Source organism: Puniceicoccaceae bacterium, assembly GCA_040224245.1.
Classification (GTDB): domain Bacteria; phylum Verrucomicrobiota; class Verrucomicrobiia; order Opitutales; family JAFGAQ01; genus JAKSBQ01.
This window is the reverse complement of sequence record JBEGIR010000070.1, coordinates 1-57,671: the sequence shown is the minus strand read 5'-3', so window position 1 is coordinate 57,671 and position 57,671 is coordinate 1. Positions and strand designations below refer to the sequence as shown.

The following is a 57,671-nucleotide window of genomic DNA, read 5'->3' as shown; positions in this document are numbered from 1 at the left end:
ATGCCTGCTGTTGATCACCGCCAGTCCATGGATTCCCGAATACCTCGATCAGCTGAGCTGGAAAACCGTCGGCATCACCGCATACCTGGCCTTTCTCTCTGCAACGGCTTTCACGATCTGGAACCGTCTCGTCGAACAGTATTCCGTCAACCTGCTCTCAACCTACCGCTTTCTGATTCCGCTGATGGGCGTAATCGAATCGGTGCTCTTCATTCCCGGTGAGACACTCGGCCCCGGCATTGTCGCTGGCGGGTTGCTCATTCTCGGTTCGCTGATCGCAATTTCACGCCTGCCAGAGCGTTGAATTCCATTTCCCGACAACCCTCGAAGTTCTCGCAAACGCTGCAGCAAGGCGGGGTAGCTTTCGTTCAACAAATGCTTTGGCGCACGATGCATGCACCTGCGAGCCCCCCTGAAGTCGCACTGCACTTTTGGAACGCATTTGCCCCATTGCCTTCATTTTTGCCGTTGCCCATCGCTCCGGAATGAGTGAGCCTGAAAAGGTCATTCCACATCATGAGCAACGCCATTCCACTTCGCATCGCAGATACCCTCAAAAAGTTTCCGCCTTTTTCCCTACTCGAAGAGGCAACGGTTCTGGCTATTGCCGAACAGGCCACCGTCTCTGTATCCGTCAAGCAGTCAGTGGTTTGGGAAGTTGGCCAAAATGCCAACGATCGTTTGCTTTTTCTGGCACGTGGTCGAGTAGAATACCACTGGAAGCATGAAAATGAGTTTGAACTCGTGGATGTGCGCGATGTGGGAGACCTTCTCGGACTGACAGCATTGCATGAGGGCAAACCGTTTGTCGTTCGCGCGGTGACCGCCGAAGATTCCCTCTTTTATGAATTCAGTTGGAAACTCGTAAAACCGCTCATCGAGGCCAATGACCTGGCGCGAAACTACATCCGACGCCACCTGTTCTGGGCCACGCGTCTGGGCCACGCGATTCCTCTGCCCAACCAAACGTCAGCGCGCATTGCCAGTCGCACCAAAAACATCCTTCAGTCCCACCTCGATGGCGCACAACAGATTACCCCTCGGCCAGACCATCGCCTGCTGACCTGTGCACCCGACACCAGCATCCGGGAGGCTGCCGCCAACATGGTCGCACAGCGCGTTCCGTCCATGCTCGTTGCAAGTCCCGAACAACACCCGTTGGGCATCCTGACCTATCGCGACATCGTGGAGCAAATCATTGTCGAAGGTCGCTCCGAACAGGATCCGGTCGAGCGCATCATGTCCAGCCCTGTCGTCACCGTCGAGAACGGTTCCTCTTCCACTGCAGCACTGCTGCTGATGCTCCGTGAGCGCATTGGTCAGGTCTGCGTTACCGAGGACGGCACAGACAAAAGCGCACTGCTTGATGTCTGCACCGAAAAGGATCTGCTGGCACAGACTGGACACCATCCCGCCGGATTGTTGCGGGAAATCCGCTCCACCGAATCTGTCTCACGCTTGAGGGAGATTTGCGATGATCTCGAGTCCATCATTCGCAGCTACCTCGATTCGGGGGTTTCATCGATTTTTGTGGGCCAGATCAGTGCAGAAATTTACGACGAACTGGTTCAAAACCTCGTGCATCTCAAGTTGCGGGAGTTGGAAAAGGAGCGCTATCAGCTGCCCGATGTTCCGTGGACCTGGATTGCTGTTGGCAGCGATGGACGCCGCGAGCAACTGCTGCGCACCGATATCGACAACGGCATCCTGTTTGCCTCGACCGGCGATGCAAAAACCGATGAAGCCCATCGCGAGGCGTTCACCCAACTCGGCAGTGCCGTGATCGACGGCATGATGGCCTGTGGATTTGCCAAGTGCCAGGGAGGAGTCATGGCGCTCAATCCGCGCTGGTGCCGCACCGAGGTCGAGTGGCAGGAGGAAATTCAAACCGTCAAGGCACAACCGGAGGCCGATTTTCTGCTGCGCGCGATCATCGCTTTTGACATGCGTCGCGTCTGCGGAGACGCTGCCCTGTTCGACGCCCTGCGCAAGCACTTGTTTGCCGAGATCTCTGAAGCTCCGGCACTCCTGCGACGCATTGCGGAAAATATCGTTGCCACGCCACCACCCCTCAACTTTCTCAAACAGTTTGTGGTGGAGCGACGCGGCAGCCACGAGGGGCAATTCGACATCAAGGCACGGGCACTCACTCCCATCCGGGGAGCTGCTCAGATTCTCGCGTTTAAATACAAGTTGATGCGCCGCTATTCCACTGGTGGACGTTGGCAGGATATTCATGCTCAGGTGGAATCCCTGCGCGAGGTTGCTGCTTATGCGGAAGAGGCCTACGAATACCTGCTTCGCCTGCGCACCTTAAACGGTTTGCGCCGTGGGGACTCGGGTCGTTTTCTCGAACCAGACAGCATTTCGAAACTTGAGCGCGCACAACTGACCCACAGTTTTGACGTCGTGCGAATGGTGCAACATGCGTTGCGCAATGAATTTCATCTGGAAAGCCGGAGGTAGTCCCATGTGGCACTGGATGCAAAAACAACGCCCCGAATGGCAACAGACCTACCGGCGGCAGCCTCGAATACCCCGCAATCAACCGGAGTCCCAGCTCCGCTACAGCGTGGTCGATGTGGAGACCACCGGATTTGATCTGCGAAAGGACCGCATCCTCTCGATTGCAGTCGCCACCATTGAAGATCAGCAGCTGCGGGTGGATCGTCTGTGGAACCGCATCGTGTTTCAGGAAAATGCGGCGATCAATGATGCGGTCAAAGTTCACGGCATCCTGCCATCTGAGTCGAGCCACGGCATCTCGGAAGCAGAGATGATCGAACAGCTTGTGCAGAAGCTGACAGGCACCGTGGTGGTGGGGCATCACATCCGTTTTGACGCCACCATGCTCAACGCCGCCATGGAACGGCACTTCGGGCTGCGCTTTCGCAATCGCATGATCGACACCGGTGACCTCGCCATGGCCGAGATTGATGCCTTCAAAAAATCAGCCTACACCAACCAGCGTCCACCCAGCCTCGACGAGGTATGCCAGCAGCTTGAAATCAATCCCGTTGACCGCCACACGGCGCTCGGGGATGCGTTCACAACCGCACAGGTATTCCTCTATTTGCGCGGTCGCATGCAGCAACGCCTGAAGGAGCGCTTTGCGCTGAAGCACCTGCCTTTGGGGCGGCTTTGAATGCCGCTTGCATCCGCCTCGGCAGCCCCTCCCGTTGACTTGGAATTTTCATTCCGAAAGTATTTCTTCACAAACCTGCGGTGCGCACTCAGGCGCAGCAATTGACTGTCTGAGTCGTCTGCACTCGCCGTCATGCTTTCCCACGGTTTGCCTTGAGCTGCGCCTTCGCTCGTGCAAAACCCCACCCACCGACTGTTAACACTCCGACCCATGAAGATGCGATTCCTGCCCCTGATTCCCGCCGCCAAACGGTGGCCGCGTTGCTCACTGCTTGCCTGCCTCAGTCTCTGCACGTTCGCTGCCCTGCACGGAAACAGCCCTGTTGAACTGAAGTGGCTCGAAACACCAGAGCTGCCGTCACGAGGGGTGACGTGGGGAGTGCCCTTTGCGCAGGGATCCGTTCAGCCTGGCCAAAACTTCGTGCTGCAATCCACTGACGGAGGCACCCACACCCTGCAGTCATGGCCACTGGCCTACTGGCCCGACGGCTCACTCAAGTGGAAGGCATTTGCCAGTGTGCTGCCCGCCGACAGCGATGCGTCCTTCTCCCTGCACCCGACTCCGGAAGCCCGCAATCCGGCTCAATCGATCACGGTGCTGCCGACAGAGTCCAGCGTTTCCATTGACACCGGAGTCATCCAGGCGGTCATCCCGCGTCGGGGCCCAGCGTTGATCGCATCCCTGAAGCGCGACAAGCGTCAGGTGCTCAACGATGCTCGCCTGATCATACTGCTGCAGAACGGACCCGACGGATTCGAGGGTCAGGCTCCAAATCACTCATCGTTTATCAGTGAGGTGGAGTTCGTCACCGTCGAACAAGACGGACCGATGCGTGCGCTAATCCGCCTTGAGGGCACTCACAAGCAACAGGGTGGTGCTCGCAAGTGGCTCCCCTTTGTGGTGCGCCTGACCTTCTACGCGGGTCAGGATTCTGTCGATGTGGTGCACACGTTTACCTTCGACGGTGAAGCCGAAGCCGATTTCATCCGCGGCATTGGTCTGCAGTGCAGTGTGCCGCTGCACGAGTCCATTCCCAATCGCCATGTGCGTTTCTCCGGAGCCGACGGTGGCATCTGGGCAGAACCGGTTCAGCCGCTATATGGTCGTTTTCCAATTCCAGGTGCTGGCGACCTTTACACCCGTCAATTAGCAGGTGAATCCATCCCCGAGGCGTCCCGTTTTGGGTCTGTAGGCCAGCAGATGTTTGCAGACTGGGCCAGCTGGTCCGACTACAAACTCACGCAGCCCAATGCCAATGGATTTCAGATTCAGAAGCGCATGGGTTCCGAAACCGTATGGCTCGATGCCGCTCAGGGCACGCGCTCCTCCGGTTATGCGTTTGTCGGCGAGGTCAGTGGCGGGTTGGCCATCGCCGTTCGCGATTTCTGGCAGAGCCATCCCAGTGCCCTGGAAATTCGTGGAGCCACCACTGCGGAAGCAACCCTGACCGCCTGGCTCTGGTCTCCGGATGCGCCCGCAATGGACTTGCGCCACTATTCCACACGCGCCCACGGTCTACGCGCTGCCTATGAGGATGTGCAAGCGGGCTTCAGTACACCCTATGGCATCGCCCGCACCACCGAACTCACGCTGTTTGCAACAGATTCGATTCCCAAACCCGCACTGGCAGCCAAGCAGGCCGCCAGTGTACAACATCCCCGCTTGCTCGTGACTTCGCCGGAATACCTGCACGAAAGTGGTGTCTTTGGCGTTTGGAGTTTGCCCGATTCGTCGAACGCACAAAAACGTAACTTCGAGGCCGCACTTGCTGGGGCGTTGGAACACTACCAGACCGAGATCGACCAGCGCCATTGGTACGGTTTCTGGGACTATGGCGATGTCATGCATGGATACGATCCCCATCGCCACATGTGGCGTTACGACATCGGGGGCTATGCCTGGGCCAATGCCGAACTCGTCCCCAACATGTGGCTCTGGTACAGTTTTCTGCGCACCGGTGACCCTGCAGTCTATCGCATGGCAGAGGCCATGACGCGCCATGTCGGCGAAGTGGACTCCTACCACATCGGCCGCTTCCAGGGTCTGGGAACCCGTCACAATGTACGCCACTGGGGCGACGGGGCCAAGGAGGCCCGTGTCAGTCAGGCCGCCCTACAGCGTTTTTATTATTACCTCACGGCGGACGAGCGAACGGGCGATCTGATGCGAGCGGTCCGGGATGCCGATCAATCCCTGCTGCGTCTCGACCCCCTGCGCATCGCCATGCCCATCGAACGTTTTCCGACCACCGCGGCTGCACGCATTCGTGTCGGACCCGACTGGCTCGCATTTGTGGGAAACTGGATGACCGAGTGGGAACGCACGGGCGACCCGAGCTACCGCGACAAAATTCTCGCTGGTATGACCAGTCTTGCCGAATTTGAACACGGACTCTTTTCCGGACCCGGTGTGTTTGGCTACGATCCCGAGACGGGCGCGATGATCAACGACATCCCCGGCCCCTCCCACCACACCGCTCACCTGGTCTCCATCATGGGCGGAGCTGAGGTCATGTTTGAATTGCTCGAACTTGTCGACCATCCCGAGTTTGAACAGGCCTGGCTCGATTACTGCCGTCACTACAATCGTCAAACCCCCGAAGGCATCGGAGGTGGAAATTTTCCCCACTGGCACGCGCGCCTGACCGCCTACGCCGCCATGAAAACCAGCGATGCAGCCCTCGCCGAAGCAGCATGGAGGGAATTGGGTGCAGTTCAACCCATGCAGACCCAGCACATCACCCCACCGCAATCCCTTCAGCCCATTGAAGAGGTTCCGGGAATCAGCACCAACAGCACTTCCCAAAACCTGCTCAACCTGATCCAGTTGCTCGAAATGGTTGGGCATTCCATTCCGTCCGACCTCGAGGCACGCAAGATCATTCCCGAGTAAATCCACACTCGAATTTGTTCCTGCCGATTTTTCATTTCCGCACTTGATCTCCCCCCGGAAATTGCTTTTAACAGAACCCTTGCAAGGCAAGCCTGGATGGCGGAATTGGCAGACGCGTTGGACTCAAAATCCAATTCCCGCAAGGGAGTGAGGGTTCGACCCCCTCTCCAGGTACCATTTTTTCACATTATCACTGCTTGTCTCAGACTGTATAAAACTGTTTCTTTCAAGCACTTGAAGAATCTCGAGACCAACATTTGAATTCTCTAAATGTCTCTCGTTTTCGCCCGTTTTCTGCAAAGAGGTGGTCCATTTTGCGGTCCACTCGTCAGACTCGGTTTCAGTGGACCACGTTGCATCATCGATCCACGGAAGACTTTGCAATTCTTCGTGCAATTGGATTGCACGTTTATCAGTGTAAGTCTGCGTCGTCAGCTTCGGGTCGCTGTGACGCATCAGAAGCATGCGTAATCTAAATTTCCAAATTTCCGAGCGAAATAGTCGGCGACGTCCCGAATAATCCGTTCTCCGTTTTTCTTCGCAGGTTGACATTTCATTGCCCACTTCCGCCCAGGATGGAGTTCGTCCCAAAGCGGTCTCATTCCATTATATCTCCCACTGCCCGGATCATGATTCCCAAATCCTTCTACCACCGAATTCCAAAGAGGTTCAAATCTCTGAATCACCAAGGTCTCACCTAACGGGATCCATATGTCATCGACAGCGATGTATCTGTAAGAAAAATCCGATACATCCAAATTCTGAACGGTCTGAATTGATTTCAAATGTTCCTGAATTCTTTGAAACAATGCATCTGACGCTCCAGAGGCATCCTGTAAGATTCCCTTTCTGCCCCCTTTAGGGATGGCTTTTCCGACGTAGATCGGCAATTCTCCAGCTTCCTTGTTTCGCTCCGCTAAGACCGCATACGGGCGAAAATCGCCCCGGTAGTAGATGGCATAAATTCCGGCTCCAGAAATTCTCGAAATGTCAGCTAAGGGGATCTCTTCGCTTGCGAGGAGCGCGTTTACGATGCTTTGACCGAGGTTGATTTTATCTAGCGGATTGAAGAACTCGTTCTCTTTCATTCCCTTGACTCAACTTGATTGAGACAGAATGTGCTACAATTTTCGCTAATTGAACTGGTACCGCATTTCCCAATTGCCGCATCGATTCCGTCCATGAACCGATGAATTCAAAATCCATCGGAAAAGTTTGAAGGATCGCCGCTTCTCTCACAGTGAAATATCTGACTTTCCCGCAGTCATTTCGCAACATGTTCTCTCCCCCTGGCACGCCATGATCGCCAGCTTTAAGCGCTTTTGCAGGCTCATCCAACAAGCTCCCAGTGTGCCCTGGATATGATTTTGCTCCCGACTGAAACCGGTGATTCAGTAACGTGTTTTTTGAACTCGGGTCAGGGATCTTTCTCAACACATCCCTCACAGTCGACCAAGCCTCTTTTTCGCAGGGCAAAAGTTGTTCTCCCAAAGACCTGATCTTTGTAGAATGCCGAAGATGGTATTCTGTGTTCATCAAAGGCGTTATTTTATGTTTTCCCCAATAGCCAAAGCCAACAAATTGATCAAACAGAAGTTTCTCAAAGCTGTGGGTTGTTTCTGGAAAAGACCAACCGACGTTCAAATCCTTCCGCAATCCCACAAAAAAAACTCTATGCCTTTTTTGGGGAACTCCATAATCCGCAGCATTCACACACTGAATGGAAACATTATATTCTAAGTCAGACAAATCCCTCCTAGAGGAGTGATGCCGCTGCAGTCTTCTTAGATTCATGCACCATTCGAGATTATCAGAAACTGGGAAGTTTGGGTAAGTCATCTGCAAACGCAGATACTCCACGTAATTGGAAAATGCTCCTCGCAATAATCCTCTCACATTCTCGAAAATGAATGCTTTTGGCCTAATCTCCCTAACGGCGCGGATTGCTTGCGGGAACATATCTCTCGAGTCGTTAGAACCCTTCGCTTTTCCACCCATAGAAAACGGCTGGCATGGTGGACCCCCTGCAACTAACTCCACCCCAGCAAAATCCTTGAAATCAACACCTCTTACATCAGTCTCAAAAACGTTCCAAGACGGCCTGTTGTGCCTTAGTGTCGCACAAGCATTCTTGTTCATTTCGAAAAGACCTTCATTCTTGAAACCCGCTTCCTCCAATCCGAGCGCAAGCCCACCAGCCCCTGAGAACAATTCAACTGAACGCATGCTCATATCTTTTCCGATTTTCGATCCTTGTCCAGTTTTTTGGAACCTGGACAGTTATTTTTATTCTAAATAAATAAACAAGGAAAAGCGCAATGGTCGCTTCAAGGCCGCGTCAGGCCAGACTCCCCCATCTCCGCTTCGACCTTACTGGTGAGCCGAAATTCGATCACCTCGTTCCATTGTGCTCGACTGAACTTCATAACGAGGAAACTTACATTCTCATTCTTAGTTTCTCTCTTCAGCTTGATGTCACTCTCAGACGCAGTGGACGCTAATCCAATCCCGCCAAAGAGTGAGGGGTAGGACCCTACAGGATGGGTTTGTCCGAGTCATGGATTCGGCGCAGTACATCCATGCATCGCGGGCGTCTCCGGTTCTTCAATACCAATGTCTGATAGTAGCGCTCCCATTCTTCATGATTCTGTTCCTTTTGCAGGGCACGTTTGATGCGCTTCAGGTAGGGAGCCGCCTGCTCATAGGCGGAAGGCTGCACTCGTTCGATGTGTGACTCCGCGATGCGTTTCCAAATCGCAACCGACCAGGCTGAATATTCATTTGCGAGGCAATTCGCCACCCGCGCAAGGGAGTCTTCAGCATAGTAGCGCGGTTTCTCTTCCGCAAAGGCTTTGTACCAGCGCAAGACCTCCGACGGATGTTGTTCTTCAATTCCGATATCGATCAAGGTCTGGTAATCGGGTTTACCACGCTTCCGTCCAGATGGAGCGGGTAAAAAATCGAGCGTTGGGAGCGGCCATGTATGGGGTTCGGATTCAGCTGTGGCAACACTTTGTGGCAATTGACCCGTCTGCAAGTAGTGAAGTGCAAACCACCTCACGGATGCTTCAATCGCTTCATTGGATCGCCGACTTGCTGTCAGCAGATCGAAATACGATTTCACCGATGGAGTATCAAAAAAATCGAAAGCTAGCATCGCAGCTGCTTCATCGATTCGACCCTCTGCCTCATAGATTTCGACCAGCAGATTGTGATACCTCTGCGTCCGCATCCGAAGATCGAAATCACTGGATGCCGACTCCGCCTTTGCGATGGCACGCAGACAATGATCTTCGGCTTCGCGCCACCTGCGTTCTTCGATGAGTCGTCGGATCAGCGGTATCGCATCTCCCGTAACCTCGGCTTCTCTTCGGTAAAAATCGAGTACTTCACGGTTCCTGCCAGCCCATTCCAGTGACCGCACACCCCACTCGAACAGTGAATTGCGACAACACACTTCGCTCCAAGCATCGCTGTCTTCGTTCACCCCTTTCCGCTCCTTCAGCCTTTCAATGAGGTGGTCCGCAGTTTCCGACCAGTCGGATCTGTTCCCAAGCGCATGAATGACCTCTGGAGTCAGGTCATTGTAAATGCCGAACTCGTCTTCCATCACCTGCTGAATGGCCCAATCGATTTTTTGCCTGGCCGACCATTCCACAAGGTTCAGCGCTTCAATCGTGGTCCTGGCACAGGCCTCGAAAATTGAAAAGCTGTCGGATTCTTCCTCCTGTTGGATCGCAATCGAAACACCGGGGTGCAGTTCCTCCCCCAGGGTGAGCAGATCTTCATAAGCCCCAATCGACAGCAAAGCTTTCAGATGATCCAGTAGCAGTGTAGCGGATTCACTGTGATCAGTATAGTAACCATCAAAATCCGAAGTTTCGAAATCCCTTAACCCCCCCCCGGATACTACGAATGAGCTGGCCACGGTTCTTGCGTTGCAGCCTTACGGCGTGTTGCAGCCAGGTTTCCACGGCCTCAAATCGATTTGCCAAATCGATCAGGGCCGAACTCAACTCCTGCTTCGACATCGCATCAATCGCAGACCGAAGTTTGGGGCTGACCGTGAAATTCGATTCCGGAGTTTCATCCAGCCACTCATCGGTCGCGTTTTCGAGTTTACTGAGCCAGTTCTCCAGTTTGGCTTCCTCGATGAATGGCACTTCCACTCCTTTACTTATCTGTGCTGCATACTGCAGCAGTGCCGCCACTACATGTTTGCAATCATCCTCATAAGGACAGCTGCACTCGGAGGAAAAGACGTCCTCATCTTCGTCACTGATGGCAACAGCTGTGATGTAGTCGCGGGTGCCCCTGACGGTCGCGATGATCTCGTGCTCGCCCATGCGATACAACTCTCTCACGAAACCTTGCTCAAAATAGTCTTGTCCGCGTTTCAGAATGGTTGCGCCGAAAGCGTGCTCGAGATCTCCCCAGGTCAGTCTTGAAATCAGATCATCGATATCCATGTCAGATGTGTTGGTACATTCGCCAACTTGGTACAATCCGGTGCTAATGCCGAACCTTTTTCAATGTGAGGGAGGGATGCATCGATTCCGCTCGATTCGGAATGCATGTCATCACCTTCTAGCCCGACGACTCTAAATCGCGGGAACCGTGGTCATGGTCCTTCCCCTGCTGCAAACTGATGCTTATTCACCATGTGATTCGATCTTGAAAAGGCATCCTGCCTGACTCAAAATTGGAGGGATTCTGGAATCGTCTTACCTTCAATCCACCTCTGACCCACTGCGGCTCCGATTCCAGCCGGAAAGGTCAAATGCTCTGAATCCATTCCTCCATGTCATGCCAATCCTCCAGAACCCTGTTCGTGCTTGCCGAAATATTGCTCGCACTCAGCGTTCCGACCGTTTTTTTCTCTGCCCTTCCAACTATCTCGGTAAGGTGATTCTCCATCCGGAAAGCCACAATAAATGAGGTTTTGCACGACACGTTTTTTGAGGATATTGCCCAAACTAAGGGTGGGATATGCCGTACTGATGTTCTGCGTGTTATGCTCTGTGTCCGCCGAACTGCGTGTCGCAAAAATTTTTGGAGATGGCATGGTGCTGCAGCAGCAACAATCCGTCAATATCTGGGGTTGGGCAGACAGCGATGAAAAGATCACGGTAACCGGAAGTTGGGACGGCAACGCGATACAAGTCAGTGCAGATGCCAGCGGAGGCTGGAAGGCGGTTCTACATACCCCGGACGCCAACCTTCATGCGGGACCCTTTACCATCACCATTGAAGGCAGCAATCGCATCGAGCTGAAGGATGTTTGGATCGGTGAAGTCTGGATTGTCGCCGGACAGTCGAATATGGCGATGCCTCTGTCGGGGTGGAAGAACCAACCCGTGCACCAGAGCGAAGCCGCCATCTCTCGCGCCAACCTGCCGCAGCTGCGGTTGCGGGCTGTGGGACATCGGGCCAGTGGAGAGTTGAGTGAAGATGTCGCTGATTTTTGGATGGAATCCCTCAACCAATGGGCAGCGTGCACTCCCGAAAGCGTGAAAAAATTCAGTGCCGTAGGATTCTTCTTCGGGGAGCAATTGCTGGCCCAGCTGAATGTACCCATAGGCCTGATTCAGGTAACCCTGGAAGGCACCTATTGTGAATCGTGGACCCCTGCCTTTGAATTGGAGCAGCTCCAGGCTTACCGCGGAAAAGGTCCGTGGATGCCCAAAGATGCAACTGACAAACACCACCCTTCCGTGCTCTGGAACGGTATGGTCTATCCCATCGCAGGATACTCGATGCGCGGAGTGGTGTGGTACCAGGGTGAAAGTAATGTGGATCGTCCCGCCGAGTTTTCAAAACTCTTCCCCCGCATGATCGAAGGTTGGCGACGCTCCTGGGGACAGGAAAACTTTCCCTTTGGTTTTGTTCAAATCGCTCCATGGTCCGGTTATTCTGCGGGTGCACTACCGGAATTTTGGGAGGCCCAAGGATCAGCCCTGTTTCTGAAGAACACAGGCATGGTGCCAACCCTGGATCTGGTCGGGTCCGAGGAGCTTGACGCACTTCATCCCTCACTCAAACACCCCATTGGCGAGCGTTTGGCAGCCTGGGCACTGGCTGAGGTTTATGGAATCGGAAACTCCGATTGGCTCGCACCCATCTTTGCCTCGATGACGGGTTCAGGCGGGGAGGTGAATTTGAACTTTAAGAGTACTGCTGGAGGTCTGCGACTGATAGAGCGTGTAAGCGGAACTGGCTTTGAAGTCGCAGGACCGGACGGACACTTTCATTCCGCCGAAGCTCATGTGAGCGAAGACCAGGTCATCCTACGCTCCAGCGAAGTCTCAGAGATTCGGCAGGCCCGATATGCATGGTCCAACTCAGCGCAGCCTACTCTGTTTGGAACAGCCGAAGTCCCGGCCTTCCCTTTTCGCACCCAGCCCGCATCACATGTGATCTCCAACATGGGAACTGCCGCAAATTCCAGCATTATGGTGCGCGCCGGACGTATCTTTACAGCTTCTCAAGATCGTGCCGAAGAGCTATTGGCCAGTGGCATTGAAGTCACTGCCGAGACTTGTCAGATTCCCGGATTCTGGGCAGCCCTTGCAGCTCGGATGAAACAACAGGAAATCAATCTGGTGTGCCTGAAATGGCACACTCAAACGGGTGGAAGCATGCAACATTCCGCCCAATTCCTGAGCGAGTTGCTCACGCGTTTTCAGGCATTGGAACTGCCCGTCGCAGTTTCCTTTCACGACCTGCAGTCAGTCCACGATGCTCAGGTCTTGAAGACCTTTATCCTGCGATGGATCCAGTCTCCTTACGTTGATGTTTTCCAGAAATTCCAAGAACAGGTTTTGTTGCAGTTCGAATGGGGAGGAACGCACGGGACAATCGAAACCTGGCAAGATGCCTGGACGGAAGTGCTGCAGCTGATTCGAAAATCCCGGGGAGGATTGCGTTGTCCGCTATTGGTAACATTACCACAGCTAACCCCGATACCAGACCTCACTGAATTGCTGGATAACATCAAATTTGCGTCTACCCCTGAATCCAACGTGATTCTGACTCTGGCTTCCGAAGATTTCCTGCCCTCCCTCGGGGCATTCCGAGCGGCAGAGTGTCCCGTTCTGGTGATGATCAACTCAAATGAGTTGGACCCTGAAATAACACAACAGCACTGTCGAAACCATGGAGTGGGATGGATTGAGCTGCTCCGATGAGTCTTGGAGATTTCCCTCTAAGGAATGCATGTGCAACCACAGACTCAGCTCTTACGAGATTCGGGAGCGATGAGGTAGTTGCTGTAATGGGGTCGCTCAATACGGCTGACGATGTGGTATCGCACGCGCTGCAGAAACGCTTCAAATGTGGATTTGTAGTCGTGAAGCACCTCGATCATCACTCGAGGTTGGTGTTCGAGCAGATAGGATTCCGCTCCTTCCAGCGCTTCCATTTCCATGCCGTCGACATCAATCTTGAGAAAATCAAAGGGTTCGGTGAGCAAGTTACTCAGGGAATTGACCGGGACCTGCTCGTCGAAAAAACGGAGGGTGCCGGATTCCCTGCCAATGGCCGTGTGAACGTAGTCCACCTCGAGTGGTGAAGAGTCCGTCAGATTCAGCTCAAGATTTTCCCTCGCATGCTCGAGACTCACACGGCTGGCATCCATGATCTTCATGCGTTGGGGCCGGAAGGTATGGAGAAAATAGACGGAATGGTTGCCTACCAGACAGCCCACCTCCGCAATAGAATTTACCTGCCCCAGGTGCTCCCTCAGCATCTCGAGTTCATCCTGCTCGGTGAACTGCTGGGTGAGGTGATGCAGTGCAGCCTCAATTTCCTGGGTGTTGCTTGTGAACAGGGCGTATTTGAAGTCAATCCCCTGCTTTGGAAAGGCCACTACGCGATGCCCTTCAAATCGCACGCGGGAGAGGTATTGCAAGCTCGGAAGAGTCCCTTTTTCCGCACAGTTGTGCAGGCCCGCCGAACTGGTCAGGAAAGCATTGCCAAAATCATCCACCTGCAAGTAGGCCCAGGTGAGTGCTGTATACAGGGCGGCATTGTTTTGGATGTAACGGATGGATCTCAGCAGATATGGAATCGATGCAGCGGGTTCGTGTTTTGTCACGAGCGCATAGCCCACGCAATAAAGCCACTCTACATTTTCGGAGAAGTGCGACTCCAGAGGTCGCAGCACTTCGATGACTTCGCGATAGTGGGCAAAGTGATTTTGCAGGATCAGAAAACTAGCGGCCTTGAGCTTCGCTTCTGGAGTCGAGTTCCCCGCGCGCAACTGCAGCAGGGCCTGTTCGGGGGTAGTGATGTTCGGTTGAGGCATGAGCAATGGAAACGAGATGCATCACCATGGCAACCCTCACTGCAAAAGGCAAGGATTGCCATTCCATCAGGCCAGCCAGGAGAGCAACTTCTTCTCAAGCTCGGACAAATGGATGGGTTTGACAAGATAGTCATCCATGCCGCATTCCATGCATTTTTCCCTGTCACCATGCAGAGCAAGCGCCGTAACCGCGATGATCACCGGTTGCAGCTCAGCCGCCAGGTTGTTGCGAATCTGTTTCGCCGCCGCAAACCCATCCATCACCGGCATGTTGACATCCATCAGCACAAGGTCGTAGCGCTGCTGTGCGCATGCCTCGAACGCTAACGCACCGTTGGGCACAAGGTCGCAGGCATAACCCAAGCGTTTGAGCATGCGTTCGATCACCGTCTGGTTAAAGGCATTATCCTCAGCCACGAGTATCGAAACCGTATCTGGGTCCACGTTGTGCGGCTCCACTTCCACCTGCGAAACAAGTGCCGGAATCTGCTGCACGCTCGTCGGAAGCGTGATCGCAACGCGAAAAGTTGTTCCCCGACCCAGTTCACTCTCCACCTCAATGCTTCCTTCCATCGCATCGACAAGTTTTTTGCAGATGGCCAGACCCAGTCCGGTTCCTCCGAACTGCCGTGTCGTCGAAGCATCCGCCTGTGAGAAGGGATCAAAGAGGCACTTCTGCACCTCGGGGGCGATGCCAATTCCGGTGTCGGTGACAGTCAGATACAAATCACACTGCGTGTCGAGGACTTCCCATTCCAGCTGTAGAACCACGCTGCCTTCCCGAGTGAATTTCACAGCATTTCCAACCAGGTTGATGAGAACCTGCTTGATACGGTGTGGATCTCCCAACAGTGCACAACATTGCCCTTCAGGCCACTTTACTTCAAACGCAATGCCCTTCTCTGCAGTCTGACTCTGAAACAGGTTTCGCACCTCTCGCATGAGTTCATGCAAGTCAAAACTGACCTGCTCCAGTTCCAGTTTTCCGGAACTGAATCGAGAGAAATCAAGAATTTCATTGATGATATCGAGCAGGACGTCTCCGCTGGTTGAAATGCCGCCAACAAGCTCCTCCTGTTCCGCATTCAGTTCGGTCGTGCAGAGCAGCTGATTCATCCCGATAATCGCGTTGAGCGGTGTGCGAATCTCGTGACTCATGACCGCGAGAAATTCGCTCTTGGATGCAGCAGCCTCCTCAGCCTTTCGCTTTTCCTCGCGCACTCGTTTGATGTGTTTCCCCAATTTGCGATTGAGTTTGCGAAGCTCGGCCTCATCCCGCTTGCGTCCGGAAATATCAATCTGAATCCCCGCCATGACAATGGGGTTTCCTTGCGAGTCGCGATCAATTACCTGTCCCCGCTCCTGAACCCACACCCAATGGCCCGCTTTGTGACGAAGCCGGAGTTCACAATTGTAGAACTCCTGCTCCCCGCTCAAATGCTCCCGCAGTTTGCGGTCTGAACGCCGAACGTCTGCAGGATGAATCAACTTTCGCCGTGTTTCCACAGTGCAGGGGAAAATTTCCTCCAGCGAATATCCCAGCAGCTTTGCCCATCGCTCATCACAATCCATCCCATTGCTGGGGATATGCCATTCCCAGGTTCCTGCACCCGTTGCTCGCAGAACATTGCGAAGACGCAGGCGCTCGGACTCAAGAGCACATTCCACCCGCTGCTGATCCACCCACGCCTGCGAACGGTCATGGCTACTTGGAGTGAAGGACTTGTCCTTCCCCAGATCATGACGGAGCTGTACCCATTTCCGGAGAAAGCGGAGTTGCTGCTTCAACCGGGTGGGGTCCGAAACCTGCTCCATTGGAATCACTCGCAGTGCAAGCGGATCACGCCCGCCAAACGACCATACATACGAAACAATCCTGTCTCCGTCGATTTCGAAAGAATCCCAATCCTGTCCACTGAGGAAACGCTTTCCCTGAATGTTGTTCGCCGAAGAAAATCCCATTGCGTGGGATTCCTTTACTCCCAAATCCGATTGCTGAACAGAATCGATTCGCTCCCATTTCAGCGGGATGCCAATCACCGAAGCATATTCTTGAATCCATTCATCAAGCAGATCATGCAGCATTGGTTTTGCCATGTGGAACGACGGTGAAGTGAAGAAGATAGAGCGCGTTTCAGCCAATGGACTGAGCCATATGGTGGACTGACCTGCGAGTCAGAACCGATGCACAGTCACAGCCTCCAGCAATCGACGTGAATCCAGAATGCTTAATCGAAATTCCCCCAAAATGTGCAAAAAGAAACGCTGCAGAACCATCTGACACAAAGCGGACCCGCAAAGCCTTTCGAGAATTCATAGCTCACACTGAACTCGAGTCGCGCAGAGTTACGCAAATTTACAGGTGTTTTATAAAAGCTTCGTGAAAAGACACTTCCAGACGCAGATTCACTTGAATGCATGCAACACCATCCTACATTTTTACAAATATGAGCCTTCGCTTCTTCATCGCCACCCTATTCCTGTTTCCGCTGCTGGCCGTAGCGCGAACCTATGAAATTCGGGACGTACAGATTGATTATCAACCCGTACTCACAGTCAGCTACCTGCCGACTGGCGATGCCTCAATCGCAAGTCTCGAGCCTGAGTTTGTATTTGAGTTCGTTCCCGAAAAGGAAACAGAAACACACAGCGTGGGTTCCATTCGTGCCACACTCTACCTTCATGGCACGATTGATCTGCTCAAGACCACCTATCCACAACAGGTTGAACATGCGCTTCAAATCTTTGAGGAACAATCCGTTGACGCTGCCATTCTGCTGCGCAACAAATTCGGAGGTCGACTCTCCCGTGTAGGCGGCATCCAGTTTGAAGAACCCGAATCCTTTCTGGTGGATGTGCTCGACAACTGGAATGTATACTGGAACAAGTCCCGTGAAATGTGGAAGCCCTACCTGGATGCACTGAGCACCGAGCAATTTCCCACCTTTGAGAAAAACTACGTGCGAAGCTTCCGCTACCATCATTTTGGAGAGGCGGTCGCAGTCTCCGGCTGAGTCGGCAAACCGCACTACGCTATCCTCTCATCCACAGCAACAACCCAACAACAAACCCGCACCCCTTTATCGGATAGTGCGGGTTTGTGGGATAAAGGATTAGCCAAACTCAGGCGAGGTAGCTATTGAGCATCCAGATGGTCTTATCGTGTACCTGAATGCGAGCGATCATGAGGTCTTCCGTCTGAACATCGCCAGCATCTCCGGCAGCATCCCGCGCGGCCTTGAGCGCATCGACCAGCTTCAGATTGGCTGCAACAAGGTGTTTCACCATCTCTTCAGCAGTCGCATCCTCCTTGATTTCGTCAATTCCGGCCATTTTGGCGAGATTTCCCAGGCCACCGGGAGCGAGCGCGCCAAGCGCACGGATGCGTTCGGCAATATCATCTACAGCGGTGAAAAGTTCGGTGTACTGCTCCTCAAACGCCATGTGCAATGCAAAGAACGAGGGTCCTCTGACATTCCAGTGACAAATGTGGGTTTGACCGATCACCGCATAGGTCGCGGCAACCACCTGCCGAAGTGAATCCACTACCGGTGTGTTTGAAGTTGAAGCCTTCGATTTGGCTTTGGTCTCAGAAGTTTTCTTTTTAGCCATGGGTCAACGATAAGCACCTTCACGCATTCTTCAACTCTTCACAAGGGCTTGGAGTGTGATCTGACAGGTTTCACGGGTCTTGAACACAACTATCAGATCTCCTACTTGTTCCCATTACCCATCCTCATCACGATTCGTTTCCACACCATCGACTCGCCGCATCATTCCGACGATTACCCACAAAACAACACCGACTGCCAAAGCGGTGACCCCAATGACAAACAGGTGATCGTATCGCTTCCAGATGGACGGTTCCCGCTGCTCGACATGGGCGGAAACCTGCACCACCGGGGCATTGCCAATTTGATCCGGGGTCACCCGCTTCTTGAGATCAAAATTTGCTCCACGCAAGGAGGTGTGTCCAACACAAAGCTGCGCCGGAAGATCGCTTCCCACTTCAAAAACCAACCAGCGCTGGCGTGTCCCCAGATCGATCTTCGTCACCTCGAGCGGAGCATCATCCTGATGATGCTCGGTTATCTTGAGAAAGCGGTATGCGTTCGGACGCTGCAGCGATTCCATCTGCAGCTTGCGGGCACCGGGTTTGCGGTAGAGCGTGTCCGACCCCAACCATTGCCAGCGCTGACCAGTCGCATCACGGCCGTACCAGCGCACATTTCTCTCAAAGCCCGGATCCTCCACTTCGAAGCGAATGCGTTCAACGGGCAATGCGGACTGCCCAAGGTCCATCATCCACACCTGATGACCTTCCCCCTGTTCGCTCACGTCAGGATCAATGCGAGTATAGGGAAGATTTTGCCAATCCGTTCGTTGCGGCTCATCCCGCACCCTTCGCAATCTCACTGCGATGAGTTGAAACCGCTCACGCGAGTTGCTTGCACTCGAATGAATCCTCATGCGAATGTGGCGAAAATTGCTCGATGCGTACTCGATGCGGGAATGGGTTTTGGATGAATCATCCGCAACCAAATAGCCCCAGGCAAAGTTCGCACCTTCGCGTTCCGATAATCCCAGTTCGACCCTGCGAAAATAGTTCTCTCCAGTTGTAAGGATCTCCATGCCATTGTGCAGCAACGGTCCCGCATCCCCGGAGGGAACGATCACGTCACATTCAAAAACATCACCTGCATTCTCCCCACTCACCCATACTGGATTCTGCCAGGAAGCCTCGACCCATGCTTCACTGGAGACCTCCTCCATGTGGAGAAAGAATGGCCAGGCATTGCCATCCGCATCAAAGATGCGCAGATCGTCAGGAAAGCGTTGGCTGTAGCGAACCAGATCCGCATCCACCGGAAGCTTCGCGACCGTGCCTGGCTCCAGATCGAACTCCAGTTCCATCGTCACCTGAAAATCTGCTGCTTCAATTCCTGATGCATGCGCACTGCTGCAGTACGCCAGCAACAGATACAGGAAAACCACGATTCTCCAGGGAACGTTGGCTACTGTTCGCATTGTGTTTACGATAGTTGATATCCCTCGATTCATGACTTTCGCGATGCGCTGAAATGATTACTGGCCCGCTGATAGACGAATGAAAGCACCAACAACAAAACTCCACTGCCAATGTAGGCACCGATGCGCGCCAACCCCTCCAGCTGAGTTGAATCCACCATGACCACCTTGCCCGCACACAGCACAACCAGAGCAAGTCCGAGATATCGCACTGCAATCTGCTGACGAGCCAATCCCGTTAAAATCAAAACCACCGAGCTAAGTGCCCAGAACAGCGTCATGGCCATGCTACCCCAGCGCTCACTGGAGTGCTGCAGTTCTGCCGAGATCAACGCAATTCCGGAAGCCATCGACAGCAATACCATGCCCATGCCCGCTGAAACCGGCATTGAGGATGCACGTGCGTCAGCAGTTGTCTTTCCGACAGCGCGGTGAGGATTGCTCAGGAACCAGCAGGCAAGCGCCAGTGCAACGGTTCCGAGTTCGATCCAGATCCACGCGTGCATGAATGCGCCCGCGCCGCGAATCTCGTGTGCAAAGCCCCAGCCAAAAAACCACACGAAGAGGGGCACGATTGCCAGAATCACCGCTCCAAGCCAATCCAGTCTGTTCCCTCCCGAACCCAGTTTGCGCAACAACGCTCCCGCAATCAGCATTACCCATGAAACCACACCCCAGGCCATGATCGAGTCCATACCCATCGTCCAGAACGCATCCGAAATAGCAATGGCTAACCCCGAAAGCACAGCCACACCGATGTATCCCGAGCCTGACGACTTCCATTCAGATCGATGCGCCAGCCAGCCCTGCACTCCCATGAGGCCTGCCGCCAGGATTCCAATGATAAATCGAGCATTCAGAAAGGGTTCTGGCGTCAGCTCGTAGAGGCTCCCGTCATACGCAAGTCCCTTCAGGATTCCAATGATCCCAAGCAGTACCCCGAGGGCCCGCAGGGCTGCAGACCGGGTTCGACTGGCAATCCACGCCAACAGCACCCCTTCCAGTGCCCATCCCGCCGAAACCCATGCTCCATCCAACTGTACCGGCAATGCCAGAGCAGCAAACAGGATAGCACCTGCCAGCAGTGACAAAATCTCGTGGGTGAAGTTTGGAAACACGCGGAACCCAAACCAGGCAAGCCCCACGTGCATTGCCGCACACCCCACAAAACAAAGTCCGGTCCAGATTGAAAAGGCACTGTCATCGAGCAAGGTAAATACCGCCGCAAGCAGAAGCACTGAGGCCAGCATCAGACGGATCTGATCCCAAATGCGGCCTGCTCGCTCCTGTTCTTTTTGGAGTTTCAGCAGTCCCAGGGCCGCGTATTCCAGAAAATAGAAAACTGAAAACAACAGCCCGACAACGATGGGCTGGCCGCGGGAGAATTCCATCCACTCGAACAAATAAAACGCTGTGCCCGCAAAAGCCAGATTGTAGAGCCACTGCCAGCGTCGCCACAACCCCAATCCGATGACTGGAAGGTTCAACAAGGCCACATACGCCAGGAGAAACCAACCCTCTTGCACCGTATTCCGAATGACGACTGGAATGAGAAACGCTCCGACAACGCCAAGCACTGCCACCGCCTGGGAGCGATACAGCCAGGCGAGTGCCCCAATCACCAGCGCACAGAACAACAATGCTCCTCCTGCCAACAATGCGGGAATGAGGTGATACAGGCCATAGGCTGCATAGACTGACACAAAAAAGAGCGCTCCTCCACCACCGGTCAAGGCACGCGACAGCAATCGATAGTTGGCAGAGCGACATTCGCTCGCATATCCGATCCCGACCAGCAACGTTCCACTAAAGACACCCAGCACACAGCGCATCGTAGGTCCCATCCATGCATTCTGGATCGCGTAGGCGATCAGCAAACTCACCCCCACGACAAGAATTGCGATCCCAAAAAATGCGGCCGCACGCGCTCCCATTAACCATTCAAGCGGGGTTTGCGGGGAGCCGGTTTTGGGTGACTGCACCGGACTCACCTTTGCCAGTTTTGGTTTCGGCTTTGGCACCTCAGCACTTCGAACCGCTTTGTGCTCAACGGGCGGTTTGCATAGGTGCGGTACGCTTTCAGCAGCCGATTGCACAGGCACATCCGCGTCCTGTCCACTCGCTTTGAGTTGTCGCTGCAGCCGGGCCACCTTGGACTGCAATTGGCCGACTTTGACGAGCGCGATAACAGAGAGAACCAGCGGTGCCACCAGCACGAGCAACAGAATCAGTATGATGAGGCCTTCCATGGGGAGCGACGGGCAACTGCAAACAGGCAATGCAATTCCACCCGAAGGTCAACGTTGCATTGCGGTGCGATGTGCAAATCGGATCATCGTTTATGACGCAGAACCTGCTCGTCCATCCTGATGATTTGCAAATGATCGGAGTATCCTTTCTCCAAAAACAAAGTTCCGCCTTGCAATTCTGCCCATTTCCAATGGATTTTCAGCCTTCCTCACGATGATGCAACTATCCCAAATGATCCGACAAACCCGCAAAGCTGCGCAGCTTTCCCAATCCGAGCTGGCAGCACTCTCGGGATTGAGTCGCGCCATCATTTCCCAGTTGGAAAATGGGAAATCGACCGTTCGCCTCGATGTCATTGAGAAAATCCTGCGAACCCTGAACATGGAACTGTGGTTGAAGGCACCCCATCAATCCGATTCGCAGCGTATTTTTTGAGTGGCACTACCGCTCCTGATCCATTGACCTGCTCCATTCACAGGATACCATTGCTGATACCCGCAGCTTGCGTCCCTGCCCGCAGGCAGTCCTGTGATTTCCGCACTGCCCGGTATCAAAACCGATTTCCAAAAACTGCATGAAACGCATTTGCCCCATCACCTATGAATGGACCGAACAACCCCATCCCTTTCCCTACACCCCGGGAGGTCTTCGCAAGCTCAGCCCTCACCTGAAGCAGCTCCAGGCATTGGAGCAGAGCCATGACGATCTGCGCTCACTCGCTGCCGAACAAAAATCCGACCATAGCTTTCCCGGATCACAGTCAAAGACTGTCATGACGCTCGCCGTCAAACAATGCAGCTTCATCCCTGACGCCCAACGCGGTCGCTACCTGATCAAACCACAGGATGTCCTGCACGAACGTGTACCCGAAAATGAGGCCATCACCCTACACCTCGCTAGCGTTGCCGGGATTGAAACGGCACCGTGTGGCCTCATTGATACCCTCGAACCCAGTGCGGGGTTTGCACTCTGGTCGCGTCGCCTGGATCGCGTCGGCCAAGGCACTACTCTGCCGCTCATCCCCTTTGCGAGTTTGCTGCCTGATGCAGAGTCGGTCAGTATGGAGTCAATGGTGGCAATTCTCAATGCGCACACCACCTTTCCCATGAAGGAACGGGCCGCATTTTTCCAAACCGTGCTGTTCAATTTCCTTGTCGGGAACTCTGGCATGCACGCAGGCAAGTGGCACCTGCTGACAGACGCTTCGGGCATTACCCGCCTCGCTCCCCGATTTGGGCTGCGCAATACACAGCTCACAGAACCCGGAGGCCTGGAGTGCTCCCTGCCGCTGGGGTCAAACGGACATCGCGTCGACAAGGCAACCCTGCTCAACTATCTGGGCCAAGAATTGCTGGGGCTTCCCGAATCCTTCGTCAATCAAAGCGTGAATGGACTACTGCACCACTCCATCGCCTGGAAGCTGGCACTCGAGCGAAGCTACCTACTGCCCAGACAAAAATTCGACTATCAGCTTCTGCTCACGGAGCGCTGCAATCGCCTGCGCTGAGCCATTGCTGCCTGCAACACAAACCTAGTCGCTACCATCACAGGATTGCCTTTCGTTCGAAGGAGTCCATCATGGCCACTCATGCGATCCCGGATTTGCTACTGTACCCGTTTCACTCTGACCCTATCGATAGCTTGCCTGTTCACCTCCATCTGCGCGAACGCAGATCCCATCGAAGCGCACCCGTCAATCGCCATCAGCGGTCGAGTGGAGTTCACTCCCGATGGCCATGCCCTGCTCGGGTATTCCGGCACCCGCCTGCGTTTCACCTACACGGGCGGCCCCGTCTCCATTCACCTGCGCTCCCACGGTGAGAGCAATTGGATGCAGTCCTTTATCAACCAGGAGCGACAGGAGAAGCTGAAAGTGGATACACAGTGGATGACGCTTTCCTTTCCTGCAACGGCTGACACAACGCCACAACAGGTTGAGCTGGTCAAGGCCACAGAGGGAGCCGAGGGACTCATTGAGATTGCCAGTATCGAAGCAGCAGATACAGCAGAATTGCTGCCGTGGACAAAACCCGAATTCCGTCGTCTGGAATTCATTGGAGACTCCATCACCTGCGGCTACGGAATTGAAGCAGCGACCGCGAACGCATCATGGCATCCGTCAACCCAAAACTTTTGTGATACCTATGCATGGCACACCGCACATGCCCTCGGAGCAGACTACCTGGTCGTTGCCCGCTCCGGCATTGGCATGGTGCGTAACTACGATGGCCCGTATGAGGGAAGTGATGCTGCCTTGCCCAGCCTCTATTCACGCAGTTTTTTTACCCACCCCGAAGCACTTTGGGATGCTTCGCGCTTCATCCCCGATGTCGTTTGTATCAACCTCGGAACCAATGATTTCAGCACCAGCGGGGTCAACCCTGATCGCTTTGAGGCAGCATACCAGAACTTTGTGGAGCAACTGCTCATGCAATACCCTGAATCAACGCGCATCGTCTGTTTGCTGGGACCGATGCTGAACGACCCAGACGTAAAGGAAGGCTTGATGCGGGTGGTAAAGCGCTGCAACCGCAATCTCGTTTCACCTCGGGTCTTTCACTTTGAACTGTCAGCCCAGGGAGAGCTGGGATATGGAGCCGATTGGCATCCCTCCAAAGCCCAGGCACTTCGCAATGCAAGGGAACTGACTGCCTACTTGCGCGGACTCATGCACTGGTAGGCAGGCAGATTCGAAAAGTCGTTCCCCTGCCCAATTCACTTTCACAGTGAATGGTTCCACCATTGAGTTCGACAAGTTTTTTCACGATGGCGAGTCCCAGTCCGGATGAGCCTTCATTTCCGGTGGGTTTGTTCGAAAGCTTCGCAAAGCGTTGGAAGAGCTTGCCCTGATCCGACTCTGAAATTCCGGGGCCATCATCCACGACGGCAACCTCGATGAATGCTCCCACATTCAACGTGAGATCTACACGGTTTCCGGTCGAACAGAACTTCACGGCATTGGAGATCAAATTCTCCAATGCCTGCCGAAAGGTAAACGGGTCCACATGACACACCAACTTCGAAAAAGTCGGTTCAAACTGTAGGCGGATGCCTTTGGCAACCGCACGGTGTTCGTGCAGGCGAATGACTTCGCGACAGAGTTTGACCAGTTCGGTCGGTTCCTCCTTCAATTCAATATTTCCCTGCTCCAGGCGATCATCTTCCAATATGTTGTGAATGATCTCCCGAGCGCTCGTTGCACTGATTTCAAGAATTTCGAGCAATGATGGAATGTCTGCAAACTGTTTGCAGCATTCATGCATCTGCAACATCTCCACCATCGTGAGAATACCGGCGAGCGGATTCTTCAGATCATGCGCGGCAAGTCCCATCAGTTCCCGACGTTCGTCGAGCAATCGCGCCAACCGTTGATTGGCAACCGCCAGTTCTTCATTTTTCTCAAGCACCACATCATGCCGCACCCGATCACAGTGCAGGTCTGTGAGCAGATGCAGGTGTTCCACGCGCCGCCGACTCACGTCGGATTCGATGGCCTGACTCAGCTCATGGTAGCGCTTGAAATGATGCAGAGCGCCAGCGGGATCGCCCTGTCGCTCATATTCGCCACTCAAGGCCTGGTGTGCCTTTTGCTGCAGCATGAGGTTTTGCTGCGACTCTGCAATCGCCAGTGCCTCGCGGAAGAGGATGAGCGAAGAATCCGTGGAAGCCAGCTCCACTGTGGTTACCGACAACAACTGTCCCTTGTACAGCATTACCTCCGCCGCATAGCCTTGCTCCCCGAGTTTAAGAAATCCATCAATGCCTTCATCAAACAGCTGCAGGGCTTCCTCTGGCATCCGGTACTGCTGCCAGAGTCGACCCAGTTCGGCCTTGGCATTTGCGATTCCCTGGGGATCTTCATGACGCTCACTCATGCGCAGCGCCCGATTGAGATGCAGGTCGGCCTCCCCCCAGTGTTCCATGTCCATGCAGAGAATGCCCAGCGAGACCAGGATCTGGCAATGCAGTCCTGTCATGTCACCGATCTCATCACACAGGTCTGACGCCCGAATGTAGTTGTTCCGGGCCTGTTCAAACAAACGAAGTTCGCTCTGGCACCAGGCCAGATTGTAAAGGAGGTGCGGAATCTTGCGCAGGGCACCGTGTTCGGGCAGTCTTTCGAGAGCGGCCTCCAGAAAGGTGGAGGTGGTGTGAAAGTCCCCCTGATTGAGGAACAGGCTGGACAGGCAAATATTGGCATCGGCAATGATCTCCTTGTCCAGCGTACTCTCTTTCGCCAAGACATCACGGTAGAGCGGAATCGCCCGGGAAACCCTACCGCAGGCCACATAGGCATTGCCTACATGCAACTGGAGTCGGGCATGAAGCGGGTCGGATGGATCGCCGTGGTTGCGCAGGGCACGTTCGCCAATTTCGATGGTTTGATGGGCGTGTTTGCGCTGGTTGTCCCGACAAAACTCGACGACCGCCTGAAACGAATCATTTGAGCTTGCATCCGGGTGCACCATATTGGCTCCATCTTTTCCCTCGAACGTATCGACGCAACTTCAAATCCTCGGTGATCCCATCCGGCACTCACTCATTGCGGCTGCACAACGATCTTGGGATCCCAGGAGTAGAGTCCGCATTCGTTCACCGAGAAGGTAAAAGTGTATTGCTCAGAACCCGCATTGACCACTTCAGTTGTCCAGCAACCATTTGCAAAGTAAGGCTGCTCGATGACCTGAGTGCTGCTCTCGCAGTCAAAGTGAATCAACTCCACCTGGTCCCGTGCATTGACTGCAACGGATCGCCAGCGGATGAAGTCCCCGACGTTGGCGACAATTGTCAGTTCAGGGCTTCCTTCATGATGATCACCCGGGTGATCGCTGACGAGATAGACACGATTTCCTCCGTTTACGAGATTCGCAGTGTCGACGATAATGAGAACATTGATGATGTTTGCCATGAGTAGAATGTAGTTATAATTGCAGGCCCCCAGAAATGAGCCTGCCGTCAACTCGACCATCGACCCAGATTTCATTCACTCAAGCACTCGTTTTGACAAAACTGCTATCGCACCGCACCAGAAACAAATGCCTGCGGTGATTACGGGCGTCACAAAACCACGCTGGAAACGTGGCGGTAATCGGTCCCTTCCTGCGTCAGAGGTTCCATCAATCGCGCAACCTTTGAGACGTGATCGGCCACCCGCTCGATCGTTTTGGAAATATGGGATAATTCAAACAACACCGCTGCTCGGAACGGATCCTGTCGTGCCTGCTCAACAAAACCCTTTAAATTTTTTTCATTGCGCAGATCCACTTCACGATCCATGCCACACACGCGATCAATTTCCTCACGGTCGGCCTGCAGAATCATGGATTTCGTACACTCCAGCATCTCCAGTGTAATCGCCGCCATTTCCTCAATATCGAGCAGATCCACTTCAAGACGACCTTCGGACAAGATGCGCTTGCTGCGACGAGCAACACTTCGCGCACTGTCACCGATGCGTTCGAAGCGGCCAGCCGCTTTGAGGGCCGCCATCACCATGCGCAAATCACTGGCCACCGGAGAGCGCAAGGAGATATAGCGCACTGCTTCAGACTCAATATCCTGCTCGAGTCGATCAATCTCCAAATCCATTTCGATCGCCTGTTCACAATCGACAATGCGCTCGCTGAGCAAACCGCGCAGCGCCGTCTTAAACGCATCTGTCGTGCGTTCCCCCATCAGGATCAAACGAGAGCGCAGGTTTTCCTTTTCGGTATAAAAATGCCGGTTCATGGTGAACAAACGGAGCATCGAACGCTGGAGGAGCGCCCTTCGATTCCCCAAAAATCACTTTCACCATGCCTCAAGTGCAACAGAACTCAAATCCTGAACTGTCAAATTTTCGTCGCATCATGACAAATCCGTCACATTCCCGCCATTGCCCGCAGCTTGATCCCTTGTGCGAAGGACTCAAGGTTGCGCAAGGGATTCACTCGCATCAGGTATCGCCAACGAAAACTGAAGTCCGTCCATCACCCAAAACTGCGGAAACATCAGTGGACTGCTGAAATACAATAAGCCAACTTCGTCGCGAAACCAAACTCTGCCCTCAAACTCACCATGATATTCCACCTTCCCAAGCAGCTCATGCTCAATCCACGGCCACGATGTCCCCACCCGAAATCGTCCGAACCATGCGATGGCTTCCGCAGTTTCCGGTGATTGTTCGAGTCCTCGAATCGTTACCCATCCCATCTCGGGCAGGTGTTGGTAGCCCCCGTTTCGTTTCAAAACCGGACCCCAATACGGCACATCGGAAGGAACATAGAGCGAGGCAGGGGTTGACTCCGCCCCTGGGAGTGCAAACTGACGAACGGCCGGTACTTGTTCGCTCCATGGGAAATGCTCAAACTCCCGCGTCCAATGTTTTGCTTTGCGCATTCCGATCAGGAGCACCCCAAACTGCAACAGCCACAACCCCCAAACGAACCGAATCCGCCAACCAGGCACAGCTGTCGCCCATTTGTAAATCAGGCTCCAAACCAACACCAACAGCAGCAGCGAAGGAGCTGTCAGGTAACGAATGTGTCGCGGCAATACTGCTTGAGCAGTCTCAGCCACATAAAGCGAGCGCAGCAAGCTCAATGCCAGCATGAGGATCGCTGCCATGCCCCACATCACCTCGACCCCAGGCAAGCCCAAACCAGAACCCGCTCGGCACCTCAATCGCCAGACCATGCCCATCAGAAAACACCCCACCCCCACACCAAGTGCATCCAGCACATGTGGTGAGAGCGCTCCCAATGCCTGCGCCAGCGGTTCTCCAATTAGGGTACTTCCCAGCCAGCCACGCACCATGATAACCCTGGTCGCCAGAACCAATTCACCCGGAGAGGCATGCGCCACGCGAGACGGCTCATCCACCCGCATCCACGCCATAAAGGCCAGCGCACATGCGATGTGGAGCAGTGTGAATCCACACCACCACCGATGGCGACGGTTCAGCGGGCGAAAGAAGCGCCACACCAGCAACGGCACCAGCGCAACTGTTGACGGACTGGACCAAGCGGCCAGTACCGATAATCCTGCTGTCATCATCCCCGCACTTTTCCCCGCAGGGAGAGGTGCCAGCGCAAACAATGCCAATGCAAAGCTCAAATACCAATGCAGTCCCAATACAAGACTGAGATTTTCCGCATGATGGCAGACGGCAAGCAGGAGCACGATGGCCGCCCGATGGCCATCTGATGCAAGGTGACAGCGAAAAACCGGTAAATACCACAGGGTCAGCAACAGGGCGGAACACAGCCCTGCTACGACCGCATAGGCCGTGGGTTGCACTGCAAAGTCCAACCCACCTGCCAGCTCCGCAATCAGTCGCGGAAGCAGGTGGAAATACCCTGCATAGGGCTTAAACAACACCAATGGAAATGACTCGTTGAACGCATCTGCAAAAAAGACCCACCCGTCCTCTGCCACAAAATTGCCCGCTGCATAGAGTCCGGGCAGACGGAACCAAATCAACAAAAAGCATAGTAGGCCCAAACCAGCGTGGCTCCAGCGGGAATAGGAAGCAGTGGATTGTTTCAGCATGGTTTGAAGGACGAACAATGCCCACTCATCGATCTGGAGAATGCGGGCTGATTTGTTGAAAAAAGATCAGGAAACAAGCAACCGTGAGATCAGTTTTGCAGTGCGACAAGCTCCTTCAGCGCGTTGAGGTGCTCCCGGTGCTCACTGACATCCTTGAGATCCTCAATGAGCGTGCGAAACATCTCCCGTTTTTCCCGCTGCAACTGCTGCACTCGCTCCTCAATCGTTCCCGTCGTGATCACACGATAGACGAAGACCGGATTTTCCTGGCCGAGACGGTGCACCCGATCAATCGCCTGTGCTTCCACCGACGGATTCCACCACGGGTCGAGCAAAAAGACATAGTCTGCAGCATGCAGCGTGATTCCCGTACCGCCCGCCTTCAAACTGACCAGAATGGTTGCCGGATTCGCCGAGTTCTGGAAACCCTCGACTGGTTTCGCACGATCCACCGTCTTACCAGTCAATACAAACAGATTCAGTGCGGGAAATTCCCGTTCCAACACCGTCTTGAGTCGGTCAATCAATCCAACGAACTGACTGAAAATCACGACCTTGTGGCCCGCATCGTAGATGTCGGCAAGTTTTTCAACCAGCAACTGAATCTTGGCGCTTTTGGAAGGATCCACATCCATCCACGGAAGCAGGCCCGGATCACAGCAGACCTGGCGCAAGCGGGTGAGCAGCGCAAAAAAGCTGAACGACCGCTTCTGCAGGGTATCAAGCGCATCATCAGTGGAGATGCGCTTGAGTCCCTCCTGTACCAGACGCGTGTATTCCTTCTTCTGCACATCAGACATGCTGCAGTTGAGCTGCATCTCATTTTTGTCGGGCAACTCAGCGATCACTTCTTCCTTCGTGCGACGCAGGATGAAGGGCGCAAGCTGGTTGCGCAATCGCATGGAAAAACCCTCCCCTCCTCCTTCCACCATGCTATCAAAGCGGGTACGGTTGCCCAGCAATCCGGGCATCAAAAAGTAAAAAATCGACCAGATATCCTTGTAGTGATTCTCGATCGGGGTGCCCGTCACCGCAAGGCGGTACTGGCAGCGCATTGCAAAACACGCACGGGATACTTTGGTGTCGGGATTTTTGATCACCTGGGCCTCATCGAGCACACAGCAGCGAAATTGCGTTTCCCGAAACAGTTCCACATTGCGACGCAGTTGAGTGTAGCTGCAGATCACCAGATCAAATTCCGAAAGGTTCGCCTCCGCAATCGAACGCTGCCCGGTCACTTGAAGGATATTCAACTCCGGAAAAAAGCGCTGCACTTCCGATTTCCACACCGGAATCACGCTGGCGGGACAAAACACAATGCTCGGTTGTGAGCATGCCTTTTTCAATTCCGCCAGCAAGCCCAGCACCTGCACCGTTTTTCCCAGACCCATTTCATCGGCGAGCAGGCAATGGCAACCCGACTCCAGCACGTGTTTCATCCATGCTACGCCTTTGTGCTGGTAGTCCCGGAAGAACCCGCCATTCACATCCACTGGTCGCGGTGCCGCAAAGAGTTTTTTCCTCCAGTGCAGCAACCCCCTGGAAAGTTTGAGGTTGTAGCCTCCCTCCCCAAAGAGTGAAAGAATCATATAGCGCTCAACCCGCTGTCGGGAAGCTTCCTTGCGAAACTCCGACCATCGGTCCAACAGGTTGACCTGGGAATCTGTCAGCTGCACAATGCCGCGATTGGGCAAATAGACGGGTTGACCGCGACGGCTGTTGAGCACCTCGGATTCCTGTCGGGTAAAGACCCGTCCCCCACTTTTATAGTTCCAGTCGATCTCAAAACGCTGCTGGTCGCCTTCGAGAAATTCCTCGACCGTAGCGTCCACCTCAACCGGTTGAATGCCCTGCATGAGACGCTTGACCTCCGTTTCGCGCACGATGGTAAAATGCGCCTTCCACTTGGGCAGGACATGGCTGAGAAACGGGATAAACCGCCCAATGTCGGGCATCATGAAACACCGTGTCTCCTTGTCGAGCGTGAAGCCCGCCTTTCGCGCCATCGTAGCCAGTCGAATCAGGGATTCACTCTCCAGTTCACTCAACACCGGACTGGCATCCTCTCCGATGGAAAGCGCGGGTTCCTGCACGCCATCCGGGTTCATCCAGCACGCATCAAAGCCAAGTCCATCCTCAGATCCGCGGAAGGTCAGCACCAGCGGTCGATTGCGCTGGGGTAATTCAACCTCCACTGTAGCAGGTTCTTCCTGGCTCTTTCCAGATGGGATCGACTCCGCATCCTCAATCGACTCAAAATCTTCGGCCTCGAGTTCGATTTCCCCATCATCCTCCCTGTCTTCGCCAAACAGATCGATGGGCATTTCGCTGATCAGATCCCCGATGAGTTCTTCGATCTGATAAATTCCGGCAACGGCAATGGACTCAGGTCTACCTCTTTTTTTGCTGGACGAACGTACCTGGGGACCCTGCCGACTCCAAGTGATCACCGAATAATACGCTTTGTCCCCGATTTCACAATGCACAATGGCATCCTCAGCACTCAATTCGATTTCACGAATACCATTGCCCAGATAAATTTCCCGCCCCTTCTTCAGTTGTTCCTGCGAAAAATAACCCTCCCAGTCCTTCGTCAGGTGGCGAAACCAGGCTTCAACCGAAGATTTGCTATAGTAGTGTTTTACGGGTGCGAGGCTCATCAATGGGATCAACGTTATACGAATACGCCGAGCTTAACCCTTCGCAATCCCCACCGAAAAGTAAATCAAAATCGCCGCTGTTTGCTGCTCCGGATTGTCCGTGCAGATTACCCGCACAGGAGCGAGGAAATCCGACGCGAACAGCTACCCAAATGTCAGTCTGAGCGTCGCTTTGGCATCACATGCTTTGCGTGAGTTCAGCTTCCGCCATAATAACTCTCCAGGGTAGCAAGGTGCCCCTGAATCACGCGGGTTACAGTTCCCGCAGGCAATGACCCTTTATGCAATTCATACACGGCCACCAGCAGAGCCAACTCCATGTCTACAGGGTTGGCATTGGTCGCTTTCATCTGCGAAAGCCACTCCAGTGCTTTTGCTTCTGCTTCCTTGTACCTCTTGAAATCTTCTTCGCTTCTTTTCATCGTCCCACATAAAGGATCATCTTGCCTGTTTTGCAATCCTGCCACCCGTTCAAACACCCTAATGGACTTTGCTGATCCTCCATTGCGAGTGGCAACCGAGTCTCTCGATCAGCTGTCAGCCGGGGTTTCCAGGACACCGTTGCTCGATTTCCATGCCAGCAAGGCCTCTATGATCATCCAGAGTTCAAGCAACACTGTCGCCACTCCAATGCCAACCAGGTGCCATTGTCCCGTAGCAATCCAGCCGGAGGGTTGCGTCAGCTCAATCAGCATCGCCGAAGCGGGTAGGATCAACATGAAAACCGTTGGCAGCAGCACAAAACCGATGGGCAACTGCCGACGACGGAGCCAGAACAGAATGACAAGAAAAGCCAACCCGCCCAGCAACTGGTTGGTCGCACCAAACAGGGGCCACAAAATCAATCCGCCGGAACCCGCAGACGCCCACGTCCATTCCCTTCCTGGCAGGGGAAGTGCCGCAATCAGCCCCGCAATTCCAATGGCAAACAGCGTCGCCGCATGCTTGCCCTGTAACAGACGAATCCCAGAGGTGCGGGCAAGCTCCTGAGTCACATAACGCTGCAGACGGCAGGCAGAGTCCAGAGTGGTTGCAGCAAACGAGGCCACAAACACCCCCATGAGCGCAACCGCCATGGCAGGACCGATGCCAACCACTTTCAACAAATTGGCTGCACCGTCCACAAACGCACTGACTTTTGCACCCAGTCCATTCAATCCACTCCAGGTCGCATAACGAGCCTGATATGCATCGGCTCCCGTCATGATCGAGGAATTCGCATCACCCGCAATCGCGTGAGCACCGAGTCCGATGCCCGCCGTACAGGCAAGAATCACCAGGGTTGCGAGAAATCCTTCAGTCAACATGGACCCATAGCCCACCATCTGCGCGTCTTTTTCATTGCGCAGCTGTTTCGACGAAGTTCCGGATGAAACCAGGCAGTGAAACCCGGAAATCGCTCCGCATGCAACCGTCACAAAGAGAAATGGAAAGATCGCGGGTGCTCCTTCAACTGACAGCCGAAAGGCCGGTGCTGCCAATTCGAGTGCTGGGCGCACTCCACCTTGCTCCACCGGTACACCTCCCACAAACGCAGCAACACACAGTCCTATCAGCACGAGCGCAAGCGAACTCAGTAACTGCAGGCTGTTGATGTAGTCGCGTGGTTGCAGAAGTGCCCATACCGGAAGCACCGATGCCACGTAGGAATAGATCAGAAGCACCATTACCCACGTGATTGTGCTCCACTGGGCAAGGGTTTGGTTGAAAGTTCCCAGCCACCCTGCATCCCCATAATAAACACTCGCATACATCAGCGCCAGGGCCACAACGCTCGGAATCAGCAGGCCAACGCCTTTCCGGTGCAGGAAAAGTCCAATCATGACCGCCAGTGGGATTTGCACAAGACAGGGGAAAATCGCAGAGGGGAACGTTCGAAACACCGCCGCAATCACCAATCCAAAAATGGCCAGGACAATCGTCAGTGCCAGGAAGAGGATGCCCAGAAACAGAAACCGCGCCCTGGGTGCGAGCACCCGCCCTGCGATGTCGCCGATCGTCTGCCCTCGGTTGCGAAGGGAGATCACCAGTGAGCCAAAATCATGCACCGCCCCAATCAAGATGGAGCCGAACAAAACCCACAAAAGGGCTGGCACCCACCCCCAGATTACCGCGAGTGCCGGTCCTACAATCGGCCCCGTTCCAGCAATCGAGGTGAAGTGATGCCCAAACACCACCTGTCTCGGAGTTGGCACGTAGTCATTTCCATCCTCCAGCGCATAGGCAGGAGTTTCCGCCAATGCATCCAGGCGGAAAATCTTTCGTGCCAGCCAGCGACCATAGGTGTGGTAGGCGACAAGATACAAAATCAACGCGGCAAGGGCAATCAACAGAACATTCATGGAGCAGGGGTAACGCTTCGTGCGTCTGATCGCGGTTTCACGGATTCGGAACTCGGGTTCATGCACACCCGCATTTCAATAACGAGGCTTTCCCTAGTGATTCCCACGCCAAAGACAACCGTATTTTCCGGAAGGTAGACTTCCTCCAGTCGGCAACGCCGTGCGTTGTCCGTTCACCGGAATCTTCCGAAATCAGCCCAATCCCGCTGGTACCAGTGCAGAACCGATTTGCATGGAATTCCATGAATACGCACGATGCTCACGGACCACAACCTGTCCGAGCAAACTCCGCAAATCCTCCAGTCGCATCGGTTTGGCCAGAAAATAGTCCATCCCCACTTCCCGATAGCATCGCAAATCCGCCTGAGAGGTTGCACCGGAAAGCCCTGCAATGACAGGTTGCTTCCATACAGGCATGCACTGTCGGATCTCACGTGTGGCATCCACCCCGGACATGACTGGCATCAAGTGGTCCATGATCACCAAATCATAGTCTTTCGATTGCACGCATTGAACCGCTTCCTTTCCATTGACCGCACGATCAGGAGTCGCACCTGTCAGGCACTCGAGCATCACTTCGATCAGCGCATAACTCAACCCGCTGTCCTCTACGACCAGAACGCGTAATGCTTCAAACTGCGGTTCATTCTTTCGCTCCAACATGGGGTTCCTTTCGTTCACCCGGTTCCTGAAGGGTCGGAAATTCTTTCCCTCAACCTACTCATTCAAGCCCGGATACCCTCTACCAAGCAAGCTCGGTACCAACTCAGTTGTCCATCGAACGAAAGTGGCGTAATTTTACTCAATTCTCGAAAAACCCTTACGATTTTCGCGTGACAACCCACATCAGGCACTCATCAGAAAATTCGCGAGTTGCCTGATCCTCCACCGCAATCATGGAGCGCTTCTCGCACGACAACAGTCGAAAGCCTGCACGGTCCAGCTGACTGCTGATTTCCTCCCGAATGGGAATGTGGATGTACATCTCCCCCCATCTGGTTTCTCCAATGCAATCTCCAAACTCATCATAGGCAGCAGGTTGCCGACCCGCTTCCCACATCTTGCGATCCTTTTTCCACTGCTTGCGCCGCTTCGGATTGGAACGATCATGAGTCGTAAAAAAGAAGTGCGAGCCAGGGCGGATCACCCGCGCAACCTCACGCATCGCCTGCAGGCGTCGCGACGAATGCGGAATCTGCATCAATCCATTGAATCCAAAGATGGCCCCGTCAAAGCTCGCATCTTCAAACGGCAGGTTGCAGGCGTCGGCCACCTGAAAGCCCAGTTCGATCCGACGCTCCTGTGCAATGCGCTTCGCCATATCGATCATGCCCGCAGAATAGTCTGTAGGCATGATCGAACGGTAACCCAAATCCACCAGTCCGAATGTGATGCGACCCGCACCACAGCCGAGTTCAAGCAGGTGTTGGTCGGGACGAAACAGACGGGTGAGCAAAAACTCCTCGCTTTTCCATAAACCAACCCGATGCACCGCTGCAGCATAGTGCAGTACCACATCTTCTTTCTCGTAAAACGCTCGCACCGTTTCGGGTTCCATGCCTCGGCTCCAATGATTTTCCGGGTTCCGTTCGAATATTTCTTGCAATGCAATTCAATTTCGCTTTGATCGATTCTTTTCCATGAAAGCCACAATCAAAACACAGGGACGACAATTCACAGTCCAAAAGGACGATGTGATCAAGGTTAATCAGTTCTCGGACGCGAATCCCGGAGATTCCATCGAGATCACTGACGTTCTGATGGTGGGCGAAGGAGACTCAGTGAAATTTGGAACCCCCTTCGTGAAGGGAGCATCCGTCAAGGCGACCGTGATCGAACAGAAAAAAGACGACAAAATCATTATCTTTAAAAAGAAACGTCGTCAGGGTTACAAGCGCCGCCGCGGACACCGCCAGTCCATCGCCCTGATCAAGATCGAAGAAATCGTCGCCTGACCAGGCGAGTTGCGCCCTTATCATTCACCTAAACCCACGAATTTGCCATGGCACATAAAAAAGGACAGGGAACTTCAAAGAACGGAAGAGACAGCAATCCCAAAATGTTGGGAGTCAAGAAGTACGGCGGCGAAGCCGTCATCGCGGGCAACATCATTGTTCGCCAGCGTGGCACCCGTTTCCACCCCGGCCAGAATGTCGGTATCGGACGCGATCACACGTTGTTTGCACTGTCCGACGGACAGGTCGCATTTGACAAGGTTCACCGCCGCGTGAATGTGGTTCCCGTTGCCTGAGGCAGCGCGGAGCTGATGTGACGGATCTTCTACACGACCCCACATCCATATTTTCCAGGCCGGACTCGCCCGTCGAGTTCCGGCTTTTTTTTGTGGAAGAATCCAAGGGTCAGTCCGTCAATGCCTTCTTGCCTTCAAACTGAAACACGAGTGTGGTCAAACCCGGAAGAAACACCTCGGCAGAACAGGTCTGGTTATCCCACTCGCGCTTGATCGCGTGAATGCGGCCCATGTTGCCCTGATCCCAGCCTCCATAAACGGATGCATCCGTATTGACCACTTCCTTCCAGCTCCCTTCAAAGGGCAAACCGAGCCGATAGTGGCTGCGACCCACCGGAGTTGCATTGATGACCACGGCAAAGGTCTGCTCCGGCGCATCCCCGAAGCGTAGAAAGGAAACCACACCGTTCTCAGCGTCGTGACAATTGATCCAGCTGAACGTCATCGAATCGTGGTCACCCCGCGCCAACCAGGGATGCGTGCCATACCACTGGTTCAAATCCCGCAACAGGCACGTGATGCCTTCATGGTCCTTGTACTGAAGCAAGTGCCAGTCGAGACTGGAGTCGTAGTGCCACTCTGCCATCTGGCCAAACTCCGACCCCATGAAGAGTGTTTTCTTGCCTGGCCAGGCCCACATGAAAGCATAGAGTGCGCGCAGGTTTCGGGCTTTCTCCGAAATCGAACCTGCAGCCATCTTGCCCATCATCGAGCCTTTGCCGTGCACGACTTCGTCATGGGAATACACCAATACAAAATGCTCAGAGTAGTTGTACACCATGCCGAAGGTCAGGTCGTCATGGTTCCAACGTCGGTAGATTGGATCTTTCTGAAAGTAACGCAGGGTATCGTGCATCCACCCCATGTTCCACTTGAAGTCAAACCCAAGTCCACCGACTGCTGTCGGATGTGAAACACCGCCAAACGCAGTCGACTCCTCCGCAATCGTGATGGCACCAGGGAAATCCTCATGGATAGCGTCATTGACGATGCGCAAAAACTCGATCGCCTCAATGTTCTCCCGTCCACCGTATCGATTGGGAATCCACTCTCCATCCTTGCGGGAATAGTCGAGGTACAGCATGGACGCCACAGCATCCACACGCAGGCCGTCAATATGGTAACGATCCATCCAATGAATCGCACTTCCGATCAGGAATGATCGCACTTCGTTGCGACCAAAATTGAAGATCAGGGTGCCCCAGTCCTGGTGTTGTCCCTGTCGCGGATCCGAGTGCTCATAGAGATGGGATCCGTCAAACTCCGCCAGCGCAAAACTGTCCTTGGGAAAATGGCCCGGCACCCAGTCCATGATCACACCAATTCCATTCTGGTGCAATACGTCAACCAGGTACATGAAGTCCTTGGGTTCGCCAAAGCGATTGGTCGGAGCAAAAAATCCCGTAACCTGATAGCCCCACGACGCAGCAAACGGATGCTCTGCCAATGGCATGAACTCAACGTGAGTGAAATGATTGTTTTTTACGTATTCAACGAGTTCATGAGCGGCCTCACGATACGTCAGGGAGCGATTGGCATCCTCCACAATGCGTCTCCACGAAGCCAGGTGCACTTCATAGATCGAGATCGGCTCCTTACGCCAATCCTTTGAGGCACGTTTTTTCAACCATTGTTCATCATGCCACTCATACCCTTCGGTATCATACACAATCGAGGAATTGTGCGGAGGGGATTCGTAATAACTCGCAAATGGATCACTCTTCAAGAGCAGTTGATGATCTTTGCCAACAATTTCATACTTGTAGTAGCACCCCTGCACCAGCCCCGGAATGAAAATCTCCCAGATACCGCTCGACCCCAAAACGCGCATCGGGTGATAGCGTCCGTCCCACTGATTAAAGTCGCCCACAACTGAAACCCGTTTGGCGCTGGGTGCCCAAACTGCAAAGCTGACTCCCCGCACCCCATCGATTTCCCGGACATGGGAACCCAGTTTCTGGTAGGGTTTGCGGTCTGTGCCTTCGCAGAAATAATAGACCCCTTTTTCATCAATGCTCGGAAGAAAGGAATAGGGATCCCAGAACTGTCGAATCTCGTCATTGTACTGCTCTATTCGCAAGCGGTAGCGAAACAGTTTCCGGTTCGGGATCACCACTTCAAAAAGCCCCTCATCCGCCAGGCGATCCATGGCATAGCGTCGATTCGCCTCTGTGGTAACATCCACGACTTCACAGCTATGTGCATTCTTGATGAACGCTCTGACAACGACACCCTTGCCATTGGACAGTGGGTGCATGCCCAGCACTGCGTGGGGTTCATGGTGGCGACCTTCGAGGATGCGGTTGAAATCGGACTTGCTTAGTTTCACGGTGGTTTCCATGGATGGATAGGGACGCACAAACGTCGAAATGATTATCGCTAAGCTACTCCCGAAGTCCAGAAAATCCACCGACGCAGGCACTTTAGCAACGTTCTGTCCGCAGATTCCAAGGATTGTATGCAAGCGTTTTGCCGCAGAATGGAGCAGTTGCCAAAGTATATCGGTTTCGGGTTCGCAACAATTGCCTCCGGCGCGATATTCCACTTGTCGCTGGCTGTGGAATTCCTGTAATGAAGGCCAGTGCATCTCTACCGCTCCATTTCCCTGCTCTTCTTGTTGGGTGTTACCTCCATGTCCGGAAATGCCAACGAGCCGAAACCGGTACGCATTACCAACAGTGGTCCCATTCAAATCGATCAGGCCAGTCAATCGGTAACGATCAGTGAACAGGTTGAAATTCATCTTCAACCATTCTACCTGAAAGCCGATCAACTGCGCTGGACTCGAAACACGGATCGACTGCAACTGCTCGGAAATGTCAGATTGCTGGCCGACCCGGGAGAGCTGGAACCTGACCAATCGCTTCCTTCCTTTCTCGGTAGCGCAGGCTCGCTTCCTTCGGATGAACCCATCGAGTTTCTTCGCACCGAAACACTGCTCATGGACACCACCAACCGCTCCATTCTTGCGGAGCAGACGGCCCAAATCCAAGCCGGTCAGGCGCGAATCGTCGGAGAGGAGTTTCACATCGACATCGACTCCAATCGCTTCAGTGCACAATCCTACCGGGCTGGTTTCAACAATCTCTTTCTCGAAGGCGAGTCCCTGCAGGTGGAGGGTCCCGATTTGGTTGCCCCAAATGCGCATTTTTTCTGGGGCGAACCCGACTCCTTTTCCTTTCAGGGCAACGCGCGCTCTGTGGAAAAACAAGGGAACGACGCCGTCATCCTTCGCGGCGTCACTTTACAACTCGGCGCAGTTCCCTTCTTTTACTGGCCCTACTACCGCCACTCACTGGAACGATCCCGCTTCAGCATGACGGGAACAGCGGGTTACAGCGGAGACCTTGGCACCTACGCCGAAATCCGCCCGATCTTCCTTGCAACCGAACATTCCCGCTGGTTTGCAGACGTTCAAGGCTTCAGTAAACGAGGTTGGCTTGTGGGTCCTGGATTTGACATCGAACAGCAGTGGTCGACCGGACACTACCTGAAAACCCACCTGCAAAGCGGATTCATTCACGATCAGGGCGAGTTGGGCACTGATACACTCGGCCAAGCGATTGACCGATCACGGGATTTTGTCGATTTGTCCCTCATTCACCGCTACGCATCCTCCTTTCAGCTGATCAGCCGCGTGGAGAGTTGGTCCGATTCGGAAGTCGTCCGCGATTTCGCACCCGGCCAATTTCGTGCGGTCCAGCAACCTGAAAGTTTTGTGGAAGCCCACGGTATCTGGGGACCCCTGATCGCGAGCGTCACAACGCGATTCCGCCATGAATCCTTTGAAACCGTCGTCGAACGCCGTCCCGAACTCGCACTCACTCTTCTGCCATCACCCCTTGCCGATCATCGACTTTACCACTCTGGCCAAGTTGCGACTGTGCACCTTCGTGAACAGAGTCCGGACGGTGGAATCGAACGGGAGCACACCCGCGCCCGGGCCTACTATCAACTCTGGTACCCCGTTGCCCTGCGTCACTGGCTCGACTTACTCCCCCAGGCAACGGCACAGCACCTGAGTTATCGAGACATTGCCGGTTTGCATGAAAATCTTGAGCGCACCCAGTTTGAACTGGGCTTTAACCTCACCGCACATGCATTTGCGGACTGGTCGATCCATCGTGAGGTTTGGAATCTGCAGTCCCTGCGCCACCTGCTTCAACCGACCCTGCAGTACCGCTACCTCAAATCCGAAGGAAACGAAGCGGATCTGCCCCTGCCCATCGAACAGCGTCTCTACGGAACTGGCATCCCTGATCTCGATCTGAGCGCAAGCACCTCTCTGGATACGATGCAGAGCGGCTCCCTGATCAGATTCGGTGTGCTCAATGCACTCGTCGCGCGCCGTCTCGACGGCAAACAGGATAAATGGATCGATCTCAATCTCTTCCACGATACCTTTCTCCCCGATGCCAGCCAGCTCGACACGGAGCATACATTTGCACTGCACGCCAGGCTGCGACCCGCACATTGGCTACACCTGGACATCCAGGCACGGGCGGACACCGACGATCTAGCCATGCGAGATCTGTTTGCGCGCATCCAACTCATCGATGGTGACATCTGGGATCTCGACCTCGCTACCCAGTTTGTGAGCAATCAACTACAGCAGTATTTGCTGGGATTTCGCTACAAACTGAGAGAAGACCTGCGCGTCCTCATGAATCTGGGTTATGACGAACGCGGCTCCCGTTTCTACGAACAGTCCTATGGGCTGCAGTATGCAATTTCCAACTCGTGGGACCTGCAACTCAGCGTCAACCTGCGCCAGGGATCGAGTCGTAACAACCGCACCCGTTTTGAGGTCAGAATACGGACTACCCGCTTCTAGCACTGCCTCTTCTCCATGCAAAAGCCTTGAAATCCACTCATAATTCCCCGAAGGTGGAGTCCTCCTTTGATCCACATGGCAAGCGCACCTGAATCCATCTGGGACCCCAGCGAACTGGCGATCAAACTCAAAGTGTTTGAGGGACCGCTCGACCTGCTGATTTTCCTGATTCGAAAGAACGAAATCGATATCTATGATATTCCGATGGAGACGGTGACGTCCCAGTACATCGCCTACCTCGATCAGATGGAAAAACTGAATCTGGAGGTCGCCGGTGATTTTTTTGTCATGGCTTCCACGCTCATGTATATCAAGAGTCGCATGCTACTGCCTCCCCGCGAACAGGTCGTTGACGAAGACGAAGGTGAAGAGAACCAGGACCCGCGTTGGGAGCTGGTACAACAGCTTCTCGAATATCGGCGTTTCAAGGAACTGGCCACCGAGATTGAAGAACGCATCGATAAGCGCAATCAACTCGTCGACCGCATCGTGAAACACGACCATGCTTCCAGTGATCCACGCCCGCTCGAAAAAATTGACCGCATCGACCTTTGGAACATCATCAATCAGGTTTACCTTCGCCTGGCCGAAAAAATGAATTTTGGTGAAATCGAGCAGGAAGCGGTCACCGTTGCAGATCGCATGGACCACATCCTTCGCCACATGGCATCCCGCCCCAAATTTCTCTTCTCCGAGCTGTTTGAGTCTGCCGCCACACTTGTCACCATCGTCACCACCTTCCTGGCCCTGCTCGAACTCACACGTCTGCGAAAGCTTCGCCTCGCCCAGCATGAGGCCTTTGCCGACATCGAATGCTGCGTTGTCACCTGACACCAGCAGGAATGCCGTCACTCCAAGCTTGAAAATACGCGTAAATCCACAAGGTTAGTTCCATGCGGAGAGCAAATCAACAGAACCGGTCCCACCTGATTGGAGTGGGTTTTGATCATCAGGATGGGCACAAGCGCATCACGCGTGCAGAGGATTTTTCCATCGTAGGCGGCTCTGAGGAAACCCATGACCGACTGACCGAAACCGCGCTCAAAACCGTTGAGGACCTGAGCCGGAAGGGGAAGACCCTGCACGATGCAGATCACGAAGAAATCCGGGACATCGTGTTGAAACATTCACAGTCATGAAGCATCGCGCTGATTCCTCCCCAACCCCAAATTCCGATTTCAGGCAGAACCCTCCTCATGCCTCAAAAGCCGGGGTCCGAATCGCGCGCAAGGATGCGGGACTGCAGTCACGTCCCTCCATCAGGGTCCGACAAGCCCATTCCAAACCAGTGGTATCTGTCCCTGCTCAATCCCCAGCGCAAGCCCAGCTTCGTGCCCAACCTCTGCGTGCCGAAAAGCCCATGCGCATCCGTCCCATATCGGATCAGGAGCCAGCCTGCAGAAGAGACGAGTGTGATGACATCTCACAATCACGGACCCGCCGCACGCAACATCGCTCACTGTCCAAGGTTTCACTGCTCTTTCTCGACGCTGCGATTGCAGTCGTCTCACTTTCTTTTATGGTGCTCACGTTGATGCACCACTAACGAATCCCATTCACTAACGAATCAATCCAAACCCATCATAAACGAAATGTCTGAACACATTACCGAGCTGACTTCTGCCAACTTTGATTCCACGATTTCCGCCGGGGGAGTCCCGGTGATCGTTGATTTTTGGGCGCCCTGGTGTGGCCCGTGCAAGGCCATCGCACCCATCCTTGAAGAACTTGCCAGTGAAGAAGCCGGCAAGGTCAAGGTCTGCAAGGTAAACGTGGACAATAACAGTGAATTGGCCAACCGCTACAGCATCCGTGCGATCCCCACACTGCTGGTTTTCAAAGATGGCAATGTTGCTAACCAAATCGTCGGCATGACCTCAAAAGCCGACCTCAAGTCCAAGATCGGACTCTGAGTCAACTCGCATCCAGCGATTACGTCAACCCGCCCGACTGCATCGGCGGGTTGTTTGGTTTACCCATCCTGGCAACTGTTGGCATGCTCTCATGAGGCTTACCGTTGCTCTGCACACTCCAGCCAGTGTGACGCATTGAGCAGTGCGCGACTGTTGTGGTACGCGCCCTTCCAGATCTGTGACTTGAGTCCATTGACAGCCTCAGGGCTTTGGTCCAGTCCCTGCGCATACCATCCCCCTCGCTCATGGTCAATGAGCCAGGTGGAAATGTAGTCCCAGGTGCGACGCGCCAGTTGGTCATAGGCGTGCGCATCCTCCGGTTCAAAACAATGCATCATCAGCAGCGTGTTGAGCAGTTCCGCCTGTGCCCACCACGCCTTGTGTTTCGATACCAGGTGCATGCGACCATCCCGGTAGAGTCCCGCATCATAGAGTCCACCGTTCTGTGCATCCCACCCATGCACGAGTGCATGATCGAGCAGTTTTTTGCCCAACTGTCGAATTTCCGGGAGCTTTTCGCCTCCGAGCGCAAGCTCCGATTCGTAGAGCAGATAGGCAATCTCCACATCATGTCCGAATGAGACATGATCCCAGTGCATCACTTCCCGGTAGCGATCCAGCGCATGGTGTTCAAAGGAGACCGGAGTCCAATCTTCATGAAAATACTGATTCACGTAGCCCCGCGCATCGATCATGCGGTGCATGAGCAGTTCCTGCAGTTCCACAAGCCGTAACCGCAACTGCTCGTCCGGCCATACCCGGAATAGTTCGGTGAACGCCTCCAGCAGGTGAATACTGGTATTCTGGCTCTTGGCGTAGACCCGGTTTTCCGGATTCACATACGGCGCACCATTGGCACCCATGATGTCAAAATACCCACCGTATCGGGCATCGTGTGCATGGGAGTCCAGCCATCGGAAGGTACGAACCGCACCGTCCAACGCACGCGCATCCCCCGTGACTTCGTGATAGGCGGCAAGCGCGTAGATCGCAAAGGCGATGCCATAACTCTGCTTGCGTGAACCCACCCTGCCTTGCTCCAACACATTGCCTTGCTCGTCCAGCAGCCAGAAAAATCCTCCCTTCTCAGAATCCCACATCGTGCCCAGCAGATAATCGACTCCATGGGATGCAATCTGCCGAAGTTCGTCCCTCTCCGAAAATCGCTCATACAGGCGAATCGAAGTCCAAACGTGGCGGGCCTGAGTCACCACCATCTTGGGTTGATCCGGCAGGCGTTTCCAATCGGCATCAAACTGGCTCCAATACCCACCCTGTTCCGCATCCACCACACGAGGATACCAGGCTTCCAGGATCGATGTGAGCAATGCACACTCCAGTTCCTCCTGCAACCCGTCAAGCGGGTCGCCAACAGAACCTGAAGGATGTGCCCAAAGCACACTGCCTGTCACACACAGCAGGAGCAAAGGAGAGAGGACCTGCGTCCTAAGCACCTTCATCGCCGCCACTCAAAAGGGCGAACCCTTGCGTGAGTTTCATCCGGAAAATCTGCGGGGATGGGCAGCGTGACCTCGCCCGTTGCCGCCCATTCTGTTCCTCGCAGTAGTGTGGTGATGAAGCCTACTCCCTCAAAGGAGTAGTCCTCATGCCCAAGCGTGGTATGAAAGATGCGCCCCTCTCCGTACTCCACGGTCATCAGCATGGGTTCGTGCCTTCCCGATCCGTTCATCTCTTCAGATGAATATGCGGTGGCCAGCACGGTCATGTTTTCTGCGGGGCCTCTCAAACGGTCGTAGCACTCATCCTGAGCATGCAGCCATCGCTGGGGCATGCCGCGCGTGATCGGATGATCCGGTTGACGGATTTCTATCAGAAATTGGTGTTCCGGGCCGTGGCTTCCGGCTCTGCCCGGACTCTCGTCACGAATCAGCTCTCCCTGATCATCATAATATACGTAGGGACCATGGCGCTCATCGCGACCACCCCAGCCTCCCAAACCAATCATCTGGTTGTAGGCCTGCCATTCGGGAAAAGAATTGTTTGCAGCATGCACGGACACGAAGCCTCCGCCTTGCGAGACAAACTGCTCAAACGACTGCTGGGTGCTCTCGGGCCAGTGAGCTGCCTTCCATCCAAAATTGGAAATGATGACGTCATAGGCTGAAAAATCGGGTTCAAATGACGGATCCGCCACAGGTTCGGCAACCTCCGTGCGCTGCACCCCATCCTGAAGTGCATACTGCGGCAGCCATTTCTCACCGCGCCAGGTGAATTGTGTGCGCAGAACATCTACCTCAAAGCGCCCACTCTCTTCGAGATACTGCTTCATCATCATCGTCGATTTGGGCCAGACCGTATGGTTGTTTTGCCCATCAACGATCAACACCCGGATGCGCTCTCCATCAGGTTGTTGACAGCCAGCGAGCAGGCCCATCCCAAGGACAAGCAGCATGCTGAGAAGTGTGTCACGGGCTGGGCGAAAGGACAGACACAAAAAGGGTACGTTGGGGTAGAACATGATGCATGCATGCTAACCGAAAGTCATGCGCATGAGAAGCGAAAAGCCGCACTGCAGTCCATGTGAACGCTATCTTTCACCCGTCACACATGCCTTCCCATCGCCTCAAGGAGACGCTGCACAGTCAGCGCACAGTCTGTCAGGGCAGGTTGCGTGGAACCTGCCCGCATTCAACTCAGTTTGAGGCGTGAACTTTTCGCTCCAGCCGCAACCGGAAAGCGCTCATAAAAGCGTTCTTCCGACTCACGGTCGCCGATGAGCAACAGTTCCGTGTCCGCATCAATCGGTGCGCGCGGATCAATTTCGGTCTGCATTTCACCAGCCCGTGTGAGCGCGATCACATTGCATCCGGTTTTGGCACGCAGCTCCAGTTCGATCAGGTTTTTCCCCAGCTCACTTTCGGGCAATTTTGCGCGAAATGCTGAAATGCCCTCCGCTACCATCAGGGTATCACTCTGTTGCAGGTAGTTGAAAATCTGGTTGGAACCCATCGAAGCATACGACATCACAATGTCGGCACCGGCCCGAAGCAGTCGATCAATGCCTCCTGGCGAGGTGGCACGACTGATGATTTGCAGATCCGGACGGAGTTTTCGACAGAAGATCGTGAGATAGATGTCCATTTCGTCATTGCGTGACGTGATGACCAGGGATTCTGCATCGATGATGCCCGCCTGCTGCAGGATGTCAAAATCGGCAGCATCCCCGACAATGCCCTTCTCCCCCATCGGAGCAAGTGCCTTGGCATCCATTTCGATGATGCGGAAATCAACGTCACGTTGAGACAGCGATTGTGCCACAGCAAGTCCGACTCTGCCCGCACCGACAACGATGACCCGGGCACCCTCCGCGATGGGGTGCGTGTATTTCTCATCAAAGGCCGCCAGTTGCTCAGCCGTTCCCGAAAGCATCAGAACCGAATTGAAATCAATGCGCGTATCGGGTTTGGCGATGTTGAATCCGGTTCGATCCCAAACACCCACTACATTCACGCCAACGCTTTGCGGCAGCTGCAGTTCCATCACTGTTCGATCAACCAGCTCTGTACCGCGCGCCGCAGTTTCAGCAATGAGCAGCTTGTCAAACTGACCGATCACATGCGATGCGGCGCCGCCACCAATCACCCGACGGGCCAGTGCATCCCCCATCATTTCTCCCAGCTGAAAAACCACGGACCCGCCAGCCAGACGAATCACGTCTGCAGCAGATTTGGTGCTCGCGAGACTGGCCACAGGGACGTCCTTACAGCGCGAGCGTACGGAAAAGGCCGTATTTGCATTGCTGATGTCGTCTCCGGTCACCGTGACCAGCGCTGCATGCTGCACCCGGGCGCGCTCGAAAGTGGAAGCATCTGATAAATCGCCCTGCATCACGCGAACATTCTGATCCATCAGCCGAAGTACCTGCTCATCATTCGGGCAGATCACGACATAGGGGCGGGAAAAACGGTCGAGTTTTTCGATCAGTGCCTGCGCAATCGCGTCGTAGGAAGTGAGGATGACGTGGTCACTCAGGTCATCGGAAACGGATCGTGGAATGCGTCCCTTTGACTGTTTTTCCATCCATGGAGCATAAAAAAACTCGATCAGGGTAAAGGGCATCAGAATGAGCAGAAAAATCACGCCCGATAGCAGCACAACCACAGAAAACAGTCTCCCGATATCACTTTCGAATGTGATGTCTCCAAACCCAAGCGTCGACATGACTGTCAGGGTCCAATAAAATCCGGTGATCCAAGTGTACTGCCGCCCTTCGAGTTCCATCAACCAGTGAAATGCCAGCGAATACACGGTCACCAGGGCAAACAGGACGAGCAGGAAGGAATACAAGAGGCGGGTATTGCGCCGATGGGAGCGATTTCCCATGTAAGCGGCGACTCCGGAGACGAGTGTTTTCATATCAATGCTTCCTGCAATAGCTCAATTCGCACCCAAGTTCAAGTGGACCTGCCTCTGAATCCTTGATCGATGGGGGGTGTCGGCTTCCCTGACCTGCTCCAGACAGGAACAGGGGCACATCGAACGTGTGCGCGGTTTCTCAGAGGGGGTAAACTCCGGTTCTCGCTTCAACTGCCCAGGCATAGACTTGTTCGTATTGTTTCGCAGGCAGCTTCCACGAAAAATCCTGCTGCATCGCGTTACGCTGCAGCTGGGTGAGTTCCTCTTTTCGGTCGTAAAAGGTCGCACAGGCCCATCCCATCGTGTAATAAAGGGCATCCACTGTCAGGTGATCAAATTTGAAACCCGTGCCGATGCCCTTGCCCTCCTCATATTGCTGCACGGTGTCAACCAGTCCACCTGTGGAGCGAACAACCGGCAGGGTGCCATAGGCCATCGCATACATCTGGCTCAGTCCACAGGGTTCGAAGCGGCTGGGCATCAAGAGAAAATCCCCACCAGCATAGGTGAGGTGGGCCAGGGGATTGTTGTAGCCAATGTAGGCCCCAACGCGTCCGGGGAAGCGCTCGGCCAGCATCCGAAATCCGTGCTCGAGTTGAGCATCCCCGCTTCCCAAAATCGCGATCTGCACGTGCATTTCTTCCATCACACGAGGAGCAGCCTGCAGCAGCACATCAAGTCCCTTTTGGCTGAACATGCGGGTCACCATGACAAAGATCGGCTTACCCGGATCCACTTCGAGTCCAAAGGCTTCCTGCAGCGCCTGTTTTGCCGCACGTTTTCCCGAAAGGTCGTCCTTCGAGAACGGAGCTGGCAAATGGCGGTCTGTCGCCGGATTCCACTCCGACAAATCCACACCATTGACGATACCAATGAGGTCCGATGCCTTGAATTTCAACGTGTTCTGCAACCCAAACCCAAACTCAGCAGTCTGAATTTCATGGGCGTAGGTCGGGCTGACGGTTGTCACCTTCTGGGAGTGATAGATGGCACCCTTCATGTAGTTCACCCGGCCATAGCACTCCAGCCCATCAGCCTTGAACAGGCTCATGGGCAGTCCGCTGTACGGCAATACGTCATAATGAAAAATGCCCTGAAACTGAAGATTGTGAATCGTCAACACCGATGCTGTCTTCCCCAGGGGTTTTCCCAGCTCACGGGTATTCAGATGGGCTGGCACCAGTCCGGTTGTCCAGTCATGACAGTGAATGACGTCCGGAATCCAGTCGAGAAAATGACAGAGATCGAGGCTCGCACGGCTGAAAAATGCAAAGCGGTAACCCTCGCGCTCGTATTCACGATAGTCATCAGAATACACCGTCGGCACGTCAAAGTAGGCATCGTGTTCCAGCAAATAAACCGGAGTAGCCTCGTCTGCCAGCCGGGTCTCCCAGACCTGACAAAACCGCACTTCTCTGCCGAGATAGACGTGCAGCGCTTGCTCGTGTGCCTTCCAGCTCGATTCGGGACGAATGAAGGAATACTTCGGGCAGACAATGCGAACATCATGCCCCATGCGAGTGAGTTCCAGCGGAAGTGCCCCGGCCACGTCAGCCAGTCCTCCAACTTTTGAAAACGGCACCACCTCGGGTGCGACCATCAGGATCTTCATGCAGGTGCGAGGTCAGTTTGGGTTTTGGGATTTGCGGCGCACCCCTGAACCAAGGCGCTCTTCCCTATGACAATAATTGGCAAGCAGGGTCAACAAAATTGAATTCCACCGACAAGGATATTGACGAACAACGATTAATTTCTTCGACTCGACCTCTGAATCATCTATAGAAACTGGCATGTCTGAAGAACTTATCGGAAACTGTTTAATCGCACAATCGGGGGGGCCTACCACCGTGATCAACGCCAGTCTGGCGGGTGCGGTGTCCGAAGCACTCAACCACGAGTGTATCGAAGAAATTTATGGGGGCATGAACGGCATCCTCGGCATTCTCAACGAAGAGCTGATCGATCTGGCCGACGAATCCCAGCAAACCATTCGCGGGCTGCGTCACACGCCAGCTTCCGCACTTGGCACTTGTCGTTTCAAACTGAAGCAATCGCAGGATTTTGACCGGGTGCTCGAAGTGTTTCAGGCACACAACATCCGCTATTTCTTCTACATTGGCGGCAACGATTCACAGGACTCCGCCAATAAAATCTCAAAGTTGGCACAGGAGCGTGGATACGAACTGCGCGTCATCGGCATCCCCAAAACCGTCGACAACGATCTCGTGGGGACCGATCACTGCCCGGGCTACGGAAGCGTGATCAAATACGTTTCCACACTGGTGCGCGAAACCTCCAAGGATATTGAAGGAATGGGTCAGCACGATCTCGTGTTTGTGCTCGAAGTCATGGGACGCACGGCAGGATGGATTGCTGCGGGTTCTTCGCTCGCCAAACACCGCGATGACCCCAACAGTCCGCCACACCTGATCTACTTGCCCGAAGTTCCTTTCTCCGCCGAAAAATACCTCGAAGATGTTCAGAAGGTTCTGCAAAAACAAAAATACTGCTTCGTCGTGGTAGGCGAAGGTCTCGTCGATGAAGACGGCAACTACATCTCCACCACCAGTGCTGCTGCTGATGCGTTCGGTCATAGCCAGCTGGGGGGTTCCGGCGAATACCTTGCGACTCTCGCTGAGGAGCGTTTGGGCGTCAAGGCGCGCTCCGCACGCCCGGGTCACACTCAGCGCGCTGCCGTGCACTGCTCGAGCCAAACTGACAATGATGAAGCATTCATGGCAGGTCAGGCCGCCGTCATCGCTGCAGTCAAAGGAGAGACCGACAAAATGGTCACACTCACCCGTGCCGAATCGGACCAATACCGTTGCGAAACCAGTCTGATACCGCTCGACGAAGTTGCCAATGGTGTGAAACACCTGCCCAAAAATTGGATCAACGAGGACGGCGTGACGATGAATTTCAACTTTTTCCGGTATGCAAGTCCATTGATTCAGGGAGAGGTTCAGGTTCCCTACGAAAAAGGATTGCCTTCCTTTGTGAAGCTCAGTGGATCGCGCATTGCGAAAAAGCTGCCGGCCTACCAGTAACATTGCACCGCACTCTCCTGTGTGGTGGTTGACTTTGATGGAAAAGCGTTGCCAGGTTTATTCCCTGGCAACGCTTTGTTGTTTAGTCGTGTGCAACCTATTGATAGCGACCTGCGATCACCTGCTGTCCCCACATCGATTGCGGCTCAGTCTGGCCCTGGCTGTGACAGTGCTGATGAGTTTGCTCGCGCTGGCATCCTCAGTTCAACCACTCTCGTCCACCTCACATCTGACCGAGGAAGGCGTTGATCGTTTCCCGCTGAAAGCCATTCTCGAAGCCCTCGAAACACAATATCCCTTCCCTGAGCATGAACTCCGCAAATGGCAGTCCCTTCGCAGCAATCTCATCGAAGAGGCCTCCACAGTACGAACTCGCAGTGCATTCGCCAACGCCGTTCAACAGGCGTTCCAGTCGCTCGGCATCAGCCACTTGCGGCTGTATGATGAGCTATACACTAACACCGACGAGATCCAAGCCCGCGGACGCTCTCATACTGGCATCCGTTTCCAATGGATCGAGGACCATTGGTATGTTGCAGGGTTGCAGCAAACTTCTGGTCGCACAGGCATCTCTCTCGAACCGGGAGACGAAGTCACCCACCTGAATGGTCGGCGACTGCCATCTGTGCAGCAAGGAGCCTCCGTGCAAACACTCGCCTCCACTCCCCTGCTCAACTTTGGTCCAAATGGCGATACGTGGAAAATCCGCGCCAGGAAGCCTTCAGGCCAGTCCTTCGAAGCAACGGGCACATACACGACCTGGTACGGGCGCTGGTCGCGCTCCATCGGAAATCTCGATTCTCTGCCGTTCGAGTTCGATTCGCGCAGAGAGGGCAACATCCACATCCTGCGTTTCACCGCATTTGTCTATGACCTGCTTCCGGAAATACGGAAAGCCCTGCTCGAACTTCCCGATGATGTCGGACTCATCCTCGACCTTCGCGGAAACCCGGGTGGAATGGGCTTGATGGCGAATGCCCTCGCAGGTTTGTTGACCGATCACGCATTCCAGCTGGGCACCCTGAATCTGAAGCAGGGATGGATTGGATTTTTTGCGGACCCTCAGCCCGGTGCCTTTCTGGGTCCGGTCGCCATTCTCATCGATGCATTCAGCGCATCCACCAGCGAAATCTTTGCACTCGGACTCCAGGAAGCGGGGCGAGCACGTCTGTTCGGACAGCCGAGCATGGGGGCAGCCCTGCCATCCAAATGGCTCAAACTTGAAGGGAACTGGTCATTGCAACTCCCAGTTGCCACCTATCTCAGTGCGGAGGGGCACACCATTGAGGGAACCGGGGTTCGTCCCGATACAACCATTGTCACCACTCGCGAGGATCTGAGGAATAAACGGGATGCAACCCTCGAAGCGGCCATACACTGGATTCGCAGCCAACTGCAAAGTCCGCAAGCTGACAACAAAGTCACCCCAATGCCATCGGTAGTACCATCAATGCCAATTCCCCAGGAATCGTTTCAAAGCGAAGCTTGATCTGCATGAAACTCCTCGTAAGCTCCCTTGAACGGGTGCAGTTCCGCTGCAATCTTTCTCAACACATCCCTTTTCCAAAATGAAACTCACCATTCGTTTCTTCGTCATCACTCTGGGTGCGCTGCTTCCCACGCTGCTTCCCGCTCAAATCAGTCCGGAAGCCCAGGCCCTGATCGATGCGTACAATGAAGCCACTGGCGGCACAGAAGCGAAAAATGCGGTGTCCACCATGATCCAGCTGGGCACCTGCGAAATGGCAAACGAGGGCATCACTTGCCAGATGACCATCTACCTCAAGCGGCCCAAATCGTATGCCATGATCATGGAGATCCCCGATATCGGGACCATACAAAGCGCGTTCGAGGATGGGGTTGCCTGGGAGAATAACTCCATCACAGGCTTCCGCACCCTTGAGGGAACCGAACTTCAACAGGCGGCTAAGGATTCCGTGATTTTTCCGGAAACCAACATCGAACAATACTACCAGAAGGGAACGGTACAGGAAGCTCGCAGCGACGGCATGATCCCGGTGTTGCTAATCGATCATGATGGCATGGAGGAAACCTGGTTTTTTAATCCCTTCACTCACTACCTGGTTGAAGTTCACCAAGTGCTGGATGCCGGTGTGCGTGGCAGCTATCGCATCAAGGCAAAAATGCAGAACTACCAACCTGTAGGAGATCTCATGATCCCGATGGAGGTGGAAACCTCCACCCCTGCATTCAGTCTGACCAACCGCGTTGAGCAAACCGAAATCAACACCGAAATCCCCGACTATGTTTTCCGCAAACCACAGGGTTGAGGCACGACAGGGTTGAATGTAAATCATGATCACGTTCGCTTGCAGGTGGATTGCGCTTGCCGCCATCAGTTTACTCTTCGTTGCCAACCTCAACGCAAAGCAGAGGGTCATTTTGATTGTTCAGGAGGGCTTGGGACATGAGCTGATTGCCGCCGGACAACTTTACTCAGATGACGCGTCCCTCTGGGATTGGAGACTCGACCATCAGTGGCACTACCAGAGCATGGCCACCCACCCGCTCACCACGCAGGCGCATCCCGACGGAACCGACCCTGCACTGCTTTCGTCTTATAACCCCCACTCGGCCTGGGATGGTACTGTCGTACAAATCGGTGCTTCGTCAGGTGCTCCCACCAGCAGTTTTCGAGGGTACCGGTGGCTCATTGAACAGGCAACAGACCCACTCCAGGCGGCAACCGCACTGGGTAGCGGCATCCCCAGCTACAATACAGCGGTGAATTGGATGAACTATCCGTCGCGCTCTGGATCGCCACTCGCACCGACCCAGCAACTGCTCGAATGGGCAGATCACCATGAGCTGCAAACCGCACTGATTTCTGACATGCCCATCGGACACGATGTCGCTTCAATCCTTGCCGGATTTCGCTCCGAAAGCCGCGACACCGGCAGCAATCGCTTCAACTATCTGGTGCGCTCGAGTCAACTTGATCTCTACGTTGGAGCGGGTCACCCACGCTACAATGAACTGGGGCAGGCACACTCCGATCCACGTTATGTCGTGGCTTCCCAGTCCGATTGGCAGGATCTGCGAAATCGTGCACGTGCGAGTGGTTGGAATGTGATTTTTGGCGATGAAAACCTGCTGGGAGTGAGTTCACAGCCACAGCAGGCTGCAGAACGCCGTCTGGTCGTGCTCCAGTTTGGGGATACCACCTCAACTCAGGCCATTGCGGCAGATGCATCCGGGTTGTCGGGAAATCTGGCAAACAGTATGCGCTTTCAGATTCGCATGGGTCTCAACTTTCTCAATCAATCACCGAAGGGATTTATAGCCGTCATTCACCTTGGGCGTCTGCCCTACCTGCTCGGTGCCGAACTGCAGCGCGAAGCCATTGAAGAAGTCGTCAACGGGTTCCGTGCACTCACACTCTGCGAGGATTGGATTGAAGACAACGGAGGATGGCAGGATACCTCACTGCTGCTGGTCTCCCCGTATGAATATGGTCTGGTTTGGGGTGCTGGCTCCACTTCTTTTCCCTTCGCCCAAATCACCAACCGGGGCAAGGGACGCATCCCCGGGTTTCGCCTCAACCATCAGGGTCCAAGTGCAGCACTCGCCCCCGTTCTGGTCCGCGGAGCATTTGCCGAGCAACTTCAGCAAATGGAACAGGCAGAAGACCCGATTTATGGTTCCTTCCTCAATGCCTCCGAGCTGGGTGCATCGCTCAAACGTTTTGTCACTCCAGTCGATTCAATGGTTGAATAATTCCGCGTTCGTCCCCTAGGCTGTGCGCTCCTGTTGTCAACCGCACCATGCACCTAGTTTGTCTTGATCTCGAAGGAGTACTGATACCTGAAATCTGGAAAGGACTCGCCCAACTCACTGGAATCGAAGCGCTTGAGCGCACCACCCGGGATGAGCCGGACTACAATGTGCTCATGCGCTACCGGCTCGGCATTCTCGACGAACATGGCATTGGCATGCGGGAAATTCGTCAGGTCGTGGGCAGCATGTCTCCGCTTGAAGGTGCACCGCAGTTTCTGAACTGGCTGAGAACGCACACGCAGGTGATCATTTTATCCGACACGTTTTACGAGTTTGCGCAGCCCTTGCTCGACCAGCTCGACCACCCCACCATTTTCTGTCATTCCCTCGAAATCAACTCGGATGATCGCATTACTAACTACATCCTAAGACAGGAGGATCAAAAACGACACGCCGTAAATGCGCTTCGCTCGCTCCAATACCACGTCATCGCTGCAGGTGATTCGTACAACGACCTGAGCATGCTTGAAAGCGCACACCATGGCATCTTTTACTGTCCACCTGCGTCCATTGTGGATGCGTATCCATGCTTCCCGGTAACGCGCAATTACACGGAACTGGCCGCTGCGCTCAACCACCATCTGAAGGTGCCTGCCTTTGAGGGTTGAGTTCAGAATTCTCTCCCCGCAGCACGGCATTTCTGCGCGCCGTCTCTCCCTCAGGACTGAAGCCTGCTCCTATGCTCGGATAAGCGAATTGCCTCGACGGGATCAATAGCGTTCCATGCCGGGTTCCCAACGCTCTGCCCAGGCTTCAATCCCGCCTTTCATGCTGGTGCAACTTTGCAGTCCCCGACTCCGAAGAAACTGCACCACCTGCAGGCTGCGAAATCCGTGGTGACAATACACCACCAACGCTCGATCCCGAGGCAGCGAAGCAAGCTGCGCCGGTATGTTGCCCATGGGAATGAATTGACTTCCTTCGATCTGACAGATCGACGCCTCCTCCGGTTCGCGAATGTCGAGAAAGTATGCCAAGCCCTGATCGCAAAGTGTCTTGGCACGCACCACATCCACTTCAATGGGCAGGTCTGTGCTCGCAGGTTCGGATGTAGTGTTCATATCGTGCCCACAGGGAACCCAGTAGGTCTCCGAATGCAAGTCTTGAATGCGAGATGTTTTGGAACAGAGTGGACAGTTCGCATCCTTCGGAAGACGGATGGTGGCAAAGCGATTCCCAAACACATCCAGTTTCAGGATAGACCCCGCCAGCGACTGCCCCAATCCGGTGATCAGCTTGATCACTTCCATCGCCTGCAGGCTTCCCACCACTCCACACAGTGCTCCAACAACTCCCGCTTCATTGCATCCGGGTACAGTGCCCGGTTCCGGTGGTTCCGGAAACAGACAGCGGTAACACGGACTGGCATGCCCGGCGTTGAGCACCATGACTTGCCCTTCCGTCTGAAAGACACTGCCGGAAACCAGTGGTACTCCTGCCAAAAAACTCGCATCATTCACGAGATAACGGGTACCAAAGTTGTCCGATCCATCCACCACCACATCATACCCGGACACCACCTGAAGGGCGTTAGCAGGTTGCAATCCCTCTCGATGTAGCTGCACCTGGATGTCTGGATACAGCGACAGCAGCCGTTCACGTGCCACCTCCGCCTTGCTCAAGCCGACACTCGCATCCTCGAAGAGCACCTGTCGTTGCAGGTTGTGACGTTCGATCCGGTCAAACTCCGCAATGCCGATGGTTCCCACTCCTGCCGCCGCAAGGTAGAGCGCCGAGGGCGAACCCAGCCCACCGACGCCAATCAACAACACCGATGCCTGCTTGAGGCACTGTTGATGCTCCGCCCCAAATCCAGGTAAGCGGAGATGGCGACTAAAGCGCTCCCGATCCGATTCGCTGAGGGTTTCCATAATGATTACGTTACCCTTGAAACCCATAGCTGCAGGATGGAGCGTTGCAAGTACATCTGCCGCAGCAGGACACCCACAACAACCATCGCACACAGACATTGCCCACCTCCTGATCGCTTCGATTCCACCCGTCACACACAAGCTTGCATCCCGCTTGTTTTCTTACAACGTTGACCCATCATCTCCACTTGTTGCCAACCCTGAAGTGATCGCACACCGATGATTGATGGTCTCTTGTTCAACCTTTGCGCACTCGCAGCTGGCGTCTACTTGCTGCACCTTTGGCGAATCGACCTGCGAGTCCGCTCCAGCAGTGCATCGCTCGACACGCGCGCGCTGCTACCCGGCAGCACACCTGCAAGCCTGAGTGCCTGCAGTATCGCTGTCATCGGCGCCCTGCTTCTGATCGCAGCCTTGACTTGGACAGAACATGCAATGGGATGGCTTGCAACCCAGCGAACCCTCTCCCCCTGGTTCCTCGGAGCCATGCTGGGGGCAGCCATTACCGAAGAGCTGGTCTTCCGCGGCTATCTTGTGGTGCAGCACCGTGGGCGAACGCTGCTGGTTCTCTCTGCCATCACGTTCTCAATCGTTTTCGCCCTGATGCACCCCTACCTCTGGACCCATGCATCCCAGCCACAAAACGTCATCGAATGGATCACCAAGCTGCGACTCTCACTAACACCCCAGAATCTTCTCGCAACCACTTCCATTCTCATCCTCTCACTCTGGTACTACACGGTGCGATTTGCTGCTTTCAACCCAACCCATTCCCTGCTACCCTGTTTTTGCGCACATGCGGCGGCGAATTTAACCGTTTTCCTGATCAAGCTGTCCACCGGGCACATCAACTAAACGCAGCTGATGGATGCCCGAAGTAACTGAATTCACTCCCATCCACCCATGAACCCTGCCACCGATACTTCCCTTCATTTCACAACCGCGTTCCGACTGGGTCGCATCCTGGAAGAACTCGCATCCATCAACCGCAAACAGGTGGCCATCGAAACCATTCGTTCGATGGATGCCGGATTCGAAAACCGATCCATCCTGTCCACCCCCAAAAGCGAAATTGATCTCGCCCGCCAGCAGATCGCATCCCTGTGCGTATCCCTCGTTCCCCGTGTTCCCGGTCGGCTCGTGGAAATTTGTCAGAAGATTGAAAACTCCGATCCCACTGGCATGGGCCAGCTTGATGTGAAGCAAATGGGAGTATGGCACGCCGCAGCTGCGGGACTTATCGAAGAGACCATGCCACGCAGAACCCTGTGGAATTGCCTCCAGATGGGGCGTCTGACCCAGCGTTCCTGGCTGTTGATTTCCAACATCCGTGACACGCTCGAGGGGCATCGTCACATGCCCGACAACAGTTTGCTCGCATACATCGCCCTGCGAACGGACAATCCGACTGCGGATCTGAAGCGAGGA

46 protein-coding genes and 1 tRNA gene (1 of these 47 running past the window's edge) are annotated in these 57,671 nt (G+C 54.3%); 23 read left to right on the top strand and 24 right to left on the bottom strand.

Features of this window, described 5'->3' with window-relative positions; all coding sequences use genetic code 11:
- The 5 genes from ABQ298_11495 to ABQ298_11475 all read left to right on the top strand — a co-directional run.
- Positions 1–304, top strand: the 3' end of a protein-coding gene (locus ABQ298_11495) for a DMT family transporter (protein ID MEQ9824999.1). Its footprint begins 593 nt before the window's first position; 304 of the gene's 897 nt are visible here — the last part of the coding sequence; the start codon falls outside the window, past its left edge; the stop codon is at positions 302–304.
- 212 nt (positions 305–516) lie between these two features.
- Positions 517–2,466, top strand: coding sequence for a DUF294 nucleotidyltransferase-like domain-containing protein (locus ABQ298_11490; protein ID MEQ9824998.1), 1,950 nt, complete (start codon positions 517–519; stop codon positions 2,464–2,466).
- Positions 2,438–3,145: a 3'-5' exonuclease gene (locus ABQ298_11485; GenBank protein MEQ9824997.1), complete on the top strand. Its 708-nt coding sequence runs from the start codon at positions 2,438–2,440 to the stop codon at positions 3,143–3,145. The genes ABQ298_11490 and ABQ298_11485 overlap by 29 nt, the downstream gene beginning before the upstream one ends.
- Before the next feature lie 210 nt (positions 3,146–3,355).
- A complete protein-coding gene (locus ABQ298_11480; GenBank protein MEQ9824996.1) occupies positions 3,356–6,037 on the top strand; it encodes a hypothetical protein in 2,682 nt (893 codons plus the stop codon).
- A 90-nt stretch (positions 6,038–6,127) separates the two neighbouring features.
- Positions 6,128–6,214 (top strand) — tRNA-Leu (locus tag ABQ298_11475).
- Positions 6,215–6,492: 278 nt separating this feature from the next.
- Here ABQ298_11475 and ABQ298_11470 read toward each other — a convergent pair.
- The 4 genes from ABQ298_11470 to ABQ298_11455 form a co-directional block, all read right to left on the bottom strand.
- Positions 6,493–7,125 (bottom strand): Eco29kI family restriction endonuclease, encoded by a 633-nt coding sequence (locus ABQ298_11470; GenBank protein ID MEQ9824995.1) that lies wholly within the window; start codon positions 7,123–7,125, stop codon positions 6,493–6,495.
- Positions 7,091–8,269: a DNA (cytosine-5-)-methyltransferase gene (gene dcm, locus ABQ298_11465; protein ID MEQ9824994.1), complete on the bottom strand. Its 1,179-nt coding sequence runs from the start codon at positions 8,267–8,269 to the stop codon at positions 7,091–7,093. The genes ABQ298_11470 and dcm overlap by 35 nt, the downstream gene beginning before the upstream one ends.
- A 301-nt stretch (positions 8,270–8,570) precedes the next feature.
- Positions 8,571–9,965 (bottom strand): hypothetical protein, encoded by a 1,395-nt coding sequence (locus ABQ298_11460; GenBank protein ID MEQ9824993.1) that lies wholly within the window; start codon positions 9,963–9,965, stop codon positions 8,571–8,573.
- Positions 9,904–10,506, bottom strand: a complete 603-nt coding sequence (locus ABQ298_11455; GenBank protein MEQ9824992.1) for an SWIM zinc finger family protein — start codon at positions 10,504–10,506, stop codon at positions 9,904–9,906. The genes ABQ298_11460 and ABQ298_11455 overlap by 62 nt, the downstream gene beginning before the upstream one ends.
- Before the next feature lie 552 nt (positions 10,507–11,058).
- Here ABQ298_11455 and ABQ298_11450 point away from each other — a divergent pair.
- Positions 11,059–13,224, top strand: a complete 2,166-nt coding sequence (locus tag ABQ298_11450; protein ID MEQ9824991.1) for a sialate O-acetylesterase — start codon at positions 11,059–11,061, stop codon at positions 13,222–13,224.
- A gap of 44 nt (positions 13,225–13,268) precedes the next feature.
- Here the strand turns inward: ABQ298_11450 and ABQ298_11445 are convergent, their stop codons facing one another.
- Complete coding sequence (locus tag ABQ298_11445; GenBank protein MEQ9824990.1) at positions 13,269–14,342, bottom strand: FkbM family methyltransferase; 1,074 nt, start codon at positions 14,340–14,342, stop codon at positions 13,269–13,271.
- A 66-nt stretch (positions 14,343–14,408) separates the two neighbouring features.
- On the bottom strand, positions 14,409–16,439 hold the full coding sequence (locus ABQ298_11440; GenBank protein MEQ9824989.1) for an ATP-binding protein: 2,031 nt from the start codon (positions 16,437–16,439) through the stop codon (positions 14,409–14,411).
- Between the two features lie 350 nt (positions 16,440–16,789).
- Here ABQ298_11440 and ABQ298_11435 point away from each other — a divergent pair, with 350 nt between their 5' ends.
- Positions 16,790–17,356, top strand: a complete 567-nt coding sequence (locus ABQ298_11435) for a hypothetical protein (GenBank protein ID MEQ9824988.1) — start codon at positions 16,790–16,792, stop codon at positions 17,354–17,356.
- A gap of 109 nt (positions 17,357–17,465) precedes the next feature.
- On the opposite strand, the gene ABQ298_11430 is transcribed toward ABQ298_11435, so the two are convergent.
- The 3 genes from ABQ298_11430 to ABQ298_11420 form a co-directional block, all read right to left on the bottom strand.
- Positions 17,466–17,954: a DNA starvation/stationary phase protection protein gene (locus tag ABQ298_11430; GenBank protein MEQ9824987.1), complete on the bottom strand. Its 489-nt coding sequence runs from the start codon at positions 17,952–17,954 to the stop codon at positions 17,466–17,468.
- A 114-nt stretch (positions 17,955–18,068) separates the two neighbouring features.
- A complete protein-coding gene (locus ABQ298_11425; GenBank protein MEQ9824986.1) occupies positions 18,069–19,370 on the bottom strand; it encodes a DUF3999 family protein in 1,302 nt (433 codons plus the stop codon).
- A gap of 29 nt (positions 19,371–19,399) precedes the next feature.
- Positions 19,400–21,619, bottom strand: coding sequence for a DUF2339 domain-containing protein (locus ABQ298_11420; GenBank protein MEQ9824985.1), 2,220 nt, complete (start codon positions 21,617–21,619; stop codon positions 19,400–19,402).
- 232 nt (positions 21,620–21,851) lie between these two features.
- On the opposite strand from ABQ298_11420, the gene ABQ298_11415 reads away from it, so the two are divergent.
- From ABQ298_11415 to ABQ298_11405, 3 genes are all read left to right on the top strand, one after another.
- Positions 21,852–22,055, top strand: a complete 204-nt coding sequence (locus ABQ298_11415) for a helix-turn-helix domain-containing protein (protein MEQ9824984.1) — start codon at positions 21,852–21,854, stop codon at positions 22,053–22,055.
- 139 nt (positions 22,056–22,194) lie between these two features.
- Complete coding sequence (locus ABQ298_11410; protein ID MEQ9824983.1) at positions 22,195–23,127, top strand: HipA domain-containing protein; 933 nt, start codon at positions 22,195–22,197, stop codon at positions 23,125–23,127.
- 81 nt (positions 23,128–23,208) lie between these two features.
- Positions 23,209–24,300, top strand: coding sequence for a GDSL-type esterase/lipase family protein (locus ABQ298_11405; protein MEQ9824982.1), 1,092 nt, complete (start codon positions 23,209–23,211; stop codon positions 24,298–24,300).
- Here ABQ298_11405 and ABQ298_11400 read toward each other — a convergent pair.
- The 9 genes from ABQ298_11400 to ABQ298_11360 all read right to left on the bottom strand — a co-directional run bounded on the left by ABQ298_11400 (position 24,287) and on the right by ABQ298_11360 (position 35,710).
- Entirely contained in the window at positions 24,287–26,089 is a 1,803-nt protein-coding gene (locus tag ABQ298_11400) for an ATP-binding protein (protein ID MEQ9824981.1), read from the bottom strand. The genes ABQ298_11405 and ABQ298_11400 overlap by 14 nt on opposite strands.
- Positions 26,090–26,160: 71 nt before the next feature.
- Positions 26,161–26,604: a hypothetical protein gene (locus ABQ298_11395; GenBank protein MEQ9824980.1), complete on the bottom strand. Its 444-nt coding sequence runs from the start codon at positions 26,602–26,604 to the stop codon at positions 26,161–26,163.
- Positions 26,605–26,678: 74 nt separating this feature from the next.
- Positions 26,679–27,350, bottom strand: coding sequence for a phosphate signaling complex protein PhoU (phoU, locus tag ABQ298_11390; protein ID MEQ9824979.1), 672 nt, complete (start codon positions 27,348–27,350; stop codon positions 26,679–26,681).
- A gap of 177 nt (positions 27,351–27,527) precedes the next feature.
- Entirely contained in the window at positions 27,528–29,150 is a 1,623-nt protein-coding gene (locus ABQ298_11385) for a hypothetical protein (protein MEQ9824978.1), read from the bottom strand.
- An 89-nt stretch (positions 29,151–29,239) separates the two neighbouring features.
- Positions 29,240–31,810 carry a DEAD/DEAH box helicase gene (locus ABQ298_11380; protein MEQ9824977.1) on the bottom strand — a complete coding sequence of 857 codons (2,571 nt, stop codon included), beginning with the start codon at positions 31,808–31,810 and terminating at the stop codon, positions 29,240–29,242.
- Between the two features lie 197 nt (positions 31,811–32,007).
- Positions 32,008–32,232 carry a hypothetical protein gene (locus ABQ298_11375; GenBank protein MEQ9824976.1) on the bottom strand — a complete coding sequence of 75 codons (225 nt, stop codon included), beginning with the start codon at positions 32,230–32,232 and terminating at the stop codon, positions 32,008–32,010.
- 108 nt (positions 32,233–32,340) lie between these two features.
- The gene (locus ABQ298_11370) at positions 32,341–34,152 is read right to left on the bottom strand and encodes a carbon starvation protein A (GenBank protein ID MEQ9824975.1); all 1,812 of its coding nucleotides are present in this window, start codon (positions 34,150–34,152) and stop codon (positions 32,341–32,343) included.
- Positions 34,153–34,344: 192 nt separating this feature from the next.
- Positions 34,345–34,815, bottom strand: coding sequence for a response regulator (locus tag ABQ298_11365; protein MEQ9824974.1), 471 nt, complete (start codon positions 34,813–34,815; stop codon positions 34,345–34,347).
- Positions 34,816–34,972: 157 nt separating this feature from the next.
- Positions 34,973–35,710, bottom strand: coding sequence for a class I SAM-dependent methyltransferase (locus ABQ298_11360; protein MEQ9824973.1), 738 nt, complete (start codon positions 35,708–35,710; stop codon positions 34,973–34,975).
- Positions 35,711–35,792: 82 nt separating this feature from the next.
- Here ABQ298_11360 and rplU point away from each other — a divergent pair, with 82 nt between their 5' ends.
- The gene (gene rplU, locus ABQ298_11355; GenBank protein MEQ9824972.1) at positions 35,793–36,107 is read left to right on the top strand and encodes a 50S ribosomal protein L21; all 315 of its coding nucleotides are present in this window, start codon (positions 35,793–35,795) and stop codon (positions 36,105–36,107) included.
- Between the two features lie 47 nt (positions 36,108–36,154).
- Positions 36,155–36,403: a 50S ribosomal protein L27 gene (rpmA, locus tag ABQ298_11350; protein ID MEQ9824971.1), complete on the top strand. Its 249-nt coding sequence runs from the start codon at positions 36,155–36,157 to the stop codon at positions 36,401–36,403.
- Positions 36,404–36,512: 109 nt separating this feature from the next.
- Here rpmA and glgB read toward each other — a convergent pair whose 3' ends face one another.
- A complete protein-coding gene (gene glgB / locus ABQ298_11345; protein MEQ9824970.1) occupies positions 36,513–38,744 on the bottom strand; it encodes a 1,4-alpha-glucan branching protein GlgB in 2,232 nt (743 codons plus the stop codon).
- A gap of 291 nt (positions 38,745–39,035) precedes the next feature.
- On the opposite strand from glgB, the gene ABQ298_11340 reads away from it, so the two are divergent.
- The 4 genes from ABQ298_11340 to trxA all read left to right on the top strand — a co-directional run bounded on the left by ABQ298_11340 (position 39,036) and on the right by trxA (position 43,150).
- Positions 39,036–41,237, top strand: coding sequence for a hypothetical protein (locus ABQ298_11340; GenBank protein MEQ9824969.1), 2,202 nt, complete (start codon positions 39,036–39,038; stop codon positions 41,235–41,237).
- A 75-nt stretch (positions 41,238–41,312) separates the two neighbouring features.
- A complete protein-coding gene (locus ABQ298_11335; GenBank protein ID MEQ9824968.1) occupies positions 41,313–42,068 on the top strand; it encodes a segregation/condensation protein A in 756 nt (251 codons plus the stop codon).
- A 62-nt stretch (positions 42,069–42,130) separates the two neighbouring features.
- A complete protein-coding gene (locus tag ABQ298_11330; protein ID MEQ9824967.1) occupies positions 42,131–42,376 on the top strand; it encodes a hypothetical protein in 246 nt (81 codons plus the stop codon).
- Between the two features lie 453 nt (positions 42,377–42,829).
- Entirely contained in the window at positions 42,830–43,150 is a 321-nt protein-coding gene (trxA, locus tag ABQ298_11325) for a thioredoxin (GenBank protein MEQ9824966.1), read from the top strand.
- 98 nt (positions 43,151–43,248) lie between these two features.
- Here trxA and ABQ298_11320 read toward each other — a convergent pair whose 3' ends face one another.
- The 4 genes from ABQ298_11320 to glgA all read right to left on the bottom strand — a co-directional run bounded on the left by ABQ298_11320 (position 43,249) and on the right by glgA (position 49,139).
- Positions 43,249–44,610 carry an AGE family epimerase/isomerase gene (locus ABQ298_11320; protein ID MEQ9824965.1) on the bottom strand — a complete coding sequence of 454 codons (1,362 nt, stop codon included), beginning with the start codon at positions 44,608–44,610 and terminating at the stop codon, positions 43,249–43,251.
- Positions 44,607–45,563 carry a ThuA domain-containing protein gene (locus ABQ298_11315; GenBank protein MEQ9824964.1) on the bottom strand — a complete coding sequence of 319 codons (957 nt, stop codon included), beginning with the start codon at positions 45,561–45,563 and terminating at the stop codon, positions 44,607–44,609. The genes ABQ298_11320 and ABQ298_11315 overlap by 4 nt, the downstream gene beginning before the upstream one ends.
- A gap of 236 nt (positions 45,564–45,799) precedes the next feature.
- Positions 45,800–47,527, bottom strand: a complete 1,728-nt coding sequence (locus ABQ298_11310) for an NAD-binding protein (GenBank protein MEQ9824963.1) — start codon at positions 47,525–47,527, stop codon at positions 45,800–45,802.
- Positions 47,528–47,666: 139 nt separating this feature from the next.
- On the bottom strand, positions 47,667–49,139 hold the full coding sequence (gene glgA, locus ABQ298_11305) for a glycogen synthase GlgA (protein ID MEQ9824962.1): 1,473 nt from the start codon (positions 49,137–49,139) through the stop codon (positions 47,667–47,669).
- 178 nt (positions 49,140–49,317) lie between these two features.
- On the opposite strand from glgA, the gene ABQ298_11300 reads away from it, so the two are divergent.
- The 5 genes from ABQ298_11300 to thrH all read left to right on the top strand — a co-directional run bounded on the left by ABQ298_11300 (position 49,318) and on the right by thrH (position 54,980).
- Positions 49,318–50,574 (top strand): 6-phosphofructokinase, encoded by a 1,257-nt coding sequence (locus ABQ298_11300; protein ID MEQ9824961.1) that lies wholly within the window; start codon positions 49,318–49,320, stop codon positions 50,572–50,574.
- A 37-nt stretch (positions 50,575–50,611) separates the two neighbouring features.
- The gene (locus ABQ298_11295) at positions 50,612–52,063 is read left to right on the top strand and encodes a S41 family peptidase (GenBank protein ID MEQ9824960.1); all 1,452 of its coding nucleotides are present in this window, start codon (positions 50,612–50,614) and stop codon (positions 52,061–52,063) included.
- Between the two features lie 79 nt (positions 52,064–52,142).
- The gene (locus ABQ298_11290; protein ID MEQ9824959.1) at positions 52,143–52,865 is read left to right on the top strand and encodes a hypothetical protein; all 723 of its coding nucleotides are present in this window, start codon (positions 52,143–52,145) and stop codon (positions 52,863–52,865) included.
- A gap of 25 nt (positions 52,866–52,890) precedes the next feature.
- Positions 52,891–54,312 carry a hypothetical protein gene (locus ABQ298_11285; GenBank protein MEQ9824958.1) on the top strand — a complete coding sequence of 474 codons (1,422 nt, stop codon included), beginning with the start codon at positions 52,891–52,893 and terminating at the stop codon, positions 54,310–54,312.
- Between the two features lie 47 nt (positions 54,313–54,359).
- Positions 54,360–54,980, top strand: a complete 621-nt coding sequence (gene thrH, locus ABQ298_11280) for a bifunctional phosphoserine phosphatase/homoserine phosphotransferase ThrH (protein MEQ9824957.1) — start codon at positions 54,360–54,362, stop codon at positions 54,978–54,980.
- Between the two features lie 102 nt (positions 54,981–55,082).
- Here thrH and moeB read toward each other — a convergent pair whose 3' ends face one another.
- Positions 55,083–56,243 (bottom strand): molybdopterin-synthase adenylyltransferase MoeB, encoded by a 1,161-nt coding sequence (gene moeB / locus ABQ298_11275; protein ID MEQ9824956.1) that lies wholly within the window; start codon positions 56,241–56,243, stop codon positions 55,083–55,085.
- A gap of 219 nt (positions 56,244–56,462) precedes the next feature.
- Between moeB and ABQ298_11270 the strand changes: the two genes are divergently transcribed.
- Entirely contained in the window at positions 56,463–57,098 is a 636-nt protein-coding gene (locus tag ABQ298_11270) for a CPBP family intramembrane glutamic endopeptidase (GenBank protein MEQ9824955.1), read from the top strand.
- Positions 57,099–57,146: 48 nt separating this feature from the next.
- A partial coding sequence (locus ABQ298_11265; GenBank protein MEQ9824954.1) for a hypothetical protein occupies positions 57,147–57,671 on the top strand: 525 nt, incomplete at its 3' end.

What these genes read in the sequence shown, in the direction of transcription:
- ABQ298_11490 (MEQ9824998.1), top strand. Translation starts at nt 517, where the DNA reads ATGAGCAACGCCATTCCACTTCGCATCGCAGATACCCTCAAAAAGTTT.
- ABQ298_11485 (MEQ9824997.1), top strand. Translation starts at nt 2,438, where the DNA reads ATGAATTTCATCTGGAAAGCCGGAGGTAGTCCCATGTGGCACTGGATG.
- ABQ298_11480 (MEQ9824996.1), top strand. Translation starts at nt 3,356, where the DNA reads ATGAAGATGCGATTCCTGCCCCTGATTCCCGCCGCCAAACGGTGGCCG.
- ABQ298_11470 (MEQ9824995.1), bottom strand. Translation starts at nt 7,125, where the DNA reads ATGAAAGAGAACGAGTTCTTCAATCCGCTAGATAAAATCAACCTCGGT.
- dcm (MEQ9824994.1), bottom strand. Translation starts at nt 8,269, where the DNA reads ATGAGCATGCGTTCAGTTGAATTGTTCTCAGGGGCTGGTGGGCTTGCG.
- ABQ298_11455 (MEQ9824992.1), bottom strand. Translation starts at nt 10,506, where the DNA reads ATGGATATCGATGATCTGATTTCAAGACTGACCTGGGGAGATCTCGAG.
- ABQ298_11445 (MEQ9824990.1), bottom strand. Translation starts at nt 14,342, where the DNA reads ATGCCTCAACCGAACATCACTACCCCCGAACAGGCCCTGCTGCAGTTG.
- ABQ298_11440 (MEQ9824989.1), bottom strand. Translation starts at nt 16,439, where the DNA reads ATGGCAAAACCAATGCTGCATGATCTGCTTGATGAATGGATTCAAGAA.
- ABQ298_11435 (MEQ9824988.1), top strand. Translation starts at nt 16,790, where the DNA reads ATGAGCCTTCGCTTCTTCATCGCCACCCTATTCCTGTTTCCGCTGCTG.
- ABQ298_11430 (MEQ9824987.1), bottom strand. Translation starts at nt 17,954, where the DNA reads ATGGCTAAAAAGAAAACTTCTGAGACCAAAGCCAAATCGAAGGCTTCA.
- ABQ298_11425 (MEQ9824986.1), bottom strand. Translation starts at nt 19,370, where the DNA reads ATGCGAACAGTAGCCAACGTTCCCTGGAGAATCGTGGTTTTCCTGTAT.
- ABQ298_11420 (MEQ9824985.1), bottom strand. Translation starts at nt 21,619, where the DNA reads ATGGAAGGCCTCATCATACTGATTCTGTTGCTCGTGCTGGTGGCACCG.
- ABQ298_11415 (MEQ9824984.1), top strand. Translation starts at nt 21,852, where the DNA reads ATGATCCGACAAACCCGCAAAGCTGCGCAGCTTTCCCAATCCGAGCTG.
- ABQ298_11410 (MEQ9824983.1), top strand. Translation starts at nt 22,195, where the DNA reads ATGAAACGCATTTGCCCCATCACCTATGAATGGACCGAACAACCCCAT.
- ABQ298_11405 (MEQ9824982.1), top strand. Translation starts at nt 23,209, where the DNA reads ATGCGATCCCGGATTTGCTACTGTACCCGTTTCACTCTGACCCTATCG.
- ABQ298_11400 (MEQ9824981.1), bottom strand. Translation starts at nt 26,089, where the DNA reads ATGGTGCACCCGGATGCAAGCTCAAATGATTCGTTTCAGGCGGTCGTC.
- ABQ298_11395 (MEQ9824980.1), bottom strand. Translation starts at nt 26,604, where the DNA reads ATGAAATCTGGGTCGATGGTCGAGTTGACGGCAGGCTCATTTCTGGGG.
- phoU (MEQ9824979.1), bottom strand. Translation starts at nt 27,350, where the DNA reads ATGAACCGGCATTTTTATACCGAAAAGGAAAACCTGCGCTCTCGTTTG.
- ABQ298_11385 (MEQ9824978.1), bottom strand. Translation starts at nt 29,150, where the DNA reads ATGCTGAAACAATCCACTGCTTCCTATTCCCGCTGGAGCCACGCTGGT.
- ABQ298_11380 (MEQ9824977.1), bottom strand. Translation starts at nt 31,810, where the DNA reads ATGAGCCTCGCACCCGTAAAACACTACTATAGCAAATCTTCGGTTGAA.
- ABQ298_11375 (MEQ9824976.1), bottom strand. Translation starts at nt 32,232, where the DNA reads ATGAAAAGAAGCGAAGAAGATTTCAAGAGGTACAAGGAAGCAGAAGCA.
- ABQ298_11370 (MEQ9824975.1), bottom strand. Translation starts at nt 34,152, where the DNA reads ATGAATGTTCTGTTGATTGCCCTTGCCGCGTTGATTTTGTATCTTGTC.
- ABQ298_11365 (MEQ9824974.1), bottom strand. Translation starts at nt 34,815, where the DNA reads ATGTTGGAGCGAAAGAATGAACCGCAGTTTGAAGCATTACGCGTTCTG.
- ABQ298_11360 (MEQ9824973.1), bottom strand. Translation starts at nt 35,710, where the DNA reads ATGGAACCCGAAACGGTGCGAGCGTTTTACGAGAAAGAAGATGTGGTA.
- rplU (MEQ9824972.1), top strand. Translation starts at nt 35,793, where the DNA reads ATGAAAGCCACAATCAAAACACAGGGACGACAATTCACAGTCCAAAAG.
- rpmA (MEQ9824971.1), top strand. Translation starts at nt 36,155, where the DNA reads ATGGCACATAAAAAAGGACAGGGAACTTCAAAGAACGGAAGAGACAGC.
- glgB (MEQ9824970.1), bottom strand. Translation starts at nt 38,744, where the DNA reads ATGGAAACCACCGTGAAACTAAGCAAGTCCGATTTCAACCGCATCCTC.
- ABQ298_11340 (MEQ9824969.1), top strand. Translation starts at nt 39,036, where the DNA reads ATGTCCGGAAATGCCAACGAGCCGAAACCGGTACGCATTACCAACAGT.
- ABQ298_11335 (MEQ9824968.1), top strand. Translation starts at nt 41,313, where the DNA reads ATGGCAAGCGCACCTGAATCCATCTGGGACCCCAGCGAACTGGCGATC.
- ABQ298_11330 (MEQ9824967.1), top strand. Translation starts at nt 42,131, where the DNA reads ATGCGGAGAGCAAATCAACAGAACCGGTCCCACCTGATTGGAGTGGGT.
- trxA (MEQ9824966.1), top strand. Translation starts at nt 42,830, where the DNA reads ATGTCTGAACACATTACCGAGCTGACTTCTGCCAACTTTGATTCCACG.
- ABQ298_11320 (MEQ9824965.1), bottom strand. Translation starts at nt 44,610, where the DNA reads ATGAAGGTGCTTAGGACGCAGGTCCTCTCTCCTTTGCTCCTGCTGTGT.
- ABQ298_11315 (MEQ9824964.1), bottom strand. Translation starts at nt 45,563, where the DNA reads ATGCTGCTTGTCCTTGGGATGGGCCTGCTCGCTGGCTGTCAACAACCT.
- ABQ298_11310 (MEQ9824963.1), bottom strand. Translation starts at nt 47,527, where the DNA reads ATGAAAACACTCGTCTCCGGAGTCGCCGCTTACATGGGAAATCGCTCC.
- glgA (MEQ9824962.1), bottom strand. Translation starts at nt 49,139, where the DNA reads ATGAAGATCCTGATGGTCGCACCCGAGGTGGTGCCGTTTTCAAAAGTT.
- ABQ298_11300 (MEQ9824961.1), top strand. Translation starts at nt 49,318, where the DNA reads ATGTCTGAAGAACTTATCGGAAACTGTTTAATCGCACAATCGGGGGGG.
- ABQ298_11295 (MEQ9824960.1), top strand. Translation starts at nt 50,612, where the DNA reads ATGGAAAAGCGTTGCCAGGTTTATTCCCTGGCAACGCTTTGTTGTTTA.
- ABQ298_11290 (MEQ9824959.1), top strand. Translation starts at nt 52,143, where the DNA reads ATGAAACTCACCATTCGTTTCTTCGTCATCACTCTGGGTGCGCTGCTT.
- ABQ298_11285 (MEQ9824958.1), top strand. Translation starts at nt 52,891, where the DNA reads ATGATCACGTTCGCTTGCAGGTGGATTGCGCTTGCCGCCATCAGTTTA.
- thrH (MEQ9824957.1), top strand. Translation starts at nt 54,360, where the DNA reads ATGCACCTAGTTTGTCTTGATCTCGAAGGAGTACTGATACCTGAAATC.
- moeB (MEQ9824956.1), bottom strand. Translation starts at nt 56,243, where the DNA reads ATGGAAACCCTCAGCGAATCGGATCGGGAGCGCTTTAGTCGCCATCTC.
- ABQ298_11270 (MEQ9824955.1), top strand. Translation starts at nt 56,463, where the DNA reads ATGATTGATGGTCTCTTGTTCAACCTTTGCGCACTCGCAGCTGGCGTC.